A 41,344-nucleotide genomic window follows, 5' to 3' on the forward strand; every position below is an offset into this window, starting at 1 on the left:
TTCGTCCGGCCAGCTCGAGCGGCGTATACGGCCGCATGCCTTCCACCTTTTCAATCGTGTTCTGCAGGTAGAACAGCGGTGCGATTTCGACGATGCCGCCGATGCTCACGACGAGCAGCGAGCCGACGAGAAGAAGCGTCGCGTTCTTCTCGAGGATCTGATGTTTATCAAGTATCGATGCCATATCTCACCTCATTCGGCAGGCTGTGCTTGGGGCACGAAAGTGGTTGGGATTGCAGCTTCGTCGCGCACGTGGCCGCGGATCGTCATGAACACGTTCCAGGCCATGACGAGACCGCCCGCCAGGTAAAGCGTTCCGCCCACGGCGCGCAGCACGTAGTAGGGGAACATCGCCGCGACTGTCTCCGCGAAGGAATAGACGAGGAAGCCCTGGGAATTGTACTCGCGCCACATGAGCCCCTGCTGGATGCCGGCAACCCAAAGCACGGCGGCGTAGACAACGATCCCGAGGGTTGCGAGCCAGAAGTGCCAGTTGACCATCCGCAGGCTGTAGAGACGCTCGCGTCCCCATAGCTTCGGCGTCAGGTAGTAGATCGCCCCGAAGGTGATCATACCCACCCAGCCGAGAGCGCCGGAATGCACGTGGCCGATCGTCCATTCGGTATAGTGGCTGAGCGAATTGACGGTTTTCACCGACATCATCGGGCCTTCGAAGGTCGACATGCCATAAAAGGCAATGGCGACGATCATCATCCGGATGATGGGATCGGTGCGGATCTTGTCCCAGGCGCCCGAAAGGGTCATGAGGCCGTTGATCATGCCGCCCCAGGAGGGCATCCAGAGCATGATCGAGAAGACCATGCCGAGCGTCTGGGCCCAGTCGGGCAGTGCCGTGTAATGCAGATGATGCGGGCCGGCCCAGATGTACATGAAGATCAGCGCCCAGAAGTGGATGATCGAAAGCCGGTATGAATAGACCGGTCGGTTGGCCTGCTTCGGCACGAAATAATACATCATTCCCAGGAAGCCGGCGGTGAGGAAGAAGCCGACGGCGTTATGGCCGTACCACCATTGGGTCAGCGCGTCCTGGACACCCGAGAAGACAGAATAGCTCTTGGAGCCAAGGAACGAGGCCGGAACCGCCAGGTTGTTGACCACGTGCAGCATGGCGATGGTGATGATGAAGGCAAGGTAGAACCAGTTTGCCACATAGATGTGTGGCTCTTTGCGCTTCAGGATCGTTCCAAGATACACGGCGAGATAGGCTACCCAAACGATGGTCAGCCAGAGGTCGACGTACCACTCAGGTTCGGCATATTCACGGCCTTGAGTGATTCCAAGAACGTATCCGGTCGCAGCCATCACGATAAAAAGCTGGTAGCCCCAGAATACGAACCAAGCCAGGTTGCCGCCGAAAAGACGCGCGCGACAGGTGCGTTGCACGACGTAGAATGACGTCATGATGAGCGCATTGCCGCCAAAGGCGAAGATAACCGCCGACGTGTGCACGGGCCGCAGTCTTCCGAAATTGAGATAAGGGGCGATGTTGAGGTCAGGAAAGGCCAGTTGCAGCGCGATGATCACGCCAACCAGGAAGCCAACCACGCCCCAAAACACCGCGGCGATCAAGCCATACCGTATCACCTCGTCGAAATAGCCGGACTTATCGACGTTACGCTGTCGGCCTGCCGGCGAAAATTCAACCTTGCTGACCATCAGCACAGCCCCCATAACGAGGCAGAGGCAAAGTATGCCCATATGAACCGCAAAGAGATGATCATGCGCGAATGCGGCTAGTAGCAGCGCTAGAAACGCCGCGACCGCGATCACCATCGTTTCCGTTGTGTAATTCATGATGTCGTCCCCAGTACGCCGACGACCGCTTCGCGGCCGTCTTTCTCGCCAGGACTGTCATGAAGCCGCAAATTGCTCCTTGATCCACATCAACGAGAGGACAAAAAGACGGAACGACGCTGCGGTTATAAGTACAAAGGCTTTAATCCGCTGACACGCGCTGACTATTCCACCGTCAAGTCCACGTCCCGTCCATTGTTGCCCGTGGGCAAGCCCACTCGGAGAGCCGGCATACGGTTTCGACACGCTGAATGAAGGGTCGCTGGCCGTTGAAGGCCCAACAGGAGAGCCAAGAATTTTTTGCAAGCCTCGACCGGAATATGAGTGGTCGAATGCGACCCGAATTTTCGAATGCGGGAGCCATGTAGTTAGCCATGCGTCCACCTGAGCTCGAGCCTCGTCCTCCGATGACCTCAACTTTGATGTCGCTGTATTTCTTCTGCAGCGATCCCAGGCGAGCCAGCGCTCGCCCGCAGGGTCCGCAGGTAGTCGAAAAGAAGTCGAGGATGTATATCTTGCCGAACTGGAAGTTGGAAAGCGGTTCGCCGCGTAGCCAGTCCAGCGCTTCGATCGACGGAGCTGGAGAGCCAGCACCCAAAGTGTTTACCCCCGCTTCGTGCCAGAAATCATCGCGTTGTGACAGACATCAGGTCGAGCCGATTTGATTTCCGTCAATCTTGGGCCCGAAACATCAATAGCGACAAAAAACTAGACCGCGCCTAGCACACTCCTGAACCCCGCATCACAAATGATTGTCGGGTGAGATCGATGCCAAATCAGGATGACAACAAGGGCTTTATCCCCTCGTGATAGAGACCCTATCGGTAACAACCAACGTGCGGCAATGCGGGGTTGATTCTTCATTTCGATTAATATTCGAACCGCTCCAGCATCCTCCTCAACAGTGCATTCTGCATTTGAAGCTTGCGCGCCAACTGGTCTCGGAGAAGGCTGATCTCTTCATCAAGATTGATTGCATCGTCAGAAGCGGTAGAAACATTTGAAGACGGTCGAAGAACGACTGCACTCATTTTCGCCTTCTTGCGGCGCTTTCGCGTCGGACCTTCGCCAACACGAAAGACCCTAGGTGCGGCATGCGCGGCTGTATTAGCCTCATCGGACAAAGCCGGATCAGGCGCTTCCACGGGCCTCGCGCCATCGATATTTACGCGACCATCAACAGCGCTTGCCGTTTCTTCCGAATAAACCGGAACCGCTAGAACCGCTGCGGAATGACCGTGAGGAACTGGCTTTTTGTCAGCCGGACCGTCTGTGGCGTCCAATTCGTTATTGGCTGCTCTTTCAGTCGGCTTGGCGATAGCCAATACGTCCGGCTTCACGCCATCTGCCGAGCCGTGTTCTTGTCTCTGCTGGCGTCGCGGGGACACCAGCCGGGCAAGAAGTTTCCATGGAGACGCCATTTGTTTAACCTCGAATTCTACCCCGTGTGCAACTGCGAGAAAAAGCGTTGGCGGCAGAACGAACTGCCGCCATGATCTTGACTTCAACAAGCATGAGAATGCGGCCAGCGCTTGGCCGTCTGCTGCCGATCAACCGAGGTTGAGCCGCTTTCGTAGATCGGCATTTTCTGCACGGAGCTTCTCGGCCAGCAGCTTGCGCAGTCTCTGGTTTTCCTCTTCCAGCTGCAGAAGATCCGCAAACTCATCAACTGCAGCCACCGACGGTGCGGTCGCTGTCTGCACCGCCCTTGGAGCACGTTTGACAGGCGCACGTCTGGCACTTGTCGCACCTTCGTCAGACTTTGCTTTGCGTCCTCTCTTCTGCTTTCCGGCGGTGGCATTCGAAGCCGCTGCCGGTTGCACAGAAACGGCTACTGAAGCAGTTTCAGGCACTGCCTTCTTGGCGCGAGGTTTGCGCACTTTTTTCGGTACATCGGGCGCCGCGGCGGCCGGCGTGTCGGCATTGATCATCGTAGCGTTTTCATCGGCCATTGTGGTCTCCTGTAAAGCCGATGCATTTGTCTCCTGCCCGATCGGCAGTGTCAATAACGGTCCAGCCTGTTCTTCTCGGGCTACAAGCAACTCGCTGCTTCTTGCCTCAGGAATTAATGACATAAATGGCATTGCCTCGTCCTGCAGATCTTGAGCAACCGACTTGAGATCCGTGTCTCCCCAAATCGAGCTCGGTTTAGAGTTGAGTTTTCGCCGACCTGATTTGTACTCGACGGCAAAGCTGCGCTGTACTTTTTTCAATTTAAGAAGCCTCGGTGTCTCGGTAATTTTTCAGCGACGTCTTCAGCATCGCAACAAGCCTGCAAATAATCACTATCGCGCCGGCTGTGTCCACAACGGCCTGCGAATTTCACATGCTATCGCTCTTCAGCCCGAGTGACCTGATGCGCAGGTACAACACGATATCACGGGCCCTACGGGGTCCACTCAAATTGACGAAGTCATTTCTGCGGGAGTGGATGGCGGTTATGCGGCAGGGTTCCGCGGTGACGCGGCTGAGGCGGTTCATTTGTGAGATAAGGCGGTTGACGTGGCCGAGGGTATCAGTTTCTAAATTGCCGCCCAGGACAATCTCTCCGATACAATGGGTAACACGCCAGAGCAGAGGAGCAGGAGTTGCCAAACCCTTCGCGCAATCCACCGATGACAGAAGCACGACGATCGAGGGCCTAGACCACTTGGTTGCGTTGAGCGACTTTGTCCTCAATCTGTAGCACGGTAGCGGTGGATGGCGTTTGTTTGTCTTTAAGCCGGGGTGAGAGTGCTGCGACTCAACCGTATTTTGGAGACCGGAGTTGGATGTTAGCCCGGCATTTGATGGAGCGGATCGAGGGTAAAGCGTTCGGGCTGTGAAGCCCATGCCTTGCAGATGAACTCGTAGGGTGTGAGGCCCTTGAGGGTCTTGAGCCTGCGGCCAAAGTTATAAGCGGCGACGAAGTCGGCGAGGTGCTGACGAAGTTGATCGTGGCTTTCATAGTAGAAGCGTCTGACGGTGGCATCCTTGATGGTACGGTTCATCCGCTCGACTTGACCGTTGGTCCGCGGATGCTTCGGCTTGGTCGTGCGGTGCTCGATATCGCTGGTGGCGCAGGTGTATTCGAAGGCATGGGCCCGGAAGCGTTCGCCATTGGCGATCGCTTCTTTGATCAGCGGGACAGCCGAGCCGCCAGCGCCGGGTGTGGTGAACTGGATGCCGTTGTCGGTGAGCACGGTGTGGATCTTGTAGGGGACGGCCGCAATCAAGCGTAGGAGGAACTCGCGCGAGACGGCAGTGGTAGCCTTCTCGTGCAGTTCGACGAAGGCAAACTTCGAGGTGCGATCGATGGCGACAAACATGTGCAGCTTGCCCTGTTCGGTGCGCACCTCGCCAATGTCAATGTGGAAGTAGCCGATAGGGTAGCTCTTGAACTTCTTCTTCGACGGCTTGTCGCCATCGACATCCGGCAGGCGGCCGATGCCGTGACGCTGCAGGCAACGATGCAGCGAAGACCGCGTAAGATGCGGGATTGTCGGCTGCAGTGCATAGAGGCAGTCATCGAGCGGCAGCAGCGTGTACCTGCGAAAGGCAACGATAACGGCCTCCTCCTCGACGGAGAGCACCGTCGATCTCGGCTCTTTCGGGCCGGTCGGAAGGTCCGCAACCGAGGACCGCTTCCGCCACTTGGCGACGGTCTTCTGATTGATCCCGTAACGCTTCGAAAGCGTTCTCAGGCTCTCTTGACTATGTTGTATCGCTCGACGGACTGCCTCTGTCGTCGTGGCGCTCCCATGAAGAACCTGGCCCATAGCGCATCCCTTGATTCGGAAGACAAGGATGCCCCATCAAAGCCTGGGATCAAATATCTAGGTGATGAGAAATTGCGATTACGCTCGGACATTTCGATGAGCAGCGCACAGTGTAGGAACCGAGCTTTTTGGTTTCGCTAGGAATCAGACGTCACACTATCTAAACCGCGGCGGCTGCAAAGGGCAGATGGAGAAAACATCATCCTAAATTCGCCTGCGAATTGCCATGAACGTCGGGCCAAAAGTTCCTACCGGGGCATCGGCAGAGCCCAATCGCGATAGAGGCTATTCAGGGCAGTCGCAGTGTGGCACTCGACAGTTGGCAAGCCGAACTCCTGAAGAACCGTCGCATATCTGACGCCGCTGTTACGGCTCTTAAAGAGAATCCAATAAATCATCTCCCATTTGATGCTGTCTTTGGCACCTTCGAGATGTCCGGCGCGATCCGATTGATCGGCAAGGGTTCGCTTGAGATAGCGAAAAAAGCGTAGCCAGTGATTTGAAGTGATGGCGCGGGCTAATCGCTGCGGCATCAGGCGCGAGTAGCTGCCTTCGATAATCCACCGCTCTTCGTGGATTGCCGCATCATGAAGCGCGGCAAATTCTGCTTCCGGGCGCGACTGCCAATCCGTTCCGGGCAGATGGTGAAGTTGATCGAGATGCACGGCTGGAATACGGAGCTTTCTAGACAGGGCAACCGCCAAAGTCGACTTGCCTGCGTTTGAGGGGCCAATGATCGCGATGCGCTCGCCAAGAGAATCTAAAGGCAGTATAGGGACACCGCGCGGGAGATTGGCAGCGCTTTTATTGGCGGCAGGCAACGGAGCGGGCGCGAGAGCTCGTGTCGCCGGTCGCTCCTCACACGTCACCGAGGAGCTATGGAGATGGTTACGGCCGAGCGTTCGGTGGATGGCCAAACGTCGATCCTGAACAGGCTTTGCGCGAATACGCGATAGATCGACGGCGATGTTCGTCATCCGTTTCAAAGTTCATGGACCTGGGAATGGGTTGTTGGTGGCGGCTCGATCATAGCCGAGAGTGGCGACCTAGCTTACCGGTAGCAGGAAGTTGAGATCCGCTCGATTAGTAAATTCTACCAAGACCGGATATGAGAATGATGGCCAACAGTCAAGAGGGGTCGGTTTTTAAGGACCTGACTGTACCCCGATGGAGAGCATCTTCCATTTGGATCTCTCGCGCTTAGAGCGGGAGGTTCCAGCACGCGTCTATTCGAGCAATCTTGTTCAGGGCGCTTACCTCCTAGGTAACAAAGGACCAAATCGTTGGAAATAGGTGCCCGTTCTAATACGAGGCTTGATGGTCACCGTATGCCGCCGCCCTCTCCATCGCGGTAGTGATCGAGGCAGATTGCGACACGACATGTCCGCACCCTTACAAAACACCCTCGGTATAGCGACAATAAACATCTGCAATGTCGCAGGGTTACCGGCTCAACCTGATTGGCATGAGAAGTGCTCAGAGTAAGCGGGGCCCTACAGTCCAAGTCCGATTGGGAGCTTAAACGACTATGCACATCGTGGTCTGTATCAAACAGGTGCCGGACATTGAGGCCTGATATCGTCTTGATCGGGAAGCGGACAATTGACGGCGACACAGCCCCCGTCGGACGCGGAATCGCAAAGAGGCTGAACCTCCAGCAACTGTCTTACCTAGCAAAGATTGTTTTCATTGATCCCATTTCTCGCGAGCTCGTGGTTGAGCGGCGCGCGCAACGTGGCGCTTTGGCCATCTCGGCATCGGTCTCCACAACAGGAATATTAGCAAGCCATGGCAACTTTGAATGAGTATCTCCGACAGAAGCACGAAGCACTACTCGATTGGCGGGCGCGCGTCAGAAAGGGGGATCTGAGTGCGGTCACACTTGAGGCCAGTGCAAGCGCTGAAGGCCGCAGCGGCGTGCGACGTATCCGAATTCGAGATTTCCAGGTCATTTCCGACAGCCCGCCCGAGTTCGCAGGCTATAATCTGGGTCCGTCGTCTCCAGAACTGCTGCTCGGTGCGCTTGCGAGCTGCCTGACCCATACTTTTCTGATCCACGCTTCCGATCAGGGCGTGCCGCTGGAATCGCTGCATGCGGAAGTCTCCGCCACGATCGATCCGCGTGCAGGTGCAGAAGGATATCAAGACGTTCCCGTCTATCCCCAGGACATCAACTACCTGGTCACACTAGTATCTCCCGCAAGTACCGCGGACGTCGCCAGACTGCGGGCGACCGTGGAAAAGCTCTGTCCAATCCTCAATCTCCTGAAGCGCGGAAACGAGGTGCGCGGGCAGTTGGATCACCAGCAACCCTGACCACTATATAGGGAGCGCCGACTGATGACCGTGTACGTCATGTGTCAGCACGTGTTCTCGACTTCGTCTCGTGTAGGAACCCGTCGAATGTCGCTTGCTGCATAAGTCCCCAAATTGGTATCGACTGAAGGATCAAATCATGCGCGGCATTCGAAATGCGCCTGCGGCACGGCGACAAAGGGTGCTCCGCTAGGGGCGACCTGGCGCGCCCATAGACTTGTATCGTCCGATGGCCATTTCGACCAGCGAACGTTTGCCGTGGCCTTCGGAGACCTGCATTCCATCCAGCCCCTTAAAGCCGTGAAATCAATATATGTATGTATATAAGCAATAATATATCCTACAGCTCACAGAAGTTTATAATGCAATTTGTATTTTTGCGGCGAAGAAAGATATACTATAAAATATATCCGGCTCATCTGTTGCGTTGCTGATGGTTTTCATGAACTGTCCCAAATAAGAGCTGCGATAGCGCACCACAGGAATATCGTTTCCTATGAATGCTGAAAACTTGCCGGCGACATCATCGTCGGGAGGCTCGCACAAGGAGCACGATGACATGCACCACAAAAAGCAATCAGACAAGCACCCTGGCTACTCGCATCTGCGGTTGGCAACCATCGATGGCGCGTCGCTGCCTGGTCTGCAATTGTCAATCGACCGGCAGGAGGGCTCCCGGTCGACGAAGAAGACTTTTTTCCAACAATGGCTTCTGGATTTTGCTTTCGGTTGCGAGCTATTTTATCCGATCCAGCTATATGAACATCTCGCAACAAGCGAGGGCGAAGACAAAGGCGTTGAACCTTTGAGTGAGAGTTACGAATATAGAATTGGGAGAATTCGGGCCGGCCGCCAGGTTTCTCATTTGAAATCCACGTCTCTCGGGTTTCCAAATTCCAGAATGGAAGCGCCGGCTCAGTCGCCAACGCTTTCAAATTCGAAAGATGGTAAGAAAGTCTTCAGAAACCTGACCATCGTGCGGTACACGCGAGCCGCAGTTCAAACCCTGCTGCCGCTATCATATACGCGGACAACGGTCGCCCGTCGGCAAAAATCAAGGATATTTGACCCGCAAGGTTTGCCCAATTATACTACAGAAAGGATTTCATTCTCCATGTCATTATGTCCTGCGAAATGCATTCGCATCGCCGCACTTGCAGCGGCCGCCATCTTGCTGGGCACCCAGATCGCAGTTGCGCAAGAGCCTTCTATAGAATCTCAGTGGCTGAACACGCCGGCATCTCGAGTGGAAGCGCTTGCGATCCTCCAGACCTTGAATGCAAATCTCCTGAGTAACGCCAGTGCCACGTTTACCCTTGACCGCTGGTGCGCCGCGCATAAGCTCGCACCGGAAGGTTCAAAGATCGTAGCTCAGCGTGTGGGCGGGCAAGGCAAACCGGCCGATGAGCACATCCGTGATCTTCTGAGCGTCGGACCCGGTGAGTTGATCGCCTATCGCCGCGTCCGACTGGTCTGCGGCGAACGCGTCTTGTCCGAAGCCGACAACTGGTATGTACCTGCAAAATTAACTGCAGAGATGAATCAGGCGTTGAATACCAGCGATATCGCGTTTGGCAGAGCCGTTCAGGCTCTCAATTTCACTCGCACAAACCTGTCTGCCAAGTTGCTCTGGTCCCCTCTATCCGAAGGCTGGGACATGGACGGCTTAACAGCGCATGAAACAAGTTCCCCCGGCCTGCCGGCGTTCCTGCTCGAACATCGAGCCGTATTGAAACTTCCAGACGGCACGCCGTTTAGCGCCCTGGTCGAAAGCTACACGGAAAAAGTACTAGACTTTCCAGTTCCGCGTCTGCTTTCTCAATAGTGCTTCGGTATCTCGTGCATGCGACAAGGGCGCTTGTCTTGCGGAAGCGTGCCGGCCGGACGATTGCCCTTGTCCATCGTTTAACAGCGGCGACACGCACGATATCCTGTGTGTAACCTAACCCCGAGCCATCGCAGATTGTCGCTTGACAGTCCCCTCGGCAAGCCTCTACCCTTTTTGCATTCACCAGGGGGGTCCCGGCAAGGGGCTGAGATACTGCTGGACAATACGGCTTTGCCGATTGTGGCGCAGTGACCCGTTGAACCTGATCCAGTTCATACTGGCGTAGGGACGGTGCAAGCGCTCGAAGCAGTGGATTCACGCGCGGAATCCGTGCCGGCGTCTTTTCATCATTCCGGCTGAGGACTGGGTCTCCAATCGAAAACTTGGAGCCTCAAACCATGAAAATTGCCGCGAAGACCATCACCCCCACAGTCACCAAAGGCCCGCTGCCGGCGTCGCGGAAGATTTACATCCCGGGAGACATACACGCCGACATCCGTGTGCCGATGCGCGAGATCAGCGTTCATCCGACATCGGGCGAGCCGCCTGTTGTCGTCTATGATTCCTCCGGTCCCTATACGATCGAGGGTGCTGATATCCGCATCGAGCAGGGCCTGTCGCAGCTCCGCCGCGACTGGGTGCTCGCGCGCGGCGATGTCGAAGCCTATCAGGGCCGCCATATCCGCCCCGAAGACAACGGCTTTGCCAGCGGCGAAAGGCTGACGCCCGAATTTCCCACTAAACGTCAGCCGCTACGAGCCAGGGATGGCAAGGCGGTCACCCAGCTCGCCTATGCGCGATCAGGCATCATCACGCCCGAGATGGAATTCATAGCCATCCGCGAAAACCTTGGTCGCAAGGCGCAGGCGGATGCCATGGTCCGCGACGGCGAAAGCTTCGGCGCCCATATTCCGGACCATGTGACGGCGGAATTCGTCCGGCAGGAAGTGGCGGCGGGTCGGGCGATCATCCCCGCCAACATCAATCATCCGGAATCCGAGCCGATGATCATAGGCCGGAATTTCCTGGTGAAGATCAACGCCAATATTGGCAATTCTGCTGTCACCTCGTCCATGACGGAAGAGGTCGAGAAAATGGTCTGGGCGGCCCGCTGGGGCGCCGACACGGTCATGGATCTTTCCACCGGCCGCAATATCCACAATATCCGCGAATGGATCATCCGCAATTCGCCGGTGCCGATCGGTACCGTGCCGCTCTATCAGGCGCTGGAGAAGGTCGAGGGCATTGCCAAAGACCTGTCCTGGGAGGTCTATCGTGACACGCTGATCGAACAGGCCGAACAGGGCGTCGACTATTTCACCATCCACGCCGGCGTGCGGCTTCACTACATCCCGCTCACCGTCAACCGCGTCACCGGCATCGTCTCGCGCGGCGGTTCGATCATGGCGAAGTGGTGTCTCCATCATCATCGCGAAAGCTTCCTATACGAACATTTCGAGGAGATCTGCGACATCTGCCGCGCCTATGACGTCTCCTTCTCGCTCGGCGACGGCCTGCGTCCCGGCTCCATCGCCGATGCCAACGATGCAGCGCAATTCGCCGAACTGGAAACACTGGGAGAGCTGACCAAGATCGCCTGGGCGAAAGACTGCCAGGTGATGATCGAGGGCCCCGGCCATGTGCCGATGCACAAGATCAAGGAGAACATGGACAAGCAGCTCGAGGTCTGCGGCGAGGCACCCTTCTACACGCTCGGGCCGCTGACGACGGATATCGCACCGGGGTACGATCACATCACCTCTGGAATAGGCGCAGCCATGATGGGCTGGTTCGGCACCGCGATGCTCTGCTACGTCACGCCGAAGGAGCATCTCGGCCTTCCCGATCGCACTGACGTCAAGACCGGCGTTATCACCTACAAGATCGCGGCCCACGCGGCTGATCTCGCCAAGGGGCATCCGGCAGCACAGCTGCGCGATGACGCGCTCTCGCGTGCCCGTTTCGAATTCCGCTGGGAGGATCAGTTCAACCTCTCGCTAGACCCCGAAACCGCCCGCAGCTTCCACGACGAGACGTTGCCGAAGGAAGCCCATAAGGTGGCGCATTTCTGCTCCATGTGCGGCCCAAAATTCTGCTCCATGCGCATCTCGCACGATATCCGCGCCGAAGCACAGAAGGAGGGTCTGGATGCGATGGCAGCGCGTTATCGTGAGGGCGGCGGCATCTATATGCCGATAGAAACCCAACAGCAATTGGGCGAATGAGATGCGTGTGCTTGTCAAAGGCGCCGGCGTTGCCGGCCTGACGGTGGCGCATGAACTGCGCGCTCGAGATGCCGAGGTCACCGTGCTCGATCCATATGGCAGTTTCCTCGGCGCTGCATCGTGGCTCGCGGGCGGAATGTTGGCGCCCTGGTGCGAGCAGGAGAGTGCTGATGGCGCCGTGCTGATGCGCGGCCTCACCGCCGCCGACAAATGGGACGCAATGGTGCCTGGAGAGGTGCGACGAAACGGAACGCTCGTGGTCGCGTCGGCCCGCGATCTTGGTGAACTGAGACGCTTTGCCTGCCGCACGACCGATTATGAATGGCTGGAAGAGCCGGCGATCGCGTCGCTGGAACCCTCTCTTTCCGGGCGATTCCGGCATGGGCTGTTCTTTCGCCGCGAAGCCCATCTCGATCCTCGGCGAGTGTTGTGTCTGCTGCGCACCAAGCTGACGGTTCAGGGGGTCACCTTCGTGGGCGAGAGCCCGCACGAGGAGAGCTTTGACGGTGTCGTCGATTGCACGGGCGCAGCGCAGATCGGCGAGGCGAAGGAGTTGCGCGGCGTTCGCGGCGAAATGCTCTACCTTAGAAGCTTTGACGTGGATCTCTCCCGGCCGGTCCGCTTGCTCCATCCGCGTTTCCCCGTCTACATCGTCCCGCGTGGAGACGGTCTGTTCATGGTCGGCGCGACGATGATCGAGACGGAATTCGACGGGCCTATAGTCGCCCGTTCACTGATGGAACTGCTCAACGCTGCATACACGCTAAATCCGGCCTTTGCCGATGCAACCATAATCGAAACGGGTGTCGGAATCCGCCCAGCCTTTCCGGACAATCTTCCACGTGCAAGCCATCAGGGGAAGGTGATCTCGCTCAACGGCCTCTACCGCCACGGCTTTCTGCTCGCGCCAGCCATGGCCGCCGAGGAGCGGCGAACATTTCACCGCCTTTCGCACTACGCCGTCGAAGTCGCGGCTGCCGGCGACATTGGCGCAAGCACCGGCCTATCGTAAGAGCGGCATGTCACGGGTGAGACGCGCATACGCCTTCTACGGATGCTCCTTGCAAATGTGAGCGCGGCATCGCGCTCTCAATCGTCTGTCTAGATTTGGACGGGGCAGGAACGAACTGTTACCCGAATGGGCCAATACCCGCTGGCGGGTGGACCAGCACACGATTCGGCACGAGCGACCTCAACCTGTTGCGAGATGCGCCCGTCCAAGCGCTAAACGTACACACTAAGGATGTACAAAGTGGAAAGCCTAGGATATAGTACATCCACGTACACACAAGGTTGATGACATGCACACCACTAAAGCTTTCAAGAATGGAAATTCCCAGGCGGTTCGCATACCGGCGGAACTGGCGTTTGAGCGAACCGATGTTGAGTTGGAAATCGAGCGCATCGGCGACGAGCTTCGCATCCGTCCTGTGCATCGCTCCCTGGCCGGCGTTCTGGATGTATTCGCCCGCTTCTCTCCGGATTTCATGCGCGACGGAAGAGAGTCCCATGAGCAAGAGGAGCGGGATAAGATCTGATGGCGCGTTACATGCTCGATACGAACATGTGTATCTACCTGATGAAAAACCAGCCGGAGCAGGTCGCTCGCCGCTTTGCCAGTTGCTATGTAGGGGACGTGGTGATGTCCGCCATCACCTTCGCGGAACTCGAGTACGGTGTTTCCGCATCCGATGATCCGGCACGAGAACTTGATAATCTCACCGCCCTGGCCGAGCTGATCACGGTAGAGCCGTTTGGGATCGCAGCAGCGCGTGCCTACGGTCCGGTTCGAATGGCGACGAGAGACCGGAAGAAAGATCATCTCGACAAACTGATCGCATCGCATGCGATCGCTCTGGACACGGTATTGGTGACCAACAACACGCGGGACTTCCTGGCGTATCCCGGACTGAAGCTCGAAAACTGGCTGGACGCGGAACGCAGAGAAACCAATTAACCCGTCCCAGCGGCTATGCCGTGAGATGCGGGCAGGGAGTGGACCTTGACGGGGGTCGTGCTAAGAGTGCCAACGACCAAGGTGCGATCGGCGAAAAGGGCGATGTCAAATTAACTTCTCTAGGTGCGTTTGCGGTATGATGCGGGCTCAGGCCGTCACTGCAGTAGCCATTTTCCGTTGGGCGAACGCATCGAGACGATGCAGGTGAACCGCGATGGCGGAACGCGTTGGGTGTGAAGGGACGACGAGATTTCGCACGGCCGAGAAGATGTTGGTGAAGCGTTGCAACGCACCCGGTGAGCGAAATCGTTGCATCATCCGCTGACGTTTTCGCAGCGGCAAATGCGAATTCTCGGCACGATTGTTCGGGCCCCTTGTGCGATCGATGGTCGAGTAGGCATGACCTGCCGCCGTGCCGCTCCATAGGAGCGGAGCTTGTCGGTGACGATGCGCTTCGGCAGGTATCCTTGCTTCCAGCAGGCGTTTGGCCGCCTTGGTCTTGCGTAATTCTGACCTACCCTGTTCCGTCCTATTCCCTTCGTTGGTTTGAGGAACTGCTTCCGGCGGACACGTGGCGGCGATCGATCGTCAACAGCCTGATGATTGGTGGCGGGACTACGTTGTTAGCCACCTTACTTGAAATGGCGGCTTCTTTGGGCCTTCGAGCTCGAACCCTTTTGTTGCGCGGACATTCCGCACACTTTTCCGTCTGCCAATGGTGGTGCCTGCGGTGGTGCTTGGTGTTCGGATGCAGGTGCTTCTCGCTCGACTCGGCCTGACGAATACCTACTTAGGGTCATCATCGCTCATACAGTTGTTGCCGTTCCATTCGTTGTCATCAGTATTGGCGGAGCACTTTCCGGAATCGACGGCGAACGGAGCTTGCATCGCAAAGCCTCGGCGCCTCGCCGTGGATTGTTTTTCGCCGCGTAACGTTTGCCACTTGCAATGCCGGGAATTCTATCCTGTGCTGCGCAGCCGAAATGGCTCCGCACCGCAACCCGCCGCTACCGAACCAACAACAGCAACCAAAAACCGCTGGAGCGAACTCAAAACTGGATAAAACTTGAGGGCAAGGTCAAAACCTGTAATCACAGCTTCAGGCACTTGTCGAAGTCCTTCGCAACGCAAGCTTTGAGCGACGGATTCGATCCAACATCGACAATCTGCCTTATGTCAGTTAAGGAAATCTCATTTGTTCGCTCCCGGTTCCCGTCCTACACAATGACTGACCACCTTAAGACACGATGATTATCGACAGCGGGACCGCTATAATGACTACTGTGTTGCGAGACAAGTTCGATATGCTGTCGAATATGAAGCCCTCGCTCGAAGACGGCGAGTATGTGTTCTGCTCGTTACCCAATGAAGGGAGCAAAGTTCACAATCTAAACCCGATCGCGACATTTCATGAAAGAGAAGGCTTGGCAGTCGTCCTCGAGAAAGGAGAGGCGCACGGAGCGGGGTTCGAAACTTCACTTGCGATGCGCCAGATCACTCTCAATGTGAATTCTGCGCTCGATGGCGTCGGCCTCACGGCGGGCGTCGCTGCCTGTCTCGCAGAAGCTGGCATACCGTGCAACATGGTGGCTGCATATCACCACGACCATATTTTTGTGCCGGCGGGCCTAGCTGATCGAGCATTGCAGCTCCTGATATCGCTGCAGGGCGACTCCGCGCGGGCGATGCGCAATGTTGACGGACAATAAATCGCAGAAGGCCCGCGAAGCTTCACTAACTTTGCGAGCAAGCAGCAGCACAGGGTAATATAGAGCCGTCAAATCTACGGCGGATTTTGTCACACACTGGGGCGAGCGCGTATGAACCTAAAAGGCGGGCATCGACGCGGAGAAATCTGCTCGTACGCACGATTATGCGCCCCTACACCAAGCGCGAGCTGGCCCACGACCGAGGCCATCGCGCGGCGCAGGACCATTCAACCCAATATCCAGCGTCGTCCCGTCACGAGCTGGAAGGGAATGTAGACCTTCTTTTCGATCTTTTCGCCCTTGGCGAGCTTGAGCGCTGCATCGAGCGAGCCCTTGCCCTGGCCGGCGGCATCCTGGAACACGGTGACGTCGAGATCACCCGCCTGCATGGCGGCAAGCGCGTCCTGCGTGGCGTCGACGCCGCCGACGACGACCTTGCTCATATCCTTGCCGGCCGCCTTCAGCGCCTGAATGGCGCCGATCGCCATTTCGTCGTTGTTGGAGATCACGGCATCAAACTCGATGCCGCTGGAGAGCCAGTTGGTCATCAGGTCAGCGCCCTGGGTACGATCCCAGTTGGCCGTCTGCTCTTCGACGATCTCGATGCCTTTGCACTCATCGGTCTTGATGACGTCATGGACGTCCTGGGTCCGCATGCGCGCAGCCTGGTTGGAAAGCTCGCCCATGATGACGACAGCTTTGCCCTTGCCGCCGAGAATGCGGCAGATTTCCTTGGTTTCCAGCGTGCCGGATTCCAGCTCGTTGGAAGCGACGAAGGCCTGCTTGTCCGGCAGCGTGTCGACGTTGACCGGCTGACGGTTGACGTAAACCAGCGGAATGCCGGCATCGGCCGCGAGCTTCGACATCGCCGTGGTCGCATCGGTATCGACAGGGTTGACGATGATTGCATCGACCTTGGAGGCGATGAAATTCTGGATCTGGCTCTGCTGCTTGGAAACGTCGTTCTGCGCGTCTTCGATCTGCAACGTCACACCGCTCAGTGTCTTTGCATAATAGGTCATGCCGTTGAGCAGAACCGTCAGCGCGGCTGGATTGATTGCTTCACCTGCAAAGGCCCCCGCGATGGAGGAACATACTTCCGCTCGAAGACTGACCCACGCCCGAGCCCGAAGCGGGTCGCCGAGGAAATGCTTCGCTGCGCTCTCACGAAGAGGAGCAATACAACTACATCAGATGAGGCTGACGAAAGGCCGTCTCGATAGAGCGATGAGGCGAAGCATATTGACTGCTGCCTACCTAATGTCGTAATAGAACCGTCATTCATTACAAAACCCGTCACGAGGTTTTTATGCCACAATCCGAGAAACCAGACGATGAAGAGCGTATAGTGGAGCGCGTTCGGCCATAGCGATAGTATTTGGGCTTCCATAAAGGCGCAGGGCGTGGCTGCCAGAGCACCACTTCCAGACCTCAGGACCTTGCGCTCGTTCTCGTTGGGCGAGGTCGCTGAGATTCTCGGTGTGTCGGGTAGCTATCTGCGCCAGTTGTCAATTGATGGGCAAGGCCCGACACCCGAGCTTGGGACCGCAGGACGACGCTCCTATACACTGGAACAGATCAACGAACTCCGTAATCATCTCGCTTCAGCCCGTCCAAAAGAGGCTTTGAAGTTTCGCCCGCGGCGACGCGAGGGTGATAAGCTGCAGATCATCTCGGTAGTCGCCGGTCCCGCAAGCACCACCACATCGTTTTATCTGGCTCAAGGCCTTGCACTTCAAGGTTTCCGCGTCCTCGCTATAGATCTCGATTCGCACGGCTCATTATCTAAGATGTTCGGTTTTTACTACTTTGGTTATCCAGTCCACAATGCGAGCATCTATGCGGCGATACGCTTTGACGAGCATCAGGAAAGTATGCGGTCAGCAATCCAACCCACCCTTTTTGATGGTCTTGATCTCGTTCCGGGCTCTGCCGAACTCTCTTTTTTTGAAGAGGAGTGTGACCGGCGCTTCCGTAGCGAGAAATTGAGGTACCCGGACGCTAGCGCCAGGATGGTGTCTGCGCTTAAGGAAGTTGAGGCGGATTATGATGTGATCGTTCTCGCCTGCGGAGATGGAGGCTTTCTGACCGCGGGTGCATATGAAGCAGCAACCGGCGTTCTTGTGACGGTCCGCCCTGAGATGCCTGAGATCGTGTCAATGACCTCGTCCCTCTACTCTTTCACGCATTTCGTCGCACTGATCGAAAGGGCTGGGAGGACCGTAAATCATGATTTCTTCAAATATCTGGTGACAAGGCACGATCCGCGTGACGTCTCACAGCAGAAGTCAATCGCAATGTTGCGGGAATCCCTGGGGGATGATCTGTTGACAGCAACCGTCTGGGAGTCGGACGCGATCCGGCAAGCGCGGGACAAAGGCCGATCATTGTATGAGCTCTCAAGCGGAGCGGTAGGCCGATCGTCGTACGAGCAAGCGATGAAATCGCTGAATTGCGCCAATGCAGAGATAATGGACATCATGTTCGAGGTTTGGGGCCGCGCCCCGTTCTATGTCTCGCTGGCTTCGCGCTCGACGACTGCAGGAAAGGCGAGTTCCGAATCCAGAGGCTAAGCAAGTGAACTCACGTATTTTGCGCATCCACGTGCGCTCGACGGATAAGGACTTCAGCAAGAAGATCACATCGGCAGAGGAAAACTAGCAAATGAGGTGTTGCAAGAACATCCCGCATTTGCGTGAGGTTGAACCGCGCCGGATTTACTCGGGACCATTTCGTTCAAGTTATGCGGCCATGGCTGCTTCCGCTTAATACCGCTCTTCAGCATTGGTTGATGGTATATTCCCGCGGGATATCGCGCTTACCGTGTTCGACGGCCTGGTCACCTACCATCGCATGTCATCGGAGCGGCGGCTGAACTTTGCCGCCAGCGCGGCATCGAAGCTGTCCTATCGATCGGCGGCGGCAGCGCGCCGCATACGGCAAAGCTCGTCGTCTATCTCTCGAAATCCCCGGGTTGGCTTGATGATGTCTATGGTATCTACCTTGCCACCGGCGAGCGGCTGCCGCTTTTGCGGGCGGCGACCACGGCGGGCCGATCGCCATCGTAGCGACACCGCCGAACGGAAAGTCGTGATCTCGTCGCGCCTCATCAGGAGTAGGCGATCCTCGATTCCGAACTGACGCTCAGCATGCCGCCGTACCTGACCGCCCACGGCATATATGGTGCATGCAATCGAGGCCTACTCCGGTCGGCCGCCATCTACGTCGCGTCGCTGCCTGGTCGGCGGGCCGCGAGCATTCCAAGGTTGACAAGGCTGCGCTGCTTGAGGTCGAGGCCATTGTCGGAGCAGGCGGCACCCCAGCAATATTCACTGAGAACTGGAAGGGCGGGAGAAATCGTCGGCATTGCCGAGAGCCCGATTAACATACTCGTCCCCGAGCACCTTGCGCGGCGCATTAATGATCGAAACCATTACGATCAATACACGCTCCAGCGCCGGTATCGATAAATGAACGGCCGGTTCGCCTGGATCTCTCACAGGGGAGGCGGGCAACAGCCATCTGGTGCAGCCGTGACGGTTCGCCAACGCGCTCGATCGTTGGAAGGCTTCGCCTGCAGTGCGCCATCGTCGCTGGAAGGTCGCAGATCCTCTTGTCGAGAATCTCCGCCGGGTTCGTCTCAATCCGTCGGTCTATGCCGGGCTCATGATTGATTTGCGAAGCGCGTACCTGCAGTCGACGGGCGGAAGGGTTTCGGCTGCGACGATGTTTGGTGCGTTATGTCGCGCAGGACCATTCAACTCAATATGCAGCGTCGCCCTGGCTGACCAGATATTTGAACGTGCAATGATTCCCAGTTCCCGCAAGTGCATGGAAAAATACCTGCTGCTAGGTTTGATCTCCAGGACATGACGAACGCTCCGTCGCTACTCTCCGGGCGAAAGCCGGGGCCAATTACGACAGAACATGTCGGCGACCCTACAACACCCCTCCCTACAGCGACAACGAAACACGTTCAATCTCTAGAGGTTACCGGCGCAACCTGATTGGCACGAGTAGTGCTCAGAGTAAGCCGGGTCCCTGATGCCCGAATCTGATTGGGAGCTTAACTATGCACATCGTGGTCTGTATCAAACAAGTGCCGGACACTGCGCAGATACGCGTCCACCCGGTGACAAATACGATCATAAGCCACTGCCGTCGAGGGTATGCTCGGCCGACGCTTCTTCTATGCATCGGCCTTGCAACTTCGCATCGACTCGTTGCGGAGTTTAAGGTCCCTCTCTCTTCGGAATCAATCAATTGGCACGACGATCACAAGGACCGTTGTGACCAGCAATCGAAAATGAGGGGTGATTATAACGCAATACCTCAGCGCCGCGCTGATCCCAGCCAAAGCTTCGCCGTCAATCGCAATGGCGATCCGGTACCTAAGATTCCGGCACGGTGGCTCTGCAAGTCGCCGCTCGGAGAGGTGCACAGGAGGCTTCCGCGAAATTCCGGACAACCCGAAAGCCGCATACAAACGTCAGGAGTAGGGCTATGAACGAAATTGTTGGCCATTACGTAGATTACGAAATGACTTCACCCCTTCAAATGGCGCGGCACTCTGCGCAAATAAAGCCAATGGGTGTCGATCTCGCAAGACGTGGACTTCTTTTGCTGACGACTTGTTTGCGAGTTGAAGTTTATGGCGAAAAGTTCGACGTCGAAAGCACGGACATCGAAGTATTCCGTGGTTTTCCACACAAGGTTGTTGAAGGATCAAACGCTGTCGCCCAGCGATTAGCAGAGATCTCCTCAGGTGCCAAATCCCAGATCCTTGGGGAGCCCTACATTCAAGAGCAACTTTCGAAAGCTGTGGGACTGCTTGATCCGGACCTTCGGATTTGCCGCATCTCGCGATTGGCAATTGACGTGAGTTGCGGCTCACGCGAGCGGCAGCGCTTCACGGCACCATTCAACTACGATCGAATTGTCTGCGACATGATCGCGGAGCAGCTTGGGGGTTCAGTTGTACCTGATCGCCTTTACGTGATCGGCGCCGGTATGCTCGGCCGCGAGCTTGTCAGTACTGGCCCGGGAAAAATGTTTCGCTCAACTGTCGTCGTTACGCGGAATCCCAAAAATCTTCGCAAACGTCTCGGTTCCAGGTTAAAAATAGGAGTCGACATGATGCGTCCAGGAGAGATCGGGTGCATACCGGAACCGCATTCCGCCGTTGTCATCGCAACCGCTGACGTAAACCCAGAATACCAAGCTGTTCTTCAAGACGCTCTTCTACGGCTCGCACCGCTAATTGTAATAGATCTCTCGTCAATCCCGGTGTTGCAGGCAGCCGCAGTTGCGAGGCTCAACTATGTGACCATGTACGATCAACAGTTTCTCCAGCGTATAGCGGAGAACAACAAGTATCTTATGTCCAAGCTGCCGCAGCTTCAATCCGATATCCAGACCAGACTTCTGGCGGGGGGCATACCATGACTGAGACTTGCAAATCATTCCACTCAATGATCGGAGGGACTCGATCGGTACACGTGAACCTCTGCATCCGGAGAAATGGCTGCAGAAACCGGTTTTTTTGGAAACCCGTCGCGGACGCCCAGATAAAGCTCGCACATCAAAGGTCACCACGATGAAAAGAAAAGCACTCATCCTCGTTGAAGGTTCGAGGAATAATGGTCAAATGTATGTTCACGCGGCACAACGCCAGGGACTTCATCCAATTACGCTGGCCACTGACCCAACCGACTATCACTACATTATTGCGGAAGGCAGTGAGGCGATAGCGGTTGATACCGAGGATTTCCATGCGATGTTGCATGAATGCCTCAAGCTAGCTGCAACTTATGATATCGCCGGAATTACGGGTTTTACCACTCGCGGCGAATCAATCTATGTGACCGTCGGAAAACTATGCCGACACTTCAATCTGCCGGGCCCTGATCCTGAATGTATCGAACGGTGCTCTGACAAACTCGCTCAACGTCAACTCCTCATGCAATCCGGTTTACCGGTTCCAGGTTTCCGGCGGGCAACTAGTGCAAAAAGCGTGAATATGGCAGCCACCGACATAGGGCTGCCGGTTATTGTTAAGCCAGCAATGGGCAACGGCAGCAGCGGCGTACGGTTATGCCGCGATGCGGGCGAGCTCGCCGAACATACGGCCTACCTGCTAGGAGAGACGATCCCACGGCGTTCTTCGCAAACGATTCTTGTCGAGGAATTCGCACAAGGCCCTTTCTACGACGTCGTAACAATGGGGAATGAGGTTGTTGCCGTCGGTTCCGGCTACTTCGGTCCCCCGCCGCATTTTGTCCCCTACCAGAGTATTTTCCCGGCCCAGCTGACCGAGGAACAGTATGATCAAATTTCGGATATCTCGTTACGATGCCTGCAAGCACTAGGTCTTGGCTGGGGCCCAGCCAACATCGAATTGCTTTGGACCGAAAGCGGCCCCGTCATAATGGAAGTCAATCCACGTCTTCCAGGGTGGACCACTCCACGGCTGATTCAGCTTGCCCACGGTGTGGACATCATTGAGCAGCATATCAAGTGCGTGATTGGAGAAGAGTCTGATCACCCCATAAGACAATCCCGCGCTTCGGTAGCCCAATTTTTAGCGCCCGATTGCGACGGCACGCTAGCCCACATCCGCGGTATCGACCTTGCCGCCGCTGTACCAGGAATCGCTGAGGTCGCCTTCTATGTTGAGCCCGGTGTTTCCCTTGTCCGGAGAGGCGATTGCTCGGATATAATTGGACATATTATCGCCAGCTCGGCCGATCTCACTGGGGCTGAAGCGATCCTTCGGCGTTCTATCGACTTAATAGATTGGGAGGTCACACCGGTGGATAAGGGGAAACAGCTTGGGACTTGACCTGCATACACAGCCCCTTCTGTGATGTCTGATATGCAATAGACCGTAGTTGCTCTTTTAGGCACCGATAGCACCAATGAGCCACGCGCCAGCTTTGCCTGGTGATTTTGGCTCCCGGTTCATGGCTGGCGCGGCGCTCGGCGTAACGGCAACCGCCTAAATCATGCGGCGAGCGAAAGCGTTGCAATTGGCAGGCAATACAGAGTCGGGAACGACCGCGTCTTTGGGATGACGAAAAAAGCTAGACATTGTCATATCTCTCGGTCGGGGAGGTGCATGACCTTCACACTCATGGGCCGCGGTTTTCCGTCGGCCCTTTTTTCTTTGCCAAAACACGTCGCATGGTGTTTAGAGAAAAGCGGGGTCGAAGCCCCGCGGCTCGGCTACTCAAACGCTGACATCTGGGCAGTCGCGGCTTGTCTGTCGAGTTGGAGGGCTGCCCGAGATCGTGCTTGAGAACCGCGATGACGGACCCAGTCATTGAGATGGCGACATTCGAATTCCTGACTGTCGCGCACATGAGACTGACGGCCGTTCAGTGTGATGCCCGTGACGCGCTCTTAGGCAGTAGGGGAATTGTCGCGAGTCTGCGATCGGCCACCCGCCGCTCATAGCCGTTGAACAGCCGCGGGAACGCATGGGCAACCTTCGCCCCTTCACAATCCTCCCAATAAAACCTGTCGTCATTTGTCCCGTGGAGCACGGTATTGACTTCGTAGATGGCCCGCCAAAGGAATTGGTGGGCCCGATGTCCTCGATCGCCTATGCTGGCGGTTCAGCCTAAACGTCTTCGACGTGAGATTTGGAAGGACTTCTTCGTCACGCTGAACCGCATGTTGACATGGGCGGAATGGATAGTGACACCACAGTTTTATTCCGGGATAGCTTATCCGCTGCTCGATTTTTCATGCCGTTCGAGAGCATCACTCTTAGCCACCCTCCTGGTTGAGTTCCAGCGCCTACCTATAACCACCGGCTCTCAAGCGTCACTCCTGATGATCTGCGCGATCATCAAGCGACCTCAGGTGCTGCACAGTAAGCTTTTTGATCTCCCCGCCCGGCTTGGTGGCTTTTCTACCCACACAGGCGGCCGCTACAGCCTTAATTCCAATTGGACCATAATTAGCCCTCAGTCCATCAGGCGCTCTGTCTTCATTGAGTGCGGCGTCTTTTCCGACCTGAGTATTTTTGCTTGAAGAATGCATCGTTACCTCTCGGCCATTGAAAAAGCCGCGCCCGAAGGCGCGGCGAAGAAGGCCCGCCGCTTAGTGTGCGGGCCAGGGAAGTGATGAAGGTTGTTCTCAGATGGTCGCCAGAGCACGTCGTTTCTCGCCGGTGGCCTTCACATCAACTTTGGAACCATCGCGGACGGGATAGCTGTCGAAGATGACCCCATAGACGTCGGCAGCCCTCTCCTCGGTCTCGTACCGTTCGAGGACATCGTTCAGCACGCGCTCGGGATCACGTTCCAACGGCGAACCGTACCCGCCGCCGGAGCAATCGATTCCGCGAACGGCATCACCTGGAGCCAGCTCGATGCGAGCTGCGTTAGGCAGCTTGGTGCTCTCACCGTTCTTACGGATGACGAAGCGTTCTGCACGGGCACCATCGAGACCACCCCGCACGCCCTTTGGTGGTTCTTCCTGACCATCGCCAGGGTACATCACTGTCATCGCGTCTGATTTAATCCCGAATTCGATTTCAGCGCTCGGCGCTCCACGGAAGCGCCCTGCCCCGCCCGTGCCAGGGAGAAGAGCCAGACGCCGAACTTCCAGCGGATGCTTCAGTTCGTCGATCTCGATAGAATCTCGATACATTAGACCTGCAACGACCGGGATGCCGTAGGTTATCCAACCATCGGCCTTTGGAGACGCCGGACCTCCGTTAATGTTGAGATGGATTTGGTTGATGAACGGAGCACCATTAAAGCGCGGGTCTCGACCGGATACGACCGCCATACCGATGCCTGGGCCAACCGCCCCTTCGGCCAACCCCTGCCCATCCCCAAGCTGAGCGAATGCCGCCCCCGTGAGATTGATCATACGGTCCGACACGTTGGTTGTCGCGACCGAGCAGGAATGCGGGAACTTCGGGATGCCAGCCACCGCACCTTCGCGGAGATGGACGCGAACGCGACGGAATGAACCCGCATTTTGCGGAACGTCGCTGTTCAAGCTGTTGAACAGACCGGCCAAGACGGCGGAGGTCGCTGTGGCTTCGCTCTGGTTGAGACCGCAATCGACGTTGTCTATATTGTCGCGAAGGTCAATGTCGATGTAGGCCGAGTCCGGATCGACCGTGACCTTCACCTGGAGCGGGATACCTTCAGGAAGGAATGGCATGCTGTCATGTCGGCCATGATTTTCAAGTTTAGCCGCTGGAAGAGAACGGACGGCGTTGACCATGCGCTGCTCCGAATAATTAAGCCAGGATGTGATAAAAGTCTTGATCGTTTCCTTGCCGTACTTTGCGCACATCTCTTTCAGACGACGCTCAGCGATGCGAGCAGAACTAATCCCGGCCATGAAGTCACCGTACCACTGCGATGGAACCCGGATGCGCTTCTGCATCATATTCACGACGTCGCCCACCATCTTGTAATCGCGCTGGATGCGTACGGCCGGGAAAATCAACGCCCCTTCTTCGTAAACGTCCTTAGCCATCGACATGTAGGTCGTCGGTAGGCTGTTGCCGCAATCGGCCTGGTGAGCCTTTGCGACTGCTGTAAAATGGTGCTCGCCCTCGAAGAACACAGGCACCATGAAAGCGTGGTCGGCGGCGTGCGTATTGCCGGAATATGGGTCGTTATGCAGAAAGCAGTCGCCCTCGGCGATGTCCGGGTGATTGTCGCACATTACTTTGGTCTGCAAGTCTGTTCCGAAAATGTGGATCGGGAGACCCTCAGCGCTGGCGAATAACTCGTTCGTGGCGGTCACGATAGCGCACGAGAAGTCACGGGCGGAGTTGATGACGGCGGACCGTGCCGTCTTCAGCATCGTATTGGTCATTTCTCGGACGATGCCATCGACCCGGTTGGCTAGAACTGCCGTTAGGACGGTATCGAGCTTAGAGTTATTAGTGTCGGTCATATCAGGCCTCGGTCAGAACGTGAGAAGATAATGGCCATTGGCCGTTACGCGGGCGGTCATGTCAGGGAACACAACGACGGTTGTCGTGGGCTCTTCGATAATGCATGGTCCATAGAAGATCATGCCGGGCTTAATGTTGTCGCCCTGATGAATCCTGGTCCTGGCTGGATTACCGGAACCGAAAAAGCAGTTGCGGTACATTTCCGGACCGGAGAAACTCTCCGAGTATCCGACCGGCTCTTTGGCTGTCTGCGAGATGCCCGTTTCGACGCTCAAGCGGGCCTTCCAGCTGATGAATTCGATGGAGCTCCCTTCGTCGCGCATTTCAAAGAGACGCTCGTGTGTGCGGTGGAAGCTCTCGATGAGTGCGTTCCTCGCCTCGTCAGACGACAAGTCGGGATCGACCACCGGTGTCGAGATTTCCCAAACCTGGCTCGCGTAACGAGCTTCGACGAAATACTCAATGCGGTGCTTGGTGCCTTGCGGTAGGTTCGTCAGACCGGCGTAGAAGGCGTCAAGCTTCTCGGTCAGACCCTGCAATGTGTTAGCCAGACCGGCGCTGTCGAAGTTGGCGCTTGTCGTGAAGTGGGTAACAGACTCCTCCGTCAGAATGTTCGCGAAGTGCATACCGGACGCTGACAAGGCAGATGCCTGCTTCGGGAGCAGCACGTTGTTGCAGCCCAACTCCTTTGCAATCAGCATGATGTTGACGCCAGCGGCCCCGCCCCCGGCAAGAATGACACTTTCGCGCGGATTGATACCCTGCCCGATGGTGATGTCGTGGATCGCCTTGATCATTACTTCCGAAGCCAGGCTCAGGATGCCGTATGCGGCTTCTTCAATGGACCGACCAATGCTTGTCGCAACCGTTTCCACAGCTTTGCGGGCGGCTTCGTTGTCGAGCGTCATCCGACCACCCAGAAAGTAATCAGGGTTGAAATATCCCAGCACACAGGCGGCGTCCGATACCGTAGGCTTCTGACCCCCGCGTCCGTAGCAAGCCGGCCCCGGAACCGAGCCAGCCGAGTGAGGACCGACGCGCAGAAGGCCACCGTCATCGATCCAGGCAATGGAACCACCGCCAGCGCCTACGGAGCGGATATCGACGGAGGAGATTCCGAGGAGATGACCGGTCCATTCTCCACCCAGCCAGGTGTCACGCGAGTAGACGAGCTGATTCTCTCGGACGAGACCGACGTCGAAGGTCGTTCCGCCGGTATCGCAGACGATGATGTCGCCGCCGCAGTTCTCGATGGTGCTGAACGCACGGGAGGCTACCGGTGCCATCGAGGGACCGGACTTCGCGAGCTGGATTGGCTTGCTGATGACGTCGGAAATCTGGTTGCAGCCGCCAATTGAGGTCGAGACTAGGACGTCTCCTTCGTAACCCGCTTCGCGCAAATCGCTGTTCAGGCGACGGAGATGCTGTTGCATCAGGGGCTTCAGCGACGCGTCGATTGAAGTGGCGGAAGCGCGACGATACTCACGAACAATAGGGATCAACTGGTGCGACAATGTATATGGCAAACCCGGAAGGTGTTGCTCAATCAATTCGCCAATGCGCCGTTCGTGCGCAGGGTTCGCCACGGACCAGATCAGGCTCACAGCAATGGCCTCGTAGCCCTCCTCCTTCAACTGCAGCAACACCTTGACGGCGTGAGCTTCGTTGAGGGGACGGCTTACGGTACCTTCCGAACTCATCCGCTCGTCGATTTCAAAGGTCCGGCGACGAGGAATGTACGGTTCCGGGAAATCGACACTGAAGTCGTGGGGGTTGCGCTTTCCACCTTCCTTGAACACCAAAACATCCGGGAAACCATCCGTCGTCAGGAACGCGGTCTTTGCACCCTGGCGGGTAACAATCGCGTTCGTGGCGCGCGTGGTGCCGTAGATGAACAGCGAAGTTTCCGCAAGCAGCTGGATCAGAGTCTTGCCGAGCTGCTCCGCTGCGTTGGCGATTGAGTTGCTGACGCCTTCGAACGCTCGATCCGGCGTGGTCAGCGATTTACCGATGGTCAGATTGCCTTCGGGGTCCGATACCACCACGTCAGTGAAGGTGCCGCCGGTATCGACCGAAATACGATATGTCATTGGGTTCTCCGTCAAATTCACGTGCGGCAGCGCCGCCAACAAAGGCCTTCACGAAATATCGCCCTAGAGCGATTGCCGCGTGCGATAAATCCAATCTGTCAGTGTGTGGCAGTCGCCGTTTGACTGGCATCCGCTAATAATTTTTCCGAGTGGCGCTTCCTGCCGGTCAGGGCGAAAAGTTCGCGTCCACCAGCGATGCCACCGGGTCTGAAGATCAGAATCAAAGCCATGATGATGCCAAGACCGATCTCCTGGCTGCCGGGCGGCAGGGCAATTGAAGTGCTGCCGAGCGTAAAACCCCGTTCCAGAAACCGGAGAACCTCGACGATCACCGTCACGACGACTACTCCGGATACCGCCCCGGACAGGCTGCCCACTCCACCGACGACGAGCATCGCCAAGGAGATAAATGTCAGGTTGAGGTAAAAAGCATCGATAGCCAGAATTCCGAGGAACTGGGCGTAAAGCCCGCCAGAGACACCGGCTACGGCAGCGCTCAGTACGAAAGCAGTTAGTCGAACCCGTACCACGCGAACGCCGGAAGCTTTGGCAGCAACCTCATCGTCCCGGCAGGCTCGCAGCATGATGCCAAATCGCGAGGTCTGAAACAGGTTGGCGACCAGAATTGCGAAAATTGCCCCACCAGTTGCTACCCAAGGACCCACGACCGTCGGAATGCCGATGATTGAGCTGACACCGGCGGTGACGCTATCCCAATTGGCAAAAACGCTGTTCACGATGATGAGGAAGGCGAATGTCGCAATCGATGCCGCGATCCCGTTCAACCTCATTATGGCCAGGCCGAACAAGAGCGCAACGATAGCAGGTAGTATAGCCGAACCGACCATTGCCATCCAGAATGGATACTGGTTTTCCTGCAGGAACATCGGAAGCCCCGACAGCATCATTTGCTTGAACATCGGTTCTGCAGTCGCCCAGCCGACCGCGTATGCGCCTAAGCAGGAGAACGCGACGTGACCGAATGAAGTGATCCCTGAGTTACCAATGAAGATGTAAAGGCCGACCACCAGCGTCATTCTGATCAGCATTTCTGTGACGGAGGTTACAATGGCCTCATCGCCAACGAGCGTGGTGACAAGTGCGATTGCTGCGACGGCCAACGACAGCACGACTGCTGAAGAATGCTGGCCGAAAAGCGAAAGATTTGTGTGTCCCTTCATGGCTCAAACTCGCTCAATGATGTTTCTGGATGGCAAGAGACCCGAAGGACGACCGAGCAGGACGAGGACAAGGATGCCGAAGGCAAAAGCATCTCGGAAGCCACGAAGATCGGCAGGTAAGTAGGCTTGCAGCATCACCAGCAGAATGCCGACCAAGAAACCACCGACAACCGCTCCAACCAAGCTTCCCATTCCTCCGATGACGACGGCCACGAACCCGAAGAGTGCCAGTGGAACGCCCATGGTATGGCTTAGAGAGCCAGTCTGAGTGACGTAGAGAAGTGAGACTGCCGTTGCCAGGATACCAGTTACTGCGAATGCCATCCCGATTACGAAGTTGCCGTTCACACCAAGATACTGGGCCATGCGGAAATCTTCTGCGGCTGCTCGCATCTGGACGCCGTATCGAGTGCCGCGCAGGAAAGCGATCAGGGCAACCATCAATACCAATGTCGTCCCGATGGTGGTAAGCTGAAGGACCGGCAGGCGAACAGCGCCCAGTTCGATCTGAGTGTTCAACGACGGCCAGAGATCGACGGCCTTGGCACGTGAGCTGTAGACCAGAAGGAGACCATTCTGGATGATGTAGCTCAAGGCGAATGATCCGATCATCAGAGTTGTCGCGTTCGCGCGCCGAAGGGGTCGGAATACCAGTGCGTCTGTGAGCAGGGCGACGATCACAACGATCAGGCAGACCGACGGAAGCAGCGTCCACCAGCTCCAGTTTCCGATGAGCATCTGGGAGGTAACATCTGCGGATGGCACGATCAGGCTATAGCCACCGATAGTGATCAGATCGCCATGTGCGAAGTTGATGAGCCGAAGAATGCCGAACAGAAGACCGATACCCAGCGCCACAAGAGCGTAGATGCTGCCCAGGCTTAGGGCATCAACCATGTTCTGAATGAAATTGATCATTGTTGTGTCTCCCGAGCGTCAGAGTGCTGGAAGCCGAAGTAGGCTTCACGGATAGCTTCGCCGTCCGCGAGATCAGCCGCCCTGCCCTCAAGTTGGATCACTCCGCCACGCAACACGTAGATGCGGTCGGCATGCTTGAGAATGCGGTTGGAACTTTGCTCGTTGATCAGGAGGGTGAGACCCTCCGTGCGGCGGATATCCAGCAGGATTTGATAGATTTGGTCGATGATTTTCGGGGCCAGACCCAGCGAAGGCTCATCGACCATGATCAGTTTTGCACGGGTCATGAGTGCCCGTCCGATTGCCAACATCTGCTGCTCACCACCAGAAAGGCGGCCAGCCGGAAACTTCAGGCGCTCTCGAAGACCGGGGAAATATGTCAGCACCCGTTCGACGTCCTGCTTGGCCTGACTGCTGTCCTTCTGGATGTATCCAGCGATCTGAAGGTTCTCTTCCACAGTCAACGAGCCGAAGACATGTCGTCCCTCAGGCACCAGGGAAATTCCGAGGCGAGCAATCTTTTCCGGAGCCACTCCGGTGATCGCTTTGTCATTGAACTGAATGTTGCCAGAGACAACCGGTGCACCGCCAGCGGCGGCTGCGAGCATAGTGGACTTACCCGCTCCATTGGGGCCGATTATGCACACGACCTCGCCCTTATCGACATGGATCGAAGCATCTCGCAACGCGGTCATCTGTCCATATCGGACTGTAATGTGGGATAGCGATAGGATGGTGTTTGACATCGGGTCAGGCCTCCATGCCGAGGTAGGCGGCGAGAACGCCCTCATGTCGTTTGATTTCATCCGGCGTACCGACCGCCAGGGTTTTGCCCCCGTCGAGGACGTGCACGCGGTGACAAATGCTCATCACGACGTGCATGTTATGTTCGATCAACAGGACCCCGCATCCGAAGCGATCAGGGATTTCGGCAATGTGATGTACGAGTTCGTCAGCTTCCGCGTCCGACATGCCAGCTGCTGGTTCGTCGAGGAGAATGAATTTGGGGGCGACGGCGAGGGCGCGCACGATGCTCAATCGGCGCTGATCGGTGTAGGCTAAAGCTCCGGCTGCGATGGAGGCCTTATCTGCGATGCCAATCCATTCGAGCAGCTCATAACTTGCCGCACGCGCTGGATTTCGTGCCAGGCCAAGCCCAAGGCCAGTGACCTCTACGTTTTCGAGAACGCTCAAGTCGTTGAACAACCGCCCCGACTGGAAAGTACGCGCGATGCCCTCAAGGCGAAACCGGTCGGCTCGCCAACCAGCTGTGTCCGAACCATGAAGAAAAATCGCTCCTTCTGTCGGGGTCTGAAACCCCGTGAGACAATTTACCAGCGTGGTCTTTCCGGCACCGTTCGGTCCAATCAGGCCAAAGATTTCCCGGTTACCCACGTGAAGTGAAACATCTGAAATTGCCGCAAGACCCTGGAAACGAACGGTCAGATTCCTTGCAACCAAGCCGCTAGCGGTGGGCGTAGCAGCGTCATTGCCTGAGTGAAGCGACAAAATGTCAGCCATGATATTCCCCTTTTTTTGTAGGGGCACGCCAGTTAACCGGCGTGCCCAGTTCTACGCCTTTACTTCTTCAGGCGGTAGAGAACGTCGTTTGGAATATCTTGGCTTATCTTCACTTCCTCAATGACGTTCTGTTTGCCGTCCTTGATCTCGGTAACGAACATCGGGATTTGCGTCTGGATGTGAATAAGGTCAGAGAACGAGCGCGTACCAAGAACCGTCGGAGTATCCTTGTAGCTGTTCATCTCGACAACAACCTTTTCGGCATCGGTCGAACCCACCTTCGTTACTGCCTTGGCGTAAAGGTCGAGCCACGCATAGATCGGGTAAGCATATTGCGTCGCAGGGCGGCTGCCGTACTTTGCTTCATACGCCTTCGTCAGTGCCTCAACCTCTGCACGCGGATCGCCGGAGAAGACCGCTTGGACAGGCACGTAGAAATCTTTGAGGTCAGGAACGGCGCTATTCCAATAAAGGCCATCCATGCCGGTGTTGCTCAAGATCGGAATGTTGATTCCAGCAGCTCGGATCTGCTTGATCGCGCTTGCGCCGCCAGGGGTGACTGAGCACAGCATCACGTTGTCAACGCCTTCGTCGCGCACAGCATTGGCAAGTCGAGTGACCTGCGAACTGATGGAGGCGTCACCGTTCTTAAACTCGTCCTTCGCCATGATCGTACCGCCGTGAAGTGGGAACGCCCATTCGTAACCAGCGCAGGAAGACTTGTTGTACTCGAGGAGGTTGTCTACGAGCACGTAGCCCTTCTTGAAGCCACGCCTGTTGATACCCCATTCGGCCATTGTCGCGCCTTCAACCTGGCCAGCATTGTTGGCGGTGAAGGAAAGCTTACCAACGCCAGCGACACCGGCCTTGGGATCAGATGCTCCTAGGAACACGGAGATTAGGCCAGCCTTCTGAGCCTGGAGAGCTGCTGGAGCGCCGTAGTCGTAATCAGCCGTTACCAGGACAACATCTGCGCCACCCTGAACCATCGCCTGGCCCGCTTTGGCACCTTCGACGCGGTCGGACTTCGTATCTTGCTGAATTTGCTTGATCGGTTGGCCGAGAAGCCCGCCCTTTGCATTCTGCTGCTCGATCCACAGCTGAGCCATCTTAGTGGCTTCACCATCGTAAGCTGCTTCCCAACCCGTGAACGCCACAGCGAAACCGAGCGTGACGCCATCTTCTGCTGCATTTGCCGGCATCGCAGAACTAGCTACAGACGACGCCACCAGCGCCGAAGCAATAAGTCTCTTAAACATTGCTATTCCCCTTTTCATCGATTGGCCCAGTACGGGCGCTCGACACCAAACTTTCCAACGGCGTTGGAGAGTACTGCTGGCCTTTGGCCGTCTTTTTGAGCTTTCCGGAGAGAAAAGACGCTCCGCCGGGAAGCTATGTTCTGCTAGGCTCGCTTGGTATTCTTTTGAGCCGGCGATGCCGGTCCCGCGATGAGCATCGTTCCCACGATAAAAAGAAACCCTGCAGCCGCGTTCGCGGGACCGATATTTTCTCGAGTTGTCGAGAACATTTGGCGCGCCGATGTTCTTTGCCTTGGCCCCGCAAAGAACAAGGTCAGCACGGTCTCGTCCATCGAAGTGGCGAAGGGGAAACTGCACGAGCCGGCGCGAAGAAGATCTTGCGCCGTGCCTTTTGGATGTTCTCGCCCCGGGATACACTTGTCAGATCACGCGGCTATGGAAACCGCTAGCCGCGAGAACAGTTGACGCGATGAAAGTAGCTTTGCAAAGAACCATAGGACGCTCCCCCTTTTAGTTATCGACCTAGCAAAGCAGGTTTTGCGACTTAGGGAAGCAGGGATAACGCCCCCGGTGACTATACTCACCAGCAATAGATGACAGCAAAGTTAGTATGTCGGAGGGGTAATGGCACTCAAGATTTCACTCTGTCCATCATGTAGGTTTCGAAAGCGATGTGGAAGGCGACTATCGAAGTAGTAGCCGTCACCCGGCTTCAGAACCTTTTTTTGGTTACCGACGGTGATTTCGACCACTCCGGAAAGGACCATGCCTGCCTCTTGTGCCGCATGCGTAAACTCTTCGCCGGTGTCAGCCCCGGGTGCATAGCGCTCGTGTAACATTAGTAATTGTCGATTGGGATGATCGAGGCCGATGACACGATATGAAATTGTTTCAACCTTTCCAATCTCCACCAAGTTCGCAGACGAATAGAATGGAGAATATGGCAGGCTGGATTGGAGATCGGAAAAAAATCCCGGAAGGGTCGTTCCTAGAGCGTCCAATACCGCGCCGAGCGTATCTATTGAAGGGCTCATCTTGTCTCGCTCGATAAGCGAAATCGTCGAATGTGAAATTCCTGAGCGCGCCGCCAACTCCCTCACACCGAGATCGCGGCGGCGGCGCAGTTCCCGGAGCTTACTACCAATCTTTGGCAATTATCGTTCCCCTTTATTGCACCGCCTGAGCATGCCACCTTCGCCACAATCGAGATACCTTCGTGGAGCTAGCGGCTACTGAGTTGGTGATAATAATGAACACGTTGTTTGTAGGCAATTGCGAGGGTGCCAAAGTTTCACGATGCTCATCAGGATCATCCCACATAGGAGGTTTTGATGACGTCGCGTCTCGATGCGCTGAAAGGTAAGTTTACACGGGTCAAGGAACCGACCCGAGATGCTGTCTCGGATACGGCTCCTGTCGAAAAGACCGTAAAGGATATAATTGCGAATGTCCGTAAGCATGGCGACGCCGCCGTTCGCGAATACTCTGTCGCGTTCGATAAGGCCAACGTGACCAACTTCGAAGTTACTCACGAAGAGAAGCTCAAGGCTATCGCCGATCTAGACCCGCAAACTCGCGAAGACACCGAGTTTGCCATTGCAAACGTCCGTCGCTTCGCCGAAGCGCAGCTGGGCACGATACTCCCGCTGGAAATTGAGGCGCTTCCGGGGCTGCACCTTGGCCATCGCGTCATCCCGATAGAAATCGTTGGCTGCTATGTCCCGGGTGGTCGCTATCCGCTCCTCTCGGCACCCGTCATGACGGTTGTCCCTGCAAAAGTCGCCGGGTGTGACCAGGTCATCGCGTGCCTTCCACCGAATGCCCATCCGGCTATGATTGCCGGCTGCCATCTCGCCGGTGCAGACCGAATCTTCCGCGTCGGCGGAGCCCAGGCGATTGCTGCAATGGCCTATGGTACTGAAACGATTCCTGCCGTCGACAAGATCGTCGGTCCGGGCAATGCGTTTGTAAACGAAGCAAAGCGGCAGGTCTTTGGTCAGGTCGGTATCGACCAGCTTGCAGGCCCAAGCGAAATCTTCATCGTCGCTGACGAGACCGCCAACCCCGCAACCCTCGCGACCGATATGCTGGCTCAGGCTGAGCATGACGTGCGCACCCGTGTAGGGCTGGTTACGACGGACCGTAAGCTTGCTGAAGAGACGATCAATGAAGTCGAAAAGCAGCTCGAAACCTTGACGACCGCTCAGGTTGCCAGCGTTGCGTGGAAGGACTACGGCGAAGTGACCGTCGTCGAAGACGAAGAGACGATGATCGCCTACTCCGATTACATCGCCACTGAACATCTTCAGGTTCACACCCGTGACCCTCAGGCGACCGCAAAGAAGCTCCGCAACTACGGTTCGATCTTTATCGGCGAACTGGCCAGCGTTGTGTACTCTGACAAGTGCTGCGGTACGAACCACACCCTGCCAACGATGGCAGCCGGTCGCTATACGGGTGGCCTTTGGGTTGGCTCATACGTCAAGATTGCCACGCACCAGTGGCTCGACGAGCGTGGAGTCGCTGCCGTAGCTCCGGCAGCTATTCGCCAAAGTGCCACCGAGCAACTGGAAGGCCACCGTCGCGCAGCTGCGCTGCGTCTTAGCCCTCAACAGGTCGCCGCAGAGTAATTTGACTCCCAAGCCTCTGCGATCAAAAGGGCCGCTAGAAATTCTAGCGGCTTTTCAGCTTATCTTCCTGATCAGACCGATGTGCTGGGATGTTTCCAAAACGTAAAGCTACTCGGACTCGACGTGTTCGGCACGGTCGTCGATTGAGGCAGCGTCGCCCGCCAGTACTCGGCGGCAGAGTACAAGAGTATTCGATAGGGGACCATCTTCCGCTTTTTGCACCCTCATAATTTCAGCGGCTATCGACGGCTATGGATGGCGATCGGTGGAAATTGCGCGCGCCTTGAAGGGACTCGAACCAGCGACGCGTTATCTAGTAAACTCAAATAATTAAAAATATTAAATAATTACAAGACATCTTAAACGCGTATGGGAGAATAGATACTCACTTGTGTTTGAGCGTTGTGTTGTTCCCACCATCGGCACCTAGGGCGTTGACCAGAAAGGACGGTTGCCCCTCGCTTTCTGTTGCCCGGGCCCATTGGAATGACGCGTGCGGCTGGAGCGCACACGGAGGATCTGCCGCCGCCTGAATTTTGCTAGCCCGAGCAGCCGGCGAAGACGGCGGGGAGATTTTGGCGGCGGCAGGTTTGGCGAGAACCTCAAGCCGCAGGTCGGCACGGCGCGCCATTTGTTGCGTGCTGGTGACCAGGGCGGTCCAGTTACAGTTGCAAGCTGAGCGCTCAAGTGGTAGCGCGACTATGTACCTTCCGTCTCAACGCAGGGTGGATTCAGGGGAGCCGGGATGTCTAGCGAAGTCATATTTTGGCCTGGCCTTCCCAGCCTGCCCGAAGACCTTCTTCTTGCAAGGGATCAAGGACGTGTTCTTTTTGTTGTCGGCGCGGGCGCTTCATACCCGAAACCGACCCAGCTCCCCGATTTTGGCGGGCTCGTCGCGAAAATCTACGACATTGTCGATCCGTCCATGTCGTCTGCGATCAAGGCCGTCTCCAAAAAAGATGGTCCGAAATGGTATGAGGTGACCGATCTGCTCAGCCACGAGCAGAGAACGGAGTTGAAATTTTTCTGCCAGCGCGAATTCGACGTCGTTCTTGGCATGCTCGAGCGTCGGATAGACGGAGATCCAAGCAAAGAAAGCACAATGCGACAAGCAGCGACAACGGTTCTTTCGCAGACGATCGAACCGAACCCGGTCCATGACGCGCTGGTACGCCTCGGGCAGCGTTACGGTCAGACGCTCCTCGTTACGACCAACTTCGACAGGCTTCTGAGCGAGGCTGCTTCAAAGCTTCGCGTCCAGCATGAAGCCTTCGCTCGAGGTGAAATACCTAATCCCAGCAGCAGCCGAGACTTTGCCGGTATCCTTCATATTCATGGGAAACTAGGCTGGCGTAAGGAGAAGGGGTCGGCGCTGATTTTGACCGATCAGGATTTCGGGGACTCATATCTCCGGCGCAATCTCATCACGTCTTTCCTTTATGACGCAGCCAGAATTTTTCACATCGTTCTCGTTGGTTATAGCGCCAGTGATTCACCTGTCCGCTACCTTCTTAATGCGATCGCTGCTGACGAGCGGCACTTTGTCGATCTTAAGCGGCGTTACGCTTTCGTTGGTTGCAAGCCTGGTGATGAGCGGATGGCCGTCGAATGGCAGAGCCGGGGGATCACGCCCATCGTCTACGACAAGATCGACGAACATAAGGCCTTGGGTGATTTATTGGTGCGGTGGGCCGACATCATCCCCGACCGACGGAATGAGAAAGGGACGAAGTCCTACCTAAAGAAACTCGCTGCCCTCGACCCCGACAGTACCGAAGGTTTGGCTGCCCAATCATTTCTCAGATATTATGCGCGGAGGTCCAACCCTAGCGAACAAGCTGAACTTGCAAGAATCCTCTCTGGCGCCAGCCGGTCGCCTCGTTGGCTAACGTTCTTGAATCGTATTATCCGCGATTCCGGGAAAGGGCGCTGATATGCCTAGATTGAGCCTTACCGATACCGAACGTAGGATTAATCTAACAACACGAGCTTTCGCCGACGGACGACTTGAGGACACAGCGATTCTCGAGTGGGCAATCGAGCTGAAACCAGATCAGATCGCAGAACGTGAAGCGCTGCGAGATTTGGTTGAGTACCAGCCGAAGCCCGTTCGCGATCCGTACAGCTTGGCTTGGAGATGTGTCTTCGAATATTGGGAAAGGCCCGATGTCGAAACGCACCGGGAAAAGTACGAGATCCGTAGGCAGCTAAAGGGTGGTGGTAGCCCGCGAGAGACGATCCGTCTGATTGTGGATGCGGTTCGGCCGTGGCTCCAGATCGATACGTCCAAGCGATTAAGGGCCCTTTCCGGAGAGGCGCAGCCCGCCAGACCGCGGCATCTCAAGCATCTCATCTATGCGTCCATATCCAGTGGCAGCCGGTTGATGCCGGCCGACATCGGGCTTCAGGCGAATGAAGATCGCAACTTCCTTTTCGAATTGGCGACGGCCTTGAACGCAGCGCTGCTCGCAGGACTAAATCTCGGGCATATGATTGGTTCAATTTCCAAGGATATGGACGTCACAAACTGGCAGATTCACCGAGCCTATTTCGTACCTCCGGAGCAATATCCGGATGGTGGCGGTAAGCCGGATCGTCATAGTGAAGGGTTCGCACCATCGACCAAGCTGATGTTTGCGGTGATGGAGCGTCTCAGCAGCCTCGACCTTCAGGCCGCCCGTAGGGTTATCGACAATTGGGACCGGGAAGGTTGGACGCTTTATCGGCGGCTTTGGGCCGCAGCGGCCCGGAACCCGGCGCTTGTTGACAGTGATGAGGTCGCAGCTTTCCTCATAGAGCTTTCCGACCGAGAATTCTGGTGGGCGAGCGCACATCCAGAATTCGCTGAGTTGCGCGCGCTTCGATGGGCAACACTTTCTACCGACAACCAAAATCGCATCGAGCAGCGAATACTGAGAGGGGAGCCCGCGAAGCTTATTCCCAGCAGGATCGAGAAATCGGACAGGGCAGGTTACAGGGACCACCACGTGTTCGTGGAGCTTCGACGAATCCAAGCTGCGGGCGGCAACCTTACGGATAAAGGTCAGGAATGGCTCGACGACTTCGCAACCCGGTCGGGAGACCTGCCAGCCATTGAACTGACACACGGTTTCAATCAGGGTGTCCGCCTGATCCATCGCGTAAGGACTGTCGAGAACACCTTCGACGCGATCCCGACAACCAAACTCCTGGACGAACTGGCGAAATCGCTCGCAGATACGGGCTGGGACGACAAAAGTCAGAACGCTTCGGAATTTATTGCAGAAAACGCATCTGTGGTGCTCGGTCTTCTGACGAAGGCTGAGGGTGCTGTCGCTGCCAAGGTGTGGCAAGCACTTGGATACGCTTACCGGCCCGCGAACCTTAACGCCACGCCTGACACGGCTTCGCAAGAAGACAAGGATAAGATCCTGATCGCGCTGTCCATATGTGTTTCAATTGTCGACGAACGTGCGACTGTTTTGTCTAAGGCCATTGACGGCCTCGCGTCGTTCATGACGAGTTGGGATCGATTGCTCACGAGCCGCGAGGAATTCCAAAATGCCTGGCTTCGGTTGTGGCCCTTCGCTGTCGAGAAAACGAATTCGAGCAAAGCGGATCGCTCCGGTTATAGTCAGGAGGCTTTCAACTCCCCCGCCGGCCAGCTCGCCTTGGCCTTCGTCGAAACCTGCCCGACAGTAAAGAAGGGCGATAATCCACTGTCTCAGGGCCGTTGGCCACAAATGCTCCAAGCAATAAGTGAGACAATCGGGATAGCGCGCCTTCACGCGCAGTTTGTTCTCGTCAGGGAACTGGCTTACTTCATCGCTGCTGCAGAACAGTGGTCGAGAGATTTCCTTCTCCAGCCGCTTATCAACGCACTTGAAAGCCAGGAAACCACCGTCTTGTGGGAAGCGTTTTCGATGGCGCACCTCCCTCAAAAGGAGGTCGTGGCAGAACTCGCCCCGTCGTTGGTGGCAGCAGCTCTATCCGACCGCTTGTCGAGCGAGGTTCGAGGGGATCTGTCGGAACGCGTCGTCTGGTCGGCGCTGACGGATCGTGTTCAGAACGCAGAACCCGCCGTGTCCCTCGATCTGATCCAACAGATGTTGAGGCTGGGGACAGATGAAGTCCGCACGGAGGCGGTGCGTGCCTTTTCGCAGTATCTTGCACCGGACGATGATTTGACGGAGGAGGAACGTTTCGAGATCGTCAACTCCGTCTTCTCGGACGTGTGGCCGAAGGAACTTACTCTTAGCTCAAAGGCCGTTTCCGAGAGGCTTGCTCGACTACCGGCTGAGGCTGCATCCTGTTATGTCGAAGCAACCGAAATGGTTCTCCCATATCTTACGCCCTTCGACTGCTGGTCGCTTTATGATTTCGGAGTGATCGACCTGGATGAAGATCGAGGTGATTTCAATATTATCAACGATCCTAAAAAAGCGGCGGCCCTTTTGTCGATCATGGATCGGTCGGTTGCGGGGGATGACGGAGCGATCGTTCCAGGTGGCCTCGATAAAGCTCTTTTCCACATTAAGAAGGTCGCACCAAAGCTCGAGAAGGATCCTCGATATCAGCGTCTTCTTACGCTCGGCAGGCGCTGAAAAAACCTCGCGCTCCGTAGCCAAGAGAGCGGGTTTGGACGGCTGCTTGGAGATCGCCAGATCAGGGTAGGGTATTTCTGCATCACGTCTGCGCCCGGCTCCCGTGATTTGATGCGAGGGCACCGTCGCAGCCTTCCGCTGTCGGAGGAGAAGAACCAGACTTTGACGCAACAACCTCAAAGAGTATAGATCAGTCGAAGAAAAAGGGGGCGCCGCTTGGAATTGCTTTTGAACGGGATCAACGGCAACTATCTCCGAAACATTCTGTTGAATGCTGTCGAAGACACTGATCGGGTTGATGCTGCGGTCGCTTACGCCACGGAAAACGATCTTCTTTTTGATTGGTGTTGGGAAAACAAACTACCGCTGCGTTTCTGGGGACGTTTTGATGAACAGGTGCCGGTGAGTATCCTCATTCTCGAACGTTTCCTTTCCCGAAGGTCGGGGCGCTATACGTGCAAGCTCGTGCGCCAATTCCATCCGAAGGTAATCTGGTGGCGCGGCTTCGGCGCATACATCGGCTCTGCAAACCTTACCCAAAGCGCGTGGTGGAATAACGTCGAGGCCGGTGTTTTCCTCACCGAGGACGAGCTGGTGGCTAGCGGTCACGATCTTCAGCTGGAGCAATTCTTTGCTGAGATTGAGACCCATGCTGCCCCGTTGACTCAGGAGCTGTTCGATCTTATCTCGGCCAGGAACAAGGAACTGACAAGGCGCAAAATTGCTCAAAAGGCTGCGGATGAAGCGTTCACCGCAACCACCCTCGTTCCGCATTTCCGCGGGCTGGCACGTTCAAGCGCGAAGTCAGCGGGTGAGCAGCGCAAGCAAGCGTTTCTGAATGAGTGGAACAGCACTCTTCAAATTATTCGAGACATCTCCGTCAAGATTTCAGTTGACGGAAACAGGCCGTCTTGGGTGAGCTCCACCGCGCCGTTGGGTGCCCATGCCGACCAGTTCCTCCATGCTCACTACTACCAGAATACATTCGACGGCAGGAGAGCAGACTTCGAGACGCATTTTGGCAGAAACAGATTGGATCCAGATACCGCCGTTGAGACTGCAATTCGATGGTGGCAGAAGCGGCCGGACAGTTCAGACGAGAACCGGATGCTCAATAAGACTGCCCCCGCCTTGCAGCGGGCGTTTGCGGAAGACCGTCTAAAACGCCTTACGGAAAATGAATTCATTCAGGTGCTCGGCAAAATCCACGCAACGCGGGAGTTTGCCCGACGTGCGCCCAATCGACTTATCGGGCTAAAGGGCGACCGGCCATACGACATACCCGAGAAAGTTGATGCCCTGGCGAGACATATCTACCGGGCGCCAAACCGCGGTGGGGTATCCGCATTGGAGACTCTATCCTACATTCTCTATGATGGTCGAATTGAAGACGTCCCTGTTCGCCTTTGGAACGCGATTGTCGATCCCAAGCGGAAAATCGAACTGATCGGCGTGAGCGCTCTGGGGGAGATTGTAGGGTGGGCATTGCCGGACAGATATCCGCCGCGCAATGGCGGACCAGCAAAGCCCTTCGATCGCTTGGGTATGACGTAACGGTTCATGTCGGCTAGAATCACCATTATATCATTATATATCAATGTCTTAAGTCCATAAACTAGATTA

30 protein-coding genes, 5 pseudogenes and 1 riboswitch (1 of these 36 running past the window's edge) are annotated in these 41,344 nt (G+C 56.2%); of the genes and pseudogenes, 17 read left to right on the forward strand and 18 right to left on the reverse strand.

What is annotated here, in order from left to right:
• The 6 genes from ccoO to RWK44_RS31015 form a co-directional block, all read right to left on the reverse strand.
• Positions 1-184: the beginning of a cytochrome-c oxidase, cbb3-type subunit II gene (gene ccoO, locus RWK44_RS30990; protein ID WP_127431696.1), read on the reverse strand. Its footprint begins 551 nt before the window's first position; 184 of the gene's 735 nt are visible here — the first part of the coding sequence; its start codon is at positions 182-184; its stop codon lies beyond the left edge, outside the window.
• Between the two features lie 8 nt (positions 185-192).
• The gene (ccoN, locus tag RWK44_RS30995; RefSeq protein ID WP_127431697.1) at positions 193-1,815 is read right to left on the reverse strand and encodes a cytochrome-c oxidase, cbb3-type subunit I; all 1,623 of its coding nucleotides are present in this window, start codon (positions 1,813-1,815) and stop codon (positions 193-195) included.
• A gap of 869 nt (positions 1,816-2,684) precedes the next feature.
• Entirely contained in the window at positions 2,685-3,236 is a 552-nt protein-coding gene (locus tag RWK44_RS31000; protein ID WP_127431698.1) for a hypothetical protein, read from the reverse strand.
• Positions 3,237-3,365: 129 nt separating this feature from the next.
• Positions 3,366-4,028, reverse strand: coding sequence for a transcriptional regulator (locus tag RWK44_RS31005; protein ID WP_127431699.1), 663 nt, complete (start codon positions 4,026-4,028; stop codon positions 3,366-3,368).
• Between the two features lie 561 nt (positions 4,029-4,589).
• Positions 4,590-5,573, reverse strand: coding sequence for an IS481 family transposase (locus RWK44_RS31010; protein ID WP_127431700.1), 984 nt, complete (start codon positions 5,571-5,573; stop codon positions 4,590-4,592).
• A gap of 248 nt (positions 5,574-5,821) precedes the next feature.
• The gene (locus tag RWK44_RS31015; protein WP_244604875.1) at positions 5,822-6,550 is read right to left on the reverse strand and encodes an AAA family ATPase; all 729 of its coding nucleotides are present in this window, start codon (positions 6,548-6,550) and stop codon (positions 5,822-5,824) included.
• 811 nt (positions 6,551-7,361) lie between these two features.
• Between RWK44_RS31015 and RWK44_RS31025 the strand changes: the two genes are divergently transcribed.
• From RWK44_RS31025 to RWK44_RS31050, 6 genes are all read left to right on the forward strand, one after another.
• The gene (locus RWK44_RS31025) at positions 7,362-7,889 is read left to right on the forward strand and encodes an OsmC family protein (RefSeq protein ID WP_127431702.1); all 528 of its coding nucleotides are present in this window, start codon (positions 7,362-7,364) and stop codon (positions 7,887-7,889) included.
• Positions 7,890-9,003: 1,114 nt separating this feature from the next.
• Positions 9,004-9,714, forward strand: coding sequence for a hypothetical protein (locus tag RWK44_RS31030; protein WP_127431727.1), 711 nt, complete (start codon positions 9,004-9,006; stop codon positions 9,712-9,714).
• Positions 9,715-9,892: 178 nt separating this feature from the next.
• A riboswitch (TPP riboswitch) is annotated at positions 9,893-10,024 on the forward strand.
• 91 nt (positions 10,025-10,115) lie between these two features.
• Positions 10,116-11,942 (forward strand): phosphomethylpyrimidine synthase ThiC, encoded by a 1,827-nt coding sequence (gene thiC / locus RWK44_RS31035; protein ID WP_127431703.1) that lies wholly within the window; start codon positions 10,116-10,118, stop codon positions 11,940-11,942.
• Position 11,943: 1 nt separating this feature from the next.
• The gene (gene thiO / locus RWK44_RS31040; protein WP_244604876.1) at positions 11,944-12,954 is read left to right on the forward strand and encodes a glycine oxidase ThiO; all 1,011 of its coding nucleotides are present in this window, start codon (positions 11,944-11,946) and stop codon (positions 12,952-12,954) included.
• A 289-nt stretch (positions 12,955-13,243) separates the two neighbouring features.
• Positions 13,244-13,480, forward strand: coding sequence for a type II toxin-antitoxin system VapB family antitoxin (gene vapB / locus RWK44_RS31045; RefSeq protein WP_127431704.1), 237 nt, complete (start codon positions 13,244-13,246; stop codon positions 13,478-13,480).
• Positions 13,480-13,899, forward strand: coding sequence for a type II toxin-antitoxin system VapC family toxin (locus RWK44_RS31050; RefSeq protein ID WP_018496488.1), 420 nt, complete (start codon positions 13,480-13,482; stop codon positions 13,897-13,899). The genes vapB and RWK44_RS31050 overlap by 1 nt, the downstream gene beginning before the upstream one ends.
• A 147-nt stretch (positions 13,900-14,046) precedes the next feature.
• Here RWK44_RS31050 and RWK44_RS31055 read toward each other — a convergent pair.
• A pseudogene (locus tag RWK44_RS31055) lies at positions 14,047-14,372 on the reverse strand (DDE-type integrase/transposase/recombinase); the annotation flags it as partial.
• On the opposite strand from RWK44_RS31055, the pseudogene RWK44_RS31060 reads away from it, so the two are divergent.
• Positions 14,367-14,865 (forward strand): annotated as a pseudogene (locus RWK44_RS31060) (ABC transporter permease); the annotation flags it as partial. The pseudogenes RWK44_RS31055 and RWK44_RS31060 sit on opposite strands and share 6 nt — an antisense overlap.
• A gap of 308 nt (positions 14,866-15,173) precedes the next feature.
• Positions 15,174-15,608: an ACT domain-containing protein gene (locus RWK44_RS31065; RefSeq protein WP_310857223.1), complete on the forward strand. Its 435-nt coding sequence runs from the start codon at positions 15,174-15,176 to the stop codon at positions 15,606-15,608.
• A 227-nt stretch (positions 15,609-15,835) separates the two neighbouring features.
• On the opposite strand, the gene RWK44_RS31070 is transcribed toward RWK44_RS31065, so the two are convergent.
• Positions 15,836-16,693 (reverse strand): sugar ABC transporter substrate-binding protein, encoded by an 858-nt coding sequence (locus RWK44_RS31070; protein WP_127431707.1) that lies wholly within the window; start codon positions 16,691-16,693, stop codon positions 15,836-15,838.
• A 224-nt stretch (positions 16,694-16,917) separates the two neighbouring features.
• On the opposite strand from RWK44_RS31070, the pseudogene repA reads away from it, so the two are divergent.
• A pseudogene (repA, locus tag RWK44_RS31075) lies at positions 16,918-18,181 on the forward strand (plasmid partitioning protein RepA).
• Positions 18,182-18,502: 321 nt separating this feature from the next.
• On the forward strand, positions 18,503-18,676 hold the full coding sequence (locus RWK44_RS35090; protein WP_410056151.1) for a hypothetical protein: 174 nt from the start codon (positions 18,503-18,505) through the stop codon (positions 18,674-18,676).
• Positions 18,677-18,855: 179 nt separating this feature from the next.
• Here RWK44_RS35090 and RWK44_RS31080 read toward each other — a convergent pair.
• Positions 18,856-19,042, reverse strand: a pseudogene (locus RWK44_RS31080) (carboxymuconolactone decarboxylase family protein); the annotation flags it as partial.
• A gap of 1,069 nt (positions 19,043-20,111) precedes the next feature.
• Between RWK44_RS31080 and RWK44_RS31085 the strand changes: the two are divergent.
• The 3 genes from RWK44_RS31085 (at position 20,112) to RWK44_RS31095 (ending at position 23,645) form a co-directional block, all read left to right on the forward strand.
• Positions 20,112-21,053 carry a hypothetical protein gene (locus tag RWK44_RS31085; protein WP_127431710.1) on the forward strand — a complete coding sequence of 314 codons (942 nt, stop codon included), beginning with the start codon at positions 20,112-20,114 and terminating at the stop codon, positions 21,051-21,053.
• A gap of 151 nt (positions 21,054-21,204) precedes the next feature.
• Positions 21,205-22,449 (forward strand): ATP-grasp domain-containing protein, encoded by a 1,245-nt coding sequence (locus RWK44_RS31090; protein ID WP_127431729.1) that lies wholly within the window; start codon positions 21,205-21,207, stop codon positions 22,447-22,449.
• Positions 22,450-23,213: 764 nt separating this feature from the next.
• On the forward strand, positions 23,214-23,645 hold the full coding sequence (locus RWK44_RS31095; protein WP_127431711.1) for a hypothetical protein: 432 nt from the start codon (positions 23,214-23,216) through the stop codon (positions 23,643-23,645).
• Positions 23,646-23,750: 105 nt separating this feature from the next.
• Here the strand turns inward: RWK44_RS31095 and RWK44_RS31100 are convergent, their stop codons facing one another.
• The 9 genes and pseudogenes from RWK44_RS31100 to RWK44_RS31140 all read right to left on the reverse strand — a co-directional run bounded on the left by RWK44_RS31100 (position 23,751) and on the right by RWK44_RS31140 (position 33,662).
• On the reverse strand, positions 23,751-25,538 hold the full coding sequence (locus tag RWK44_RS31100) for a hydantoinase B/oxoprolinase family protein (RefSeq protein ID WP_127431712.1): 1,788 nt from the start codon (positions 25,536-25,538) through the stop codon (positions 23,751-23,753).
• A 12-nt stretch (positions 25,539-25,550) separates the two neighbouring features.
• Positions 25,551-27,629 carry a hydantoinase/oxoprolinase family protein gene (locus tag RWK44_RS31105; RefSeq protein WP_127431713.1) on the reverse strand — a complete coding sequence of 693 codons (2,079 nt, stop codon included), beginning with the start codon at positions 27,627-27,629 and terminating at the stop codon, positions 25,551-25,553.
• Between the two features lie 98 nt (positions 27,630-27,727).
• Positions 27,728-28,810: a branched-chain amino acid ABC transporter permease gene (locus RWK44_RS31110; protein ID WP_127431714.1), complete on the reverse strand. Its 1,083-nt coding sequence runs from the start codon at positions 28,808-28,810 to the stop codon at positions 27,728-27,730.
• A gap of 3 nt (positions 28,811-28,813) precedes the next feature.
• A complete protein-coding gene (locus RWK44_RS31115; protein WP_127431715.1) occupies positions 28,814-29,728 on the reverse strand; it encodes a branched-chain amino acid ABC transporter permease in 915 nt (304 codons plus the stop codon).
• Entirely contained in the window at positions 29,725-30,474 is a 750-nt protein-coding gene (locus RWK44_RS31120) for an ABC transporter ATP-binding protein (protein WP_127431716.1), read from the reverse strand. Before RWK44_RS31120 ends, RWK44_RS31115 begins: the two co-directional genes overlap by 4 nt.
• Positions 30,475-30,478: 4 nt before the next feature.
• Complete coding sequence (locus tag RWK44_RS31125) at positions 30,479-31,249, reverse strand: ABC transporter ATP-binding protein (RefSeq protein WP_127431717.1); 771 nt, start codon at positions 31,247-31,249, stop codon at positions 30,479-30,481.
• Between the two features lie 59 nt (positions 31,250-31,308).
• Positions 31,309-32,508 (reverse strand): ABC transporter substrate-binding protein, encoded by a 1,200-nt coding sequence (locus RWK44_RS31130; RefSeq protein WP_164735997.1) that lies wholly within the window; start codon positions 32,506-32,508, stop codon positions 31,309-31,311.
• A 143-nt stretch (positions 32,509-32,651) separates the two neighbouring features.
• Positions 32,652-32,852 (reverse strand): annotated as a pseudogene (locus tag RWK44_RS31135) (ABC transporter permease); the annotation flags it as partial.
• Positions 32,853-33,113: 261 nt separating this feature from the next.
• Positions 33,114-33,662 carry a cupin domain-containing protein gene (locus RWK44_RS31140; protein WP_127431719.1) on the reverse strand — a complete coding sequence of 183 codons (549 nt, stop codon included), beginning with the start codon at positions 33,660-33,662 and terminating at the stop codon, positions 33,114-33,116.
• 177 nt (positions 33,663-33,839) lie between these two features.
• On the opposite strand from RWK44_RS31140, the gene hisD reads away from it, so the two are divergent.
• The 4 genes from hisD (at position 33,840) to RWK44_RS31160 (ending at position 41,275) form a co-directional block, all read left to right on the forward strand.
• Positions 33,840-35,138: a histidinol dehydrogenase gene (hisD, locus tag RWK44_RS31145; RefSeq protein WP_127431720.1), complete on the forward strand. Its 1,299-nt coding sequence runs from the start codon at positions 33,840-33,842 to the stop codon at positions 35,136-35,138.
• 745 nt (positions 35,139-35,883) lie between these two features.
• Positions 35,884-37,071 (forward strand): SIR2 family protein, encoded by a 1,188-nt coding sequence (locus tag RWK44_RS31150; RefSeq protein ID WP_127431721.1) that lies wholly within the window; start codon positions 35,884-35,886, stop codon positions 37,069-37,071.
• A gap of 10 nt (positions 37,072-37,081) precedes the next feature.
• Complete coding sequence (locus tag RWK44_RS31155) at positions 37,082-39,721, forward strand: hypothetical protein (RefSeq protein ID WP_316029891.1); 2,640 nt, start codon at positions 37,082-37,084, stop codon at positions 39,719-39,721.
• A gap of 216 nt (positions 39,722-39,937) precedes the next feature.
• Positions 39,938-41,275 (forward strand): phospholipase D family protein, encoded by a 1,338-nt coding sequence (locus tag RWK44_RS31160; protein WP_316029892.1) that lies wholly within the window; start codon positions 39,938-39,940, stop codon positions 41,273-41,275.
• Positions 41,276-41,344 lie beyond the last annotated feature (69 nt).

The organism is Rhizobium sp. 25PS6 (assembly GCF_032464655.1).
Classification (GTDB): domain Bacteria; phylum Pseudomonadota; class Alphaproteobacteria; order Rhizobiales; family Rhizobiaceae; genus Rhizobium; species Rhizobium laguerreae.

What these genes read in the sequence shown, in the direction of transcription:
- thiO (WP_244604876.1), top strand. Translation starts at nt 11,944, where the DNA reads ATGCGTGTGCTTGTCAAAGGCGCCGGCGTTGCCGGCCTGACGGTGGCG.
- RWK44_RS31025 (WP_127431702.1), top strand. Translation starts at nt 7,362, where the DNA reads ATGGCAACTTTGAATGAGTATCTCCGACAGAAGCACGAAGCACTACTC.
- RWK44_RS31090 (WP_127431729.1), top strand. Translation starts at nt 21,205, where the DNA reads ATGAAAAGAAAAGCACTCATCCTCGTTGAAGGTTCGAGGAATAATGGT.
- RWK44_RS31125 (WP_127431717.1), bottom strand. Translation starts at nt 31,249, where the DNA reads ATGGCTGACATTTTGTCGCTTCACTCAGGCAATGACGCTGCTACGCCC.
- RWK44_RS31030 (WP_127431727.1), top strand. Translation starts at nt 9,004, where the DNA reads ATGTCATTATGTCCTGCGAAATGCATTCGCATCGCCGCACTTGCAGCG.
- RWK44_RS31115 (WP_127431715.1), bottom strand. Translation starts at nt 29,728, where the DNA reads ATGATCAATTTCATTCAGAACATGGTTGATGCCCTAAGCCTGGGCAGC.
- RWK44_RS31050 (WP_018496488.1), top strand. Translation starts at nt 13,480, where the DNA reads ATGGCGCGTTACATGCTCGATACGAACATGTGTATCTACCTGATGAAA.
- ccoN (WP_127431697.1), bottom strand. Translation starts at nt 1,815, where the DNA reads ATGAATTACACAACGGAAACGATGGTGATCGCGGTCGCGGCGTTTCTA.
- vapB (WP_127431704.1), top strand. Translation starts at nt 13,244, where the DNA reads ATGCACACCACTAAAGCTTTCAAGAATGGAAATTCCCAGGCGGTTCGC.
- RWK44_RS31015 (WP_244604875.1), bottom strand. Translation starts at nt 6,550, where the DNA reads ATGACGAACATCGCCGTCGATCTATCGCGTATTCGCGCAAAGCCTGTT.
- hisD (WP_127431720.1), top strand. Translation starts at nt 33,840, where the DNA reads ATGACGTCGCGTCTCGATGCGCTGAAAGGTAAGTTTACACGGGTCAAG.
- RWK44_RS31000 (WP_127431698.1), bottom strand. Translation starts at nt 3,236, where the DNA reads ATGGCGTCTCCATGGAAACTTCTTGCCCGGCTGGTGTCCCCGCGACGC.
- RWK44_RS31130 (WP_164735997.1), bottom strand. Translation starts at nt 32,508, where the DNA reads ATGTTTAAGAGACTTATTGCTTCGGCGCTGGTGGCGTCGTCTGTAGCT.
- RWK44_RS31010 (WP_127431700.1), bottom strand. Translation starts at nt 5,573, where the DNA reads ATGGGCCAGGTTCTTCATGGGAGCGCCACGACGACAGAGGCAGTCCGT.
- RWK44_RS31120 (WP_127431716.1), bottom strand. Translation starts at nt 30,474, where the DNA reads ATGTCAAACACCATCCTATCGCTATCCCACATTACAGTCCGATATGGA.
- RWK44_RS31100 (WP_127431712.1), bottom strand. Translation starts at nt 25,538, where the DNA reads ATGACCGACACTAATAACTCTAAGCTCGATACCGTCCTAACGGCAGTT.
- RWK44_RS31065 (WP_310857223.1), top strand. Translation starts at nt 15,174, where the DNA reads ATGACTACTGTGTTGCGAGACAAGTTCGATATGCTGTCGAATATGAAG.
- RWK44_RS31150 (WP_127431721.1), top strand. Translation starts at nt 35,884, where the DNA reads ATGTCTAGCGAAGTCATATTTTGGCCTGGCCTTCCCAGCCTGCCCGAA.
- RWK44_RS31105 (WP_127431713.1), bottom strand. Translation starts at nt 27,629, where the DNA reads ATGACATATCGTATTTCGGTCGATACCGGCGGCACCTTCACTGACGTG.
- RWK44_RS31085 (WP_127431710.1), top strand. Translation starts at nt 20,112, where the DNA reads ATGAACGAAATTGTTGGCCATTACGTAGATTACGAAATGACTTCACCC.
- thiC (WP_127431703.1), top strand. Translation starts at nt 10,116, where the DNA reads ATGAAAATTGCCGCGAAGACCATCACCCCCACAGTCACCAAAGGCCCG.
- RWK44_RS31110 (WP_127431714.1), bottom strand. Translation starts at nt 28,810, where the DNA reads ATGAAGGGACACACAAATCTTTCGCTTTTCGGCCAGCATTCTTCAGCA.
- RWK44_RS31095 (WP_127431711.1), top strand. Translation starts at nt 23,214, where the DNA reads ATGCTGGCGGTTCAGCCTAAACGTCTTCGACGTGAGATTTGGAAGGAC.